The sequence below is a fragment of the Rossellomorea sp. ABR4_012 genome (genome assembly GCF_056159545.1).
Genome location: NZ_JBSWVK010000001.1, coordinates 727,322 through 784,992 on the forward strand (window position 1 = coordinate 727,322; position 57,671 = coordinate 784,992).

A 57,671-nucleotide genomic window follows, 5' to 3' on the forward strand; every position below is an offset into this window, starting at 1 on the left:
ACAAAGTCAGACGCTAAAGAAGAAAAGAAAGCAAATGTGACAGAAAAAGATGTAAACGACTTCGTGCTGGAGGCCACAAATATAGTACAGGTGTTTAATATCAGTAAAAGAGTCAATCAGCAATATCCGGATCTGGGTCCTTTCTATGTGGTCAGGGGAATTGATGAAAGAGGCCAAAAGATTGAAATTTGGATAAAAGATTTAAAAATTTACGAAATGACAAAATCCAACAGTAAGCCAGAACAAGAAGATGAAAAAACAGAAAAAGAGTAAAATCACAAACGGCTGACAGGAATTTTCCTGCAGCCGTTCTTTTATATCATTCTACAAGTGACATGCTGATTAGATGCTTGTACACCTAGTATACTTGTTACTAATGTAGTATAATGAGTGGGGTCAATTTCATAAAACGGAAAAAATATACACTTAATAGTATGAAAGTTTTATTTTCAGAAGTATTTAATTACACCACGGGGGTATTTATGAAAAAAATTCTATTCTACGAGAGCCGGCCCGAGTGGGGGGGAGCTCAGAAATGTGAAATGGAACTGCTCCTTGGGTTGGAGAAGTATGGATACAAAACTTTTTTTCTTTCTTCTTCAAAAGGACCGATGATTAAACGCATTCAACAAGCCGGTAAACCTTTTACTCTGATTCCTGTTAATCAACATGTTGATCAAATCAGGAAAGAAGATGTTCATTCAGGACTTTTGTTCACCTTGAAACAAATCTATTCCCTTGTACCCCATCTCATTAAACTCCTTCGATTTATAATGAAGCATAAAATTGATTTGGTTTACACAAGTCAATTCCGATCTCAGATCATTATAGGTTTCTTGGCTAAGATGGCAGGTAAAAAGGTTATCTGGCATATACATGGAGAAGAAAGATTGGATAATATATTGGGGAAAATGGCTGTATTCAGTTCTCATAAAATCATTGTCGTCTCACATCGAGTGAGGGAAAATTATCAGTCGTTGTTTCCTCGTTATAGAGATAAGTTCCAAACGATACATAACGGTATTGATATACATCAAAGCAGCGTCAAAGAGGATGGCAAACAGCATTTGAAAATAATTACGATAGGTACTTTAGTACCTGGGAAACGTCAAGATTTAGTTATTAAAGCCTGTGCTAAATTGAAAGAACTTGGTATCAATTTTCAATTGGTTATTTTAGGGGAAAAGCCGCCTTGGCATTCTGATGAATATAAAGACTCTTTAGTTGATTTGATCAAGCAAAAAAATCTGATTGATTCCGTTCATCTATTAGGATGGGTGGAAAATCCTTCCGCTGAATTGAGTCAAGCGGATCTTTTTGTACTGCCTTCAGATACAGAAGGGATGCCTTTATCCATTATTGAAGCAATGGCACATGGTGTACCTTGTATTGCGACGAATGTTGGAGGCGTTTCTGAGTTAATTGAAGATGAACATTCTGGATTATTAATAGAAACAGATAATGTAGATCAGCTTGCTAATGCAATAAAAAGATTGATTGTCTTCCCTGAAACACGAAAACAAATGGGGATTAATTCAAAAAAAAGATATGAATCATCCTTTACTAAGGAATCATTTATGGAAGGAGTTGCGGAGGTTATTAACACCCTATAATTTATGAGAATATTATACGTAATTTCCGGTGGTGATATCGGCGGAGCTCAAATGCACGTATTCTATCTGTCCAAGTGGTTTGCTGAAAAGGGACATGATATTTCTGTTGTTGTTGGTGAGTATGGTCCGTTTGTGGACCTTTTAGAAAAACATAATATTCATACAGTCATTATTCCTATATCAAGAAAGATAGAAATCAAGCGTGATTTACACTCCATTAAGCTGCTTGCCCGTTTCATTCGAAAAGGGGAGTACAACATCATTCATTCGCATAGTTCCAAAGCGGGTATTATTGCTAGAATCGCGGGATTTATTAATAGAGTACCCAAAAATATCTTTACAGCACACGGATTTGTTTTTACAGATCCAACACTCTCAAAGAAAAAAAGGCAGCTATATCTTATTCTTGAAAAGCTTTGCAGCTGGTTGAGTACAGACATCATCACTGTCTCAAAATATGATTTGAAGAAAGCTGTCGAAAATAAGCTTAATGAGAAAAAAATCCATGTCATTTATAATGGAATTCCAACTGATATAATTTTATCAGATAATAAACTTGAGCAAAAACTTCATTCTAAAATGAAGGATGAAAAACAGATAATAGGTTTTGTTGGCCGGTTTGTGTCTGAAAAAAATATTGATATGTTCTTACGAGTAGCAGCACTTTTCAAACAATATAATAATTCGAATGTAGAATTTTGGCTAATAGGCGATGGGCATCTATCTGATCATTATAAGCAATTGGCTGCGGATTCAGGGTTGGGAAAAATCGTAAAATTCAAAGGTGGCAAAACAGACATTTTATCTTGGATGGATCAAATGCATGTAATGCTAATAACTTCCCACAAAGAAGGCCTCCCGTATGTCATGTTAGAGGCATTATCCAGAGGGATTCCGATAGTCAGTACAAATGCAGGTGGAATAAAGGAAATAATTGATCCAATAGGTGAGAAAAAAGTAGTCGTCCCAATTAATAGTGATCTAGAGATGTTTAATAGAGTAATGAGCCTATTGGACGATAAGAAAGAATATGAATATATTGCAAGAGATTCAATTCGTATAGCAAAAACACTGACGGCGGAAACAATGTGCTCCCAAACAGATAAAATATACAAAAGCCGATATAGTGAGATTGCAGAAATGACCGATAAATCAGCGGGGCTACAATCAACTATTTAAGAGAGGGAATGGAAAGGTTATGAACGTTGAAAAAAGTACGATATTCAGTATTAAAAGACTCAGTAAAGACACTCTCTTATATATACCCGTCTTTTTAGCTCCTGCTTTGGTAAATATTTTGCTTCTGATGTTGTTCACCAGACTGTTTTCACCAGGACTTTATGGAGAATACACGATCGTTGTAAGTACAACCATCATTATCTCATCTTTATTTTCTCAATGGATTGTTTTGTCCATTCAGCGATTCAGACCTGGTTATGTAGAGGATGGGATAATGGATGAGTTCAATGAGCATCTGAAATCCCTTATGTTCTTCATTACTATTGCCTTTATTACGCTGTCCATTCTGTTTTTTTGGGGATTTCCTGATCTTCTAGAGGGATATAAGGAGTATTATTGGCCCTCTATATTTATAATACTTACGTCAAATTACTTCATGGTCTTAGGAAGTATTTATCAAATTGATTTATTAACAAAAGAGTACAGAAATATTAACGTAATTCTTTCAATAGGGAAAATCTTCTTTATCGTGGTATGGTTGTACGTTATTCAGTTTAATTCAATAGGCTTTCTTTGGGGGACTCTCATTGCACAGGTTGTTGTACTCTTCCCCATGGTAAGAAAATTAAAACTGGGTTTCCTACTGCCGGCATTTACATATACACAATCTGCTCTGGAGTTTTATAAAACATTTTTATTTTATGGTTTTCCTCTTATAGGCTGGTACGTAGGTACTACTGTGCTTAACCTAACGGATCGATACATGATTGAGTATTTTCAATCAACTTATGAAGTTGGGGTTTATTCCGCAAATTTTACCATTGCAGTTCAAGCATTGGCTTTGACATGTAATCCCCTTTTTTTCGCTGCGCAACCACTTTTAATGAATGAAGCAAAGGGCAATGTGGAAAAAGTTTTTTTAGAAAAGAGAATAGCTTTCTTCACGAAAGTTTATATTCTTATTGCACTGCCTTTTGGGGCGTATTTCTCAATTTTTCGGGAAGAAGTAAGTTTCATTATTCTAGGGGAGAAATTCTCTGAAGGGACTGTGATCATACCTATTCTCATAGCAGGCTTTTTTGCCTGGAACTTAGGATTGTATGGGCAATTGTGTTGTCAGATAGATAAAAGAACAAAACATATGTTTTTTTTCGTTATCATTGCAGCTGTAATGAACTTTATCCTAAATTTAATCTTGATCCCTAAGTTTGGATTTATTGGTGCAGGTATATCGACAAGCATAGGTTTTATTCTCTACACTTTATTATTGTATTTTTCTTCTTTCAACCACACGAAGTGGATCATTCCTTGGAAAACGTTCATTAAGGTTTCCGTTATATCACTTCTATTGATTGGTGTAACGTATGTATTAAAAACACTGTTTCTTGACTCTATAGCGCCGTTAGGAAAAATGTTGATTGGGTTGTTATATTTTGTATGTTATGCAGGGATGTTAATTATTTTTGGAGAACTGCCTTACAAATTTAAGCGGAAGTAACAGCAAGGGGGGGACTGAGAATGAAGAAAATAATACATATAGGCCTTCTCCTGTTATTGGGTGTATTGATAGGTACTTGTGCAACTTTGCTGCCAATACCTGCTACGGTAAATATTGGAGTGATCTTTGGTTTAGGTTTATTATTGACCGTCATGATTTATTTAGGAATCGTTTTTCAGTTGAAGCTTTTGCTCTTCATTATGTTTCTGACATTTGGCTTGATGAATACTGCTATTAAACCTTTTGATCTCTTATTTGTCCTGGCATTTTTATCTTTCTTTTTGGTTAGACCTAATAAGATTTATTCTCTACAAGAGGACCGATATATCAATTATTCAATTTTAGTCTTTATCTCTGTGTCCTTACTCTCTGTTTTGAAAAGCAGCGATGTTATGGTTGGCATCAGCTATTTTATACATACCATTTTTGTCATTCTTATCTTTTATTTCTTAACTGTCTTTATTAGATCAAGAAATGAATTCAATATAATTTTATGGGGGTATACTTTTTCCGCATTCATTTCATCAGTTGTAGTAATTGCTGAGATAAGCGGCATGATTGGCTATGTCGGCACCTTATTCCAAGGAATCAGAGCCAAAGGGTTTTTTATGGATCCTAACGATTTTTCCCCTTTCTTAATTCTTGCGATTATTTTCCTGTTGGATCGTTCATTTAAACACCACTATTTTTCCTTGAAATATTTCCTGTTTATGGGTGGTTCTTTTATTATTATGGGGGCATTATTGGCTTCATTATCACGAGCGGCGATTATGAACTTTGTTATTGTAACCACTCTTTATTTAGTCTTCACCTTGTTTTATAAGAAATTGTATGGGCAAGTTTCGGGTGTTATATTGATTGTATCTTTGACCGCAATCATTATGTTTTTGTTCTGGGGAGATATGATTCTTAACCAAATAGATGTAAGGTTTAGCCATTCCAGCGGATATGGACTGCAAAATTATGATTCAGATCGCTTCTACTATCAAATGAAAGGTTTAATGCTCGGGACTTCTAACTTGCTGGGTATCGGACCTGGACAATTTGAATTGCTGAATGGTTATGCCACCCATAACCTTTTTGTTCGAATTATCGCGGAAAATGGATGGATTTCCTTTTTTGCTTTCTTTATCATGATCATCTATTTGTTCGTTCAGCTCTTTATCAATCGTCGAACTGAAGTATGGAATATTCCAATTTATTTATTTTTTGCAGTGTACGTAGGAGTCTTATTGAACAGTTTCTTTTTAGATACCTTACATTGGCGCTATTTTTGGTTTATTTTGGGGCTTTGTTGGATTGTGTTGAAACAGGCTAAGAAACAGGATTGTGGCAAACAGACATACTAATATAAAGAACTGAAGGATTTAGATAATTTTATAAGGAGAAGGTTGGATCACAATGTGATTTACTAAGGGGTTCCGTTTTGGGAGAGAAAATCACAAATAGAAAAAAATAATTGTTAAAGAAGTAAAAGGAAATTTTTTTGAGATAACCGTACATTACTCTCTGATTAATTCAGAAAACGGAAAAGATTATCTCAGCTAGAATACTGATTATCACTTTAATGTAATAAAGTAATACAGATTGATCAGGGGTAAATGTTAATGGAACAGTTAAATTTCAAAGTAAGTAATCATAAATTTTTAAGAGAGAATCGTTCAAAAGTTATCGGGTATTTACTTTAAGGTATATCCATTAACTATTAATAAGTTCTTATTCGTACAATAAATTTAGAATGAGGCAAATAATCAACTCTTACTATTCTTCCATCGTATTTTTTATCTACGATAGTAAAGTTCATATAGTTAACACTACTGATTTCCAGGCTTTGAGATAAATATCCGCGTGTTGATGTTGTCTTTAGGTCAACTTTCCCGACAACCACTTGATAATCTCCCCGAAAATAGTATGGGGAATCATATATTAAATCTTTGGTTATTGGAACCACAAAGTATAGACCGAAGATAGCTATCGAAATACAAACTACTCTTCCCACCAAGAGTTTCAAAGGGGGAATATCTTCATTATGTTTTGTTCTTTTTGGATTAATTCCTACCCATCCTAAATAAGCTAACAAGAATAGTGACATGATCCAAAAAGCCAGAGAACACCAAAACATATGCAAAAAGAAAAATAATGCTGCATACGGAATGGAAAAGAGGAGGAAAATTATTCTATTTGTTTTCTGTTTTCTTTTTTCAAGATGTTCGTAGTTTAATTTTGCAAAATTCAATTTATTAACCTGCCTTGGTTTGATTAATTTCGATTTCCATATTCGTGTAACATGTGAATATTACCCATTGTTATCATTGACTTTTGGGTAAATAAGTACGCAAGAAATACTGTGGTGAGTTTTGTGCAATTTCAAGGTGTTTCTTAAATTCTTAAAAACGCATGGGTGTGTTTGATTGGATTTACTCATCCCCTGGAAATCCTTTGCACTCTGGAAGTGATACCCGCAGGAGCCTTACTAAAAAGAGGGGCTAACAGGCGGCCTGCGGAATTGGAATTTTTATGCCTAATAAATATACACAAAATCTATCTGGATAATCTACTTATTATATACGATTGTAAAGCTAGGAACAGCCCCCCCACAGCCCAGTATAAAGGAAGGGAGGCTGGTGCATGAAAAGAGAAAAAAATAATCATGATTGGTGATAGAAGACCAACCAGTTTCATTTGTTTTTGCTGTTCAACAGTCATTTGTTTCTGACTTACTTTAAACTGCAGGAGATAAACTAAACCTGCAATGAGGGTAACCCATAAATCAGGTTGGCCCAAGTTGAACCACAAAAAGTATGTCGTGATATTTCTTGGGAATCACGTATTGCATAATACAATCCCATCAAAATAGGAAATTGAATCAATAGAGGGAGACACCCAAGGTTTAAAGGATTTACACCGCGTTGTTTATACAGTTCAAATATATTTTTTTGAAGCTTGTGTTTCTCTTCCTTATTAGTTGTCTCTCTTAATTTCTTTTGAACCTCTAAAAGCTCAGGTTTAAGTTCATTCATCCTGATGCCCATTTGTTTTTGGCTTTTCATCTGCTGAAGCATGAAAGGCATTAATACCAGGCGGATTAACATGGTGATAAACACTATTGCTAACCCGTAATTGTCTCCCAGCAAATGAGCTGTTCCCTCGATAGCTATAACGAATGGACTGATAAAAAGTTTGTTCAGCAGTCCGCCACCGCCTGTATCAGTTTGCTGGCACCCACTTAAGATCAAAAATGTAAAAAATAACCCACTCCAAAACAATCTAACTTTCACTTTCAAAATCTATTCCTCCTTAAATGTTTAGTATAGGTTTAAGGAAAAATAGACTCTTCTTCATCAGGATAATTATGTCGTTTGACAGCCTTGAATAACCAGGTAACGATAGATATAGCCTTGCGCTCTTTATATAATTGTAAGGTCAATTTAACGTCTGTGAATTCAATATCACATCGTGAATCGGTAAAAGGGAAAGAAGATTTCGCCAGCCAACTCAAGAGGTATATCAGTATAAAACTCACCAGTATAACTCCATATACTGAATAAACAGTTAACAAACCCGTGTAATCATTTACTAATTCAATCACAACAAACACCTCAGTTGGAAGACTTATTAATGTATACGGATTCAAGAGAAAAAGGTTTCATATAGAAGATTTTTATGGCTGAGGTATGAGATGGATTGTGGACGTAAATAAGGATGGTTCGTCTCCTAATCGGAAAAAATACGCTGAACTAAATATAGGTTTTTAATTTAAAGCAATGATATATATTTAAAATTAATTACAAATAATAACAAAAAATATAAGTATTTTTATATAATCTAAACATTCCTCAGTTTCCACATCCATTCCCCTCCTATACCCCAATGGACCCCTTCTAATCGAAATTACAGGAATTTTGTCATACTGCTATAGTATCAACAAGAGGTGTTTACAGGCTCTTGTAATGAATGGTGTATTCTTCGATGAACGAATGCACATGCAAGTGATTTGTGGTTTTTTATCCTCCTGAAATCTTATTGAGGCGCGCTGTTTTGTGAGTATGCGCCAATTGACTGAGGTGGAGAGCGTTGAGTTTATTTAAGTCCTATCCTTGTACGATGCAGCATGACGCTTCGGATTGTGCAGCCGCGGCGATATCGACGATATTGCTGAACTATAAATGTGAATATTCCATCATGAAAATCAGGGAAATTATAGGGACGGATGCGTATGGAACGAGTGTAAAAGGGATTGTGGACGGCCTGGAGAAACTTCATTTCAATGTAAAGGCCATCCGCACCACGACTTTTGAAATCACAAGGGACATGACGTTTCCTGCAATCGCACAGATCAAGACGGAGGAAGGCCTTAATCATTTTGTGGTTATTCATAAATTGACCAGGAATGACAGGTTTGTAATCGCGGATCCGGACCGGGGATTAATGAAGGTGGAGTTCTCCGAATTTGATAAGCTGTTTACGGGTGTCCTCGTATTGATGGTCCCGAGTAGTGAATTTGAGAAGGTCTCATACAAAGATACCGGGATGTTCGACTTATTTAAAGTACTCATCTTATCACAGAAGAAGTTGTTGATTCTGATTATCCTCGCCTCCCTGCTGTTGAGCGGGATCGGGATTCTGCTCAGTCTCTTCCCGAAGATTCTGATGGATGAAATCATCCCTTATCAATTAAAGAATAGTCTTTATATCTTCCTGTTTGTATTCGGGCTGGTCACACTATTCCAGAATGTATTGACTGCGTTTCGCCAGCATATCCTGCTATTTTTGTCACGGAAGATTGATATCCCGCTGCTCCTGGGATATTACAACCATATCATTCATCTTCCCTATCAGTTCTTTGTGACCCGGAAGGTGGGGGACATCATCACCCGTTTTCAGGACGCGATGACGATCAAGGATATTTTCACCACGGTGTCCATATCATTAATCATGGATGTAATGCTTGCTTCGATCACCGGTTTTGTACTTTGGAAGATCAACCCGACTCTTTTTGGAGTCTTGTTGATCATGGTCGTGATTAACATCCTTTTGATTTATTTTTTCAAGAAACCATACAAAAAATTGAATTACGAACAAATGGAAGCAGGCGCCATGCTGAACTCCCATTTGATCGAGTCCATCAAAAATATCGAGACGGTCAAGTCCCAGAATGATGAGAAAGAGAAGATTCATAGACTTGAAGAAAAGTTTGTGCACTCATTGAAGATCGATTACCGGGAAGGCGTGATCAGCAACGTACAGGGTTCCGTCTCTAGCTTTGCCGGTTCCCTCGGAAATCTGGTGTTCATGGCCATCGGGGCCGTAAGTATCATGGACGGGAAGATGACAATCGGGGATCTCCTGGTGTTTCAGACACTCAGTTCCTATTTTACGGAACCCGTCCAGAATCTCGTTTCACTTCAGTTGACCTTCCAGGAAGCCCAGATTGCCATGAAGCGTCTGAGGGAGCTGATGACGCTGGACCGCGAAGACCATAAGAAGGATCTGATCTCAGGCATCAGCCTGAAGGGTGACATCGAGTTTAAAGGCGTCTCCTTCGCATACGGATCGAGACCGCCAGTCTTGAAAAATTTCAACTTGCACGTCCCCCCTGGCTCGCGTATCGCGTTTGTTGGGGAAAGCGGCGCGGGGAAGAGCACCATCACCCGGCTCTTGTTGAAATTCATGGATTCAAAGGAAGGGAAAATTTCGATAAATAACTATGACCTGGCGGATATTGATCATAATTACTTGCGCAATAAGGTTGCTTACATTCCCCAGAATATCGAACTTTTTACTGGAACAATCATGGAAAACTTAAAGGTCGGCAACCCGAATGCCACGTATGAAGAGATGGTGGCTGCGTGTAAGAAATCAGGCGCACATCAGTTTATTGAAAAGCTGCAAAATCGGTATGGCACCTTTGTCGAAGAGTCAGGCAACAACTTTTCCGGTGGAGAGAAGCAGAGGCTCGCAATCGCAAGGGCGCTGCTGTCCGATCCCGATATCTATATTTTCGACGAGGCCACTTCAAACCTGGATTCGTTCAGTGAACAAAAGATACAGGAACTGATTTTCGGACAGAAGAGGGATAAAACGGTCATGATCATTGCTCACCGTTTGTCGACGATCGTTGAGTGCGATATGATTTGCTTTATTGAAAATGGAGAGATACTCGAAAAAGGGACGCATGAGGAACTGATGGAACGAGACGGGAAATATGCAGAGCTAAGCAGGTTACAGCATGGTGGCAGCAACCGCACAGCTATCGCAATTCCAGAACAGGAGGAGATTGAATATGTCTAAATTGGAAGTCAAAGAGAATAAAAGACTGTCATTAAAAAAAGTGATTATCTATGAAATTCGGAATATAGAACTGGATGAACTGGAAACAAATATCCAAAAGTTCATTAACTACACGCAGGTTTTGAATATCCAGATGTTCGGTCCTCTCATCACGAGGCTCGCAGGTTCAAATATTCAAAAGGATGGAACGGTCAAGTATGACTATGACGTCTTCATCCAGGCGCATGATTATCTTCAGTATAAAGATAAGTTCAAAGTGAAGAGTGAATATCAATGTGATCACTGTATCTATGTGCGGTATGAAGGGAAGCCTGAAAACCTGCCTTTCGCACACTCCAAGCTGGAACTGTTCTTATTTGAAAATGAGTTGAATTCGAACGGCGAGATCTACAATGTCTTTGTTTCGAATTCGCAGGAACAAATAACCGTCGATATTTTCAGGCCGGTGCTACAACATGCAGCTTTATAGCAAAAGCGACCTTAAAGACTCAAGGGTGTTCTTCGATAAGACCCCTCCAAATTTTTTGAAGGTTTTTATCATCTTTACATTAGGTGTTTTCGTCTTTGCTTCTTATTTCGCTACGGTGCTCACGAAACCTTATTTTGTTAAAGCAGAAGGCACCGTCATGTCAAAAGATGATCAATATATTTCGTCCCAATTAAACGGCCAGATCGTAACGGTCAACAAGCAAGAAGGGGAGTCTGTATCTGAGGGAGAGATCCTCTTTACGATCTCAAGCGGTCAAGAAGGACTTCAGCAATCAGCGATCCAGACCCAAATCGATGAACTGACAGAAAAGAATGGGGTTCTCGACCGGTTTGAGGAGTCGCTGAACAAACAAAAGAATGTAATGGAGGATTCCGGGGTTGAGCAGGAATATTACGGGAAAGTCCAGTACTATTTGCTTCAAGTCCAGACAGATCAGTTTGAAAAGAACAGCCTCAATAATCAAATAAGCAAAAAAGAGACGAAGAAGGCAGAACTCCTTTCTGAATTAGAGGGGTTGAAGAAGGAACTGAGTACCCGGAAAAAAGGGGAAGAAAACGAATTTCAGGTGGAAGAAACAAAAGGGAAGATAGAAGCAAAGGAAAGTGAAATCGAGGGGATCACCGATGAAATCAGTCAGTTCGAGCAGCAGAATAAAAACCCTGCTTCACAATCTAAACAGGTGCTGTCCCAGATGAAAAGCGAGCTTGGGTCTGCCAGGGCATCGATACAATCGAAGCTGGTTGAATTAGAAGCACAGATGTCGGTTTATTCCGGTCAGGATTCTGCCCTGACCATCAAGTCAAATAAGAACGGCGTCGTCCATTACCTGGTCCCTGTAAAGCTTGGTATGACGGTCCAGGCAAATCAGGTGATCGCCCAGGTTTCAAACAGTGAAGACGAACTTCAGGTCGAGGCATTCATCGACTCACGCAATATTTCAATGATCAGTGAAGGAGACCCTGTCAAACTCTCTGTACAGGGGGTCAATATCCAAAAGTATGGAACGATTGAAGGGAAGATTGCTTCCATCGATTCCGGCACTTTGACCCAAGAAACAAATGAGGGAAATCTCGTTTTCTATAAATGCGTGATTTCATTAAATAATAAGGAACTCGTCGCCCGCGATGGAAATGTGGTTGAAGTCATTCACTCAATGCCTGTAGAGGCGAAAGTGATCTATAAGAAAGAAACCTATTATGACTGGATATTAAAAATGCTGAATTTCCGGACTCTTTAGGCATAACGGGCAAGACATAACCAGAAAAGGGATGGATGGAGAATGAAAATCCTGACAAAGCTTCACATCGGCTTCTATATTAGTTTATTAATCTATATTTGTTTGATACCCAGCCAATCAACCGATTCCAATATAGCGAAAGTCATCTTTACGCTGCTTATTTTGGGGCTGTTTATAGGGATCACCGCCATGCTTTCAGTGGTCACATTCAATAAAGAGTTTGCAAAAGAGAAGAGACTGGCCTATGCCATCGTGTTTCTCCTGTTATTGAATGTGGCCATATACCTGCCCCTGGGTCATAAGTTTTATGAAAAGATCAGCAGTCTGTATGTACTGATCGGCATCATGACTGCCCTGTTTATCAGTACCAACATATTGGTGTTTAAAATGAACGATTCTTTGCAGAAGAAAGGCTTTGATTACTCTGGTGAATTAAGGCAGTTCCTGAAGATGGGGGATTCACTGAAAGGGACACCAATTTTGAAGACGGTGAACAAGTTAGACTACTTCTTTTATGCCTACTGTATTGCGGTTTTTATCGCGGATGACCTGTTTTTCTTCTCGGCGGTGGTCATCATCATCATGATTTTATCCATTAAGCCATTGAAAGAACTGACAATGGAATTTCATAATAGTGACCTAATCTCCAGGAAAGAAACGTTGTTTGCGGTCTCGGCTTATTTTGGCTGCTATACCCTGGCCATCCTTTGGTATTCACTGTTTCCGAACCTGTCCGCCCTTCTTGTTGGAAGTGTCAGTCTTCTGACAATAAAAAATTATATTCACCGGGTGGCAAAGGAGAATTACCATCATTCAAGCTGATACCTGCTAACGGTATATCGTACTTCGGTACTTTATATAAATACAAGGAAACAAGAGGAGGAATTATCGTGGAATTAGTATTACCACAAACGTATGTAGAAATCGAACAAGAGGAAATGGAATATCTCGACGGAGGAGCGTACTTATCTGCAAGCCAATGCAGAGGAATCGCTGCAAGTATCGCCCTGTCTCCGGGAGCCCTGATCGCAGGTGCGACTGGCGCTGCGGTTGTATCCAAAATCATCCGCTACGCTAAAGGTGTTGGAGGACCGATGGGGTGGATCATCGGAACTGCTGCAGGTTATGGGACAGGCTTCGTTTCAAAAGTGGCTTACGGAATCGGTAAAGGGGCATTATCCGGAAGAGGACTTTCCATTGCTTGGTCATGGGATCCGTTCAACTTCGGGACAAGAACATATATCGGTAAAGCTTCCTGGGCTTGATTCAACAAAAGGAGAATCTTCTTCGAAGATTCTCCTTTTTCATATGAGCCAGCCAGGCTTAAAGCAGGGAGAAAAGATCGTGCTCATGATTCAGCCCTTCATGTTCTTGATGCAGGTCCTCGAACGAACTGTGGGCTTTTTCACATAAATGATCATCTTTATTCAACTTGAAAATGAATTTAGCGATTAAATAGTTCTCAGCCGCGAGCTGGAACTTCCCGAGTTTCTCCATACACATCGCCTTTTGATAATACAATTCACCGAGCCCGTAAGTGGATTTCTGCTGTTTGCAATAGGAGATCCCCTGGACGGTTGTCCTCTGTGAATCTTCATATTGTTCATTCGTATAGTATGCCCTCGCCAAGTTGTAAAACAATCGTATATATATGGTGTGAGAATACGTATGGATGGTCGAATGGATATGCATCTTCGCCGTTTCAAATGTCGTAATGGCCTGCTTGATCCTGTTTAATTCAATTAATATATTCCCTTTCGTGATCAATATTTCGATTTCCCTCAGGGAGTATGTATGGGAAGACGTCTCTTTTAGGTTTAGTGCTTCTTCTGCAAGCTTTAGTGCCTTCTGCGAATCTTTTTCTACGTGGAGGGCGATGATGGATTTATTCCAGATGATGAATTGCCGGTATCTTTTTTGTTTTAACAATGGGCTGTTTTCCTCTGTTTTGATCAGCCCGTCAAGTGTCTCGTAATCCCGGCTATGGATGTATCCTCTTGCAAGCATGATGACATCTTCTATATAGTCTTTTCTCTGTGTGTCTGTTTGTTCAAAGAAGTAATTTGTATCCACGCCAAGCTTAACGGATAATTGATAGAGAACTTCTGCTGAAACGGCAATTTTCCCTTGCTCGATCTGGCTGATGAAAGCCTGTGAACAAATCCCTTCCCCAAGGTCTTTTTGAGATAAAAAAGACTTCTTGCGCAATAATTGAATCTTCTCTCCAAGGCTCATTCGAAACTCATCCATTGTGCGCTATACCTCCCTGAAACTTCCAATTAATATAAGTATTTTTATAATATCCTAAAATCCTTAACGAATAAAGACTATATTACTAGTTTCTGTACACTTATCATCCATTAAGGTGAAAACAGGAAATTAGACACTCTGCTATAGTAGTGGAAGATTAGGAATATTTAGGAGGAACAAAGGATGAAAACAAAAATTATAAAACTTATCTTATTACTGACAATCAGCATAGGGATGTTCAATGGCATTCCAATTGAAAAAGCCGGGTCTCACCTGCCTGATATTGTTCCCTTTTCGGATGAGAGAGATATTGGGCCTATGCATTAATATATCCATCCTGCAGTAGAGTATTTTCTACATTTGCAGGGTGGATTTTTTTCGGCTGGAAAGGTGGGACAGTGTCCCTGTCCCACTGAAGAGTAAAGGCGCGGAATTATTGGTACAACGTCACCCGGTCCATTTTTGTCCTCTATGAGGTTGCTTGCGTGTAATAAGTAGATTGAGGGGTGAACGTGTGGAAGGAACAGACCGATGGTTGTCATTGTATCTGCTTTTCTGCTGCTATACACTTGGGATTTTAGATCCCCCACACAAGATAAAAAACATTTCTTACCTTGTCTGTTGAAGAATAAATTTTAGAAAAATATGGTTATATATTTGAACTGTAAATAATTAGATAAACAAAGGGGGAATGTTAAAATCTATTAATGCAAAAAGAGAAAGAGAGATGGAAAATGATTCCCCTCACAACCTTTCTTGTGTATAATCTAGCTAGCGGAAAATTTAATACATATTGTCGGAAACAGGTGACTTTAGTCGAACTGAAGTCTTTAAAGGGAAGTTGGTGAAATTCCAACGCGGTCCCGCCACTGTAATTTGGGAGCCTGCTGTTAATACCACTGTACATTTGTATGGGAAGGAACAGCGGGCAATGACCATAAGCCAGGAGACCTGCCTGTTAACGTGCACCAAAAGCCTACGAGGATAGGGAAGGTGTAAATCGCATGAATTTTGAGTTTACATCAAAAATATGCCTTTTACACGTCATCTCTTTCTTCAGGAAGAGATGTTTTTTTATTTTAAGATGAAAAAAGGGGAGAAACTAACGTGAAGAAGATTAACTTACTATTTCTTGCACTGCTGCTTTCTATCGGCGTCATTGCCGGCTGCGGAAATGATGGGAACACAGATAAAGGAAATGCTGGAGGAGATTCAGCAGAGCAGGAACAAGCTGAAAATCAGGAAACGGCAGCTTTTCCTGTAACCATTAAGGATGCTGTAGATAATGAGGTAACGATTGAAGAAGAACCTGAAAAGATTGTATCCCTTATCCCTAGTAACACCGAAATTGCTTTCGAATTAGGGCTGAGTGATAAAGTTGTTGGAGTATCTGATTTTGATAACTATCCTCCTGAAGCGGCTGAAAAAGAGAAGATCGGCGGTATGGAGCTCAATGTTGAAAAGATTCTTTCCCTATCACCTGATCTGGTACTCGCCCATGGTTCGGTAATGGGATCAGCGACGGAGGCTCTCCAGCAGATAAGGGACGCTGGTATCACTGTTCTGGTCGTACATGACGCGAAAAGTTTCGAAGAAGTGTACGTTACGGTTGAAATGATCGGCAAGGCTACAGGCGCCCATAAACAGGCCGAAGAAACCATTAGGAAAATGAAAGATGATCTTCAGGCAGTGAAAGAGAAAGCAGCTGAAGTTTCAAAAGAAGAGAAAAAGAGCGTTTTTGTAGAAGTGTCTCCTGCACCAGAGATTTACACTCCTGGACGTAATACCTTCATGGATGAAATGCTTACGTTGATTAATGCTGATAATGCAGCTGCAGAACAAGAAGGCTGGGTGAAAATGAATGAAGAGGCCATCATCGCTCTGAATCCTGATGTCATTGTCACTACTTATGGGTATTACACAGAAAACCCGAAAGAATTAGTGTTAAGCAGAGAAGGATGGGAGGGCGTGCCTGCCATCAAGAATGAACAAGTATATGACGTTCATTCAGATTTGGTAACGAGAACCGGCCCTAGGTTGGTACAAGGCGTAGAGGAACTAGCAAAAGCGGTGTATCCGGATTTATTCAAATAAGATTGTAATAGTTTAGTATGCAATTTTCATTGCTGATAGGTATTGGAGTTGGCGCGAGTCCCGGTTACTGGTATTCTTTCGCTCCTCGGTGCAACGATTTTCCGTTACCCTGTCCTGCACTGTGGATCAAATGTATATCAATATCGTGAATAGATTCAAGCTGCACCGAGTGCTGTTGGCATTTCTTGTTGGAGCGTCTCTCGCAATTGCGGGAGCCGCTTTTCAAGGTTTATAGAGGGTCCGTTAGCTGATGCTTATATTATGGGAATTTCAACAGGTGTTCAGTCGGCGCGGTGATGACTCTGTTCTTTCATTTATGAAAACCTTTTCTCGGAAGATATAAGCTGAACATGTAAGGTGCAGATGGAGGGATAAGCAAATGACGGCAGAAATTATTTTTATATGTGGAGGAGTGCGGAGCGGAAAGAGCTCTTTCGCAGAAAGCAGGGCAGAATCCTATATATCTGCTGTGCCTGAAGCAGACCTGCATTATATTGCCTGTGGCAGGGCGGTAGATGGTGAAATGAGTCAACGGATAAGAAGGCATCAGGAGGACAGAAGAAAATCGGAGCATAGTTGGATGACTTGGGAATGCCCGGTGAATGTTGGTTCCCTGTCTGATAAATTCTCCTCTAAAGATATCGTATTACTTGATTGTGTCACGACTTTGCTGACCAATGAAATGTTTTCAACTGAATCTATTAATGAACGAAAGTTGGCTGAAAAGATCGTTCAGGATGTTAAGAAACTATCCAGGAACGCTTGCAAGCTGATCCTTGTCAGCAACGATCTTTTTTGCGAACCAGTTTCTACTAATGATTTTGTGAAAAGTTTTACGAGAACACTGGGAATGGTTCACCAAAAGCTTGTTGAAGTGGCATCTGAAGCATATTCAGTTAAAAACGGCATTCCAATTTTGAAAAAAGGAAGGGGACTCCCGGCAGGATGAATGTCAAAAGTTATGTATTGGGATTGCTGGTCAGCCTTCAATTTTTCTCAATGCTGCCGATTCCGATCTCAATCAAAATGGATAGAAACGTTATTAAAAGGACCGTCATGATGTTTCCCATACTTGGTTTGATGATGGGCGGTATCATTGGCAGCCTCCTATTTTGCTTGAATGAGTGGACGACTCTTTCCCCTCTGGCACTTGCCTTTATCGTTTGGGTATTGCCCATTTTCCTTACAGGAGGTATACATCTTGACGGCTGGATGGATACCAGTGACGCTTATTTTTCCTATCAGGATAAAGAGAAACGTCTGGAGATCATGAAAGATCCACGAGCTGGAGCATTTGCTGTTCTATCAGTCATCGTCCTGTTGTCGGCTCGCTTCCTATTTATCTATGAAAGTATGAGGTTGGATTCTTACTTTCTGGCAGCCATGATCGGGGTCATTCCATTTTTCAGCAGAATGATCATGGGAACCCTGATGGTAACAGGAAGAGCGGCCAAGGAAGAAGGGATGGCGCATTATTTTAAACAGCACACAAGCCCCGTGTACCTTCTGACTTATTCAATTCCTTATTTTCTGATTGCTGTCACTTTCTTCTGGTTATTGCCGGAATTGGCAGATTTGTTTTTGCTGTTCACTTTGGCTGCAGTATTGCTAACCTTATCGATCAGACGCCAAACAATCAAGTGGTTTGGAGGCATCACTGGAGATACGCTTGGTGCATCAGTGGAAGGAGCTGAGACAGTATTATGGATGATCGTGTGGTTGTCGGCTTATACCGGCATGGCCTGACAGAAGAAAACCGTGCTAAAAAGTATATTGGCTGGCATGATGCCATTTTACCGGAGGCAAGCCGCAAGGAATTGGTTCAGCTAGCGCAACTTTATCCTTCTTATGAATTGATCATCACCAGTGATCTTGCACGATGCAAACAAACCGCAGAATCACTGTTTCAAGATGTACCTCATCTGGAATCCCATTTATTCAGGGAACTCCATTTTGGAGAATGGGAAACGAAAACATACGAGGAACTAAAATCGGATGGAGCTTACCGGGAATGGCTCAATGACCCAAGCATTCAAATACCGGGCGGAGAAAACTTAGGCGGTTTCCATGAAAGATTGAGAATGGGCTGGCTGCTGGTAAAGGATGTCGTCAATCGTGATAGGCACGACCCGAAATATGTCGGAAAATCAGGAAGTCCACCTTATGAGTGCCATACTAAGAGGATAGCGATCGTCACTCATGGGGGTGTGATAAGACATTTATTGACGGGACTGACCACAGAAGAAAGAAGCTTCTGGGAATGGCAGATCCCATTTGGCGGAGGGTATGAATTGAGTTGGACAGTCGATGAATGGAGGAGTGGAAAAACATGCAGTTCGTTACGGGCGGTGCCTTCAACGGGAAGTCCCAATGGGTGAGGGAGACTAATAAGCAGAATTTGGAATGGCTGAACTTATCTGAAGCAATTACTCTTCCTCAGCCTGATACGTTTCAGGATACTGTTGTACTGGAAGGCCTCGAGTATCTTATTCTTAATGAAGTAAGGAAAGAGAAAGAAATGAACATGATCAGAAGCGAATTTCACTCACTGTTTGAAAATTGGATGAAGTGGGAAGAAGCATCAGCGTCCCGACAAGTGATATGGATCGGGTCTGATATCGGACGGGGAATCGTACCTATTGATTCTACTGAAAGAAAGTGGCGTGATTTTACAGGATGGGTATATCAGGATCTTGTGAAGCTTTCCGATAGCGTTTATGAGATCTGGTTTGGTTTGCCGCAGAGGTTAAAAGGGGCGGAATAGGTTTGAAGGATCTCGATAGTGGTCACATGATTATAAAATATAAGTCTTTAAAAATGATACGGACTTTACCAAAAGGAGAGGGATTTCTATGAAAATATACAGCCGAAAAGGCGATAAAGGCAGGACCAACATTATAGGCGGGCGTGTTGATAAGGATGATGTAAGGGTAGAGGCTTATGGCACGATCGATGAATTGAATTCGTTCGTAGGAAAAGCGGTATCTGAGTTGGACAAAGGCCTCTTCCAGGACGTTCTGGATGACCTGGAGAAAATTCAGCATGAACTCTTTGACTGCGGCGGAGATCTGGCGAATGCGACGGATAAGTTTCCGATGAAGCTTAAAAGCGAATCGATTGATTATCTCGAGGAGAGAATCGATCAGTATATCGGAGAAACCCCGCCGCTTGAAAAATTTATCCTTCCAGGAGGGGCAGGACCGGCTGCAACGATCCATATTGCCCGTACAATCTGCCGGAGGGCTGAACGGCAAATCGTCAGTCTGATCAAAACAAATGCTGAAATTCCTGAAGTGACGTTACAATACATAAACCGCTTATCTGACTATTTTTTCGCACTGGCAAGGGCGATCAATTACAGAATGGGATTGCAGGATGTTGAATATGAAAGAAGTGCAAACGTCTTCTCTGCAGCAGGTAAAAAGGTGAGGCCTGATGAAAAGAACGAATAAACTTACATTACTCGCACTCTTTGTTTCACTTAGTGCTGCAGGAGGGCTGATCAAGATCCCTGCAGTCGTGGGCAGCGTTGCCTTGGATTCACTTGCCGCACTGCTTGCAGCTTCCATTATCGGTGGAGGGTTTGGAGCTGTCACAGCCATGTCCGGACACTTGATCTCCTCACTACTGGCAGGCTTTCCGCTGGGACCGCTGCATGTGTTGATTGCAGCGGAAATGGCAGGAGCCGTCTGGTTGTTTGGTGTGATGTTCAAACAATCTCCAGTAATTGCGGCAGGATTGTTCTTTATCATCAATGCCTTTATCGCACCGCTTCCGTTCATTTTCATTATCAGTAAAGAGTTTTATTTTACGATTCTTCCTTCCCTATGCATCGGGGCTTTCCTGAACCTGACCATTGCTCATTTCGCTTATCCTCCGTTAAACCGTTATTTTCGGGCAAAGGTCAGGAGGCAAGCATGAGAGACGTCAGCATCATTCCTTCATCTGCAAATGAAGAAATTATCGTCGGAACAGATAACAGCGGCGGGATCGGGACAAAGGAAGAAGATGTGGTCAGAGTGGATGATGGTATAACCGCCTATTACTCAACCCGGGTGGCGGTAATGGAAGTGTTGGCAGTTAAAGCAAAGCCTTTTTCAGTCATCATCCACAATTTTTCAGGAGATAAGGTATGGGATGCGTATAAAAAAGGAGCAGAAACAGCTCTTCAAGAGGTTGAATTAGAAGAAGTGCAGATTACAGGCAGCACAGAATCGAACTTTCCTTTAAAACAGTCCGCCTTAGGGATCACCGTTCTTGGCAAACGATCGGTCGTTAAAAATGAAAAGGTACATGAATTCGGGGTTTCGTATGCTGCAATAGGTGCGCCGTTAACAGGGAATCAGGTTCTGGAAAACATGGAAATGGCGGCACCTTTAAGTCTGTACACTAAATGCTGCAGACATTCAGCAATTCTGGATTTAATCCCCGTGGGTTCAAAAGGCATTTTGGAAGAGCTTAGGGTATTAACAGGTAATACTTCATTGACGGAAGATATGGTCGAATGTCCCATCGATATTTTGGTGTCAGGTGGTCCATCGACTTGTTTTCTGGTGAAATTCCGGGAAGAGGATGAAGCTAAAATCAGGGAGGTTGCTGGGTGTTATTATCATTCGTTGTTGGTCAAGGGGTGAGCTAGGGGGACAGGTTCCTTGGTTCATTCTGAACCGATGGACCTTGCGTGAGAACCCCCACCCAAATAAAAGAGGCCGGATCGCCCGGACTCTTTTTGCTTACTTCAATTTAATTTGCACAGGCTTGCTTTCCTGCGCATGGATGGTTTTGGGATTGTTCTTTTGCAAAGCAGTCCTCTTTACCGAGCTTGTAACATGGTGTATGATTTCACCCACATCACTAGCAGACTCAACCAAAGGGTCGACGGCTTTCATTTTTCCTTTTACATCAACAGAAATTTGGTTGGCTGTATGAATCAGTTCTTCTGCTTCTTCTGTAATGCCATTCACGGCTGACCGGGTGTCAGCCAGCGTCTTTTTCGTTTCAGCAAGTGTTGTCATTACTTTTCTTAATGTCAAAATCAAATAGATGACGAGAATGGTAAACGCCACGGCTGCAATAACAGCACTCCACTCAAGCATTGAGACCAGCTCCCTTCTTTTCTATAAGTCTATGAGAGTGGGAACTCAGACATTCCTGTGGAGGAGAGGCGGGACCGAGGGTACATTGGCCCGATAAAAAGGTTTTGGGTCGAGGGGCCTTGTCTCGCCAATCAAATATACTGTCAAAGAAAAGACTGCCTTCAAAACGACATAAGGCAGTCTTTTGTGTTGCATTAATGTAAGTTTTTCCGATTGCAGAAAAGAAAATGCTGTGTTAACTATTTCCCTCTAAAAATGACTCCACAACCTCATTAAACTTTTCACAATGCTCCCAAAACATGAGGTGTCCACCCAATACTTCCACAGACGCTTTAGGAGACAGATTGCTTAAACAAGAGGTAGCCGACTCTGCCCAGTGCTCGGCAACAACATATAGAGTTGGTACGGTATCACTGCTCTTAGCCGCCTCATCACGATAATCGGAGAAAAGCCCGGAAGAAAAAAGATTGGCGGCAATATAGTAAGGGGTCCTTAGTGACTGTTCGACGATCCATGCCAATTCTTCTTCTTTCAGCTCCCGCTGGACCATGACTCCCGTGGCGTAAGCAGATATGAAATCCCGCTGCCCTTTTGGGTTCCGAAGGTAGTTCGTGTAAGCCGCAGCCATGTCATCAAGCGGCCCTTCCACCCAATCCTTGTCTTGCTGAACGGATAAAGATTTTGGCGGCATATCAATCAAAACGACAGACTTGATGTCATCCGAACCGAATTGACGGATATACTCCCAAACCGTCAGGCAGCCGAATGACCAGCCGACAAGCGTGGGGTTCTCGACCTTTAATTGCTTCAATACCTTTTGCAGGTCCGTTCCATGCGTGACATAGTCATTTCCATGAAGCGTCATGGTTGACCGGCCGTGGCTTCTGGGATCAATCACGATTGTACGGTGAGTCTTTGAAAAGTGCTTTACCTGTTCGGAAAAGACTTCAGTCGTAAATGTAAATCCGGGAATGAATACAATAGGTTCACCGCTGCCGGTATCCTGGACATATAATTCGATTCCTGGTTCGACTTCAATGTATGTGCCGTGAGTGTTCATGGCTGTCCCCTCCTGAAATATGTGATTTTTCTAGAGTATATTCGCCATAACGTGGTTTCATATCGGAAATGTTGATGAGAAGTAGAAAACACCAAAGAACACCAAAGGGACAGGTCCCGTGGTATGCTCAGTAAAAAATCTTCCCCGGATTCAACAAACCATCCGGATCCAGCAGTTCCTTAAACGACTTCATCACTTCTAACGCCTCACCGTGCTCCATCTCCTGATACTTCATCTTCCCTAGGCCGACGCCATGTTCTCCAGTACAGGTGCCCCCAGCTTCTATAGCCTTTAAGATTAGTAGTTCATTGATCGTCTCCGATGCCTGCTTCTCGGTAGGGATGTTTGGATCATACACGATGATGGTATGGAAGTTCCCGTCTCCTACATGGCCGAAGACACTACCAAGCAGACCGCTTGCTTCAATCTGGCCGCGTGCAAAGTCGACCATGTCGGCAAGCTTTGACATGGGGACGCACACATCTGATCCCACTACTTCTTTTCCTTTCATATGACGGAAGGCGTATGCCAGTTCATGTCTTGCTTTCCATATCTCGGCCCGCTCGATGGATCCGCTTGCCCGCTCCCAGTTGCCGCAGCCCATGTCCTCCATTAGATCTTCTACAAATGCGGCTTCTTCTTCAGCGGATGTCCGTGTCCCCGCAAATTCAAAGAATAACGAATGCTGTTCTGGAAAGTGATAGTCGCCATACGCATTGACTTGTTTGATGCTGGGGGCATCGACGAGTTCCATCCGAAGCACGGGGATCCCGCTCGTGAGCACAGCTTGAGCTGCTGCGGCACATTGTTTCGGTGTATCGAATGTACAGCGTGCCGCAATGGTGTGTTCAGGGATGCCGTGAAGCTTCAAGGTAATTTCGGTGATGATGCCGAGCGTCCCTTCCGATCCTGTGAACAGCCCGTTTAAATGATATCCGCTGGATGATTTTTTTGCCGCGCTGCCGGTTTTGATCATCCTGCCGTCTGCCAGCACGACTTCAAGGTTTAATATCTGATCACGCATAGACCCGTATCGAACGGCTGTTGTTCCGCTCGCATTCGTCGCAGCCATGCCGCCGATCGTTGCATCTGCTCCCGGGTCAATGGGGAAATAGAGTCCTTGCCGGTTGATTTCCCGATTCAATTCAAGGCGTGTGATTCCTGGCTGGACTGTCACGGATAAATCTTCGGGGTTAAAGGAGATGACCTGTTTCATCCGGTCAAAATTCATGGAAATCCCCCTTGAAACCGGAATGGCCTGACCGTCAAGCCCCGATCCTGCTCCATATGGGGTGATCGTGAGCTTCCTTTCCCTTGCAAAATCCACGATGTCTTTGACCATTTGCGTCGTTTCCGGAAATACCACGGTTTCTGGCTGTACAGGATGGTGAAAGGATTCATCCTTGCTGTGCCGGAACAGTTCTCCTTCACTTGTACTTACCCGCTCGCTCCCTATCAGATCTTTCAGGTTCTCTATCCATGCAGTATTCATCCAGGTTCTCCCTCCGTTTTTAAAAAATTCTAAATTTTATATTTACAAATAGATTAGCATAAATTATCATAAATGTATACGGTATACCACCTTACATCTTTTCAGAAAAAACCCACCAAGAATATCTTTTCATCTAAGCAGACATCAAGAATAGCCCAATTCACAATGAAAGAATCTCACCAAGATATTTTCCCTATCAAATGAAAGACGCAATGAGTACCAAACTCTATCGACCAACTAAGAATAAACATACATAGTCAATTCATCTATTAATCTTTGGATTTACAAAAAACTTTTGTCCAGAGGGATTGCTGGGGAAGGGGAGGAAACAACTTGCAAAGGGTGATCAAAAAAGAAACGCTGGCTGAACAGGCTTTTAACCTGATCAAGAAAGACATCATATCAGGAAAGCTGGCACCGGCAGAGGAGCTTCCTGAAAAAAAGCTTGCTCAGGAACTCGGTATCAGCCGGACACCTGTCCGGGAGGCGCTGACAAGGCTTGCTGTGGAAGGTCTGGTAGTGTTATCCGACCAGAAGATAGCCACCGTCGCCTCATTTACAGAAGAAGATGCGATGCACTTTATGGAGATCCGGACACTTTTGGAGGTGTACAATCTAGAAGCGACTTTCCCATTAAAGGGTGAAGTGTTTGATGGGATAAGAGAAAACTTGGATGCTCAATTGAAAGCGATTACAGATGGGTGTTATGAAGAATTTATAGATCTGGACCGGGAATACCATTTATTATTGGCCAGTGAAAACCCTAATCCGAAGCTCAAAACGTTGATTCATACGGTCAATACAGGGGTGAACAGGGCGTTCCTGGTTCTGTCGAATACGCTGCAGTTAAGTGCCATGGAAGCATATGAAGAACACAGACGCATAGTGGAGTCACTGGAAAATGGAGTGATTGAAGAGGCGAAGATAGAGATGGCCCACCATATGAAGAATATCGCACGGAGAATAAAAGGCTATTACTTGGAGGAGGAAGAGAAATGAAAAAATATTTGATTTTATTATTGATGGCAGTTGTGATGATGGCAGCATGCGGACGTCCAAGCACTTCATCGGGGAGTGAAGGCGGAGACGAAACATACACGATCCGAATTGCTCACCTTGTACCTGAAGAGCAGTCCTCACACGTTGCCGCCGAGACGTTTAAAGAAAAGCTTGAAAAAGAATCGGATGGCCGTATCAAGGTTGAGCTATATCCAAATGGCCAGCTGTATGGTTCTGATCGTGAAGCAATCGAGGCGGTTCAATTGGGCAATATCGAAATGACGATTCCTGCTGTGGCGCCGCTTGCTTCTTTTAATGAAAAGTTCATGGTGTTCGACCTTCCATTCCTTTTCAACAACAATGAAGCGGCATATAAAGCGCTGGATGGTGAACTTGGTCAGGAGCTCATGAAGGATCTCGAAGAAAATAACATTAAGGGCCTTGTTTTTGGTGAAAATGGTTTCCGCCATATGTCGAATAACAAAGGACCGATTGAAAGTCCTGAAGACATAGAAGGCCAAAAGTTCAGAACGCTTGAAAACCCGCTTCATACTGATACATTCAAAGCATTTGGCGCGAATGCTTCACCATTTGCCTTCGGTGAACTGTACACGGCTTTGCAGCAAGGTACATATGACGCAATGGAGTGTCCGGTTTCGCTTTACTATACGAACAAGTTCTATGAAGTACAGGATTATTTATCAATGACTGGCCATGTGTACGCTGCAACGGCTCTGTTGATGAACAATGATTTCTATAATGAGCTGCCGGAAGATTTACAGAAGCTTGTGACTGAAGCATCCGAGGAGTACAGGGAAGAACAGCGCGGACTTGCTCAGAAACAGGACGTGGAGTTCCTGAAGAAGCTGAAGGAAAGCGGTATGGAGGTAAATGAATTAACGGATGAGCAGCGTGACAAATTCCGTGATGCAGCATCTTCTGTATATGACAAATACGTAGATCGCATTGGTCAGGATTTAGTGGACAAAGCATTGGAAGCGAACAACTAAGCATCGGCATGAAACAAGGGATCAAGGCTCACCTTGATTCCTTGCTTTTTTAGAAAGGAGCTTCTCAGATGAAAAAGAAATTCGATGTAATGGAAGAGACGATTCTTGTTTTGACGCTGGCCCTGATGGTGGCTCTCATTTTTGGTCAGGTAGTCGGGCGCTATGTGTTCTCTTCAGCACCGAGCTGGACAGAGGAGATGGCACGTTATATACATATTTTCCAGGTATGGATAGGGGCGAGCTACGCAGTGAAAAAGAGACAGCATATCCGTATCGAGAGTTTTATTGAGCTGTTTAAAGGGACAGCAAGAAAGGTGATTGAAACGGCTGCTCTGATTATATGGTTCCTGCTTGCCCTTTTTCTTGCCGTGTTTGGGACTCAACTTGTTCTCGCGAGCCTCCAAAACGGACAGGTCACACCTGCCATGCAGCTTCCGATGTGGATTCCTTTCCTAGCGATACCGATTGGAGGAGCGGGAATGGCGCTCCGGCTGCTGCAGCAATTGGTGACTATCTGGCGTAGTACTGATGATTCTCCTTCAGGGGAGGTGAGAGTATGACGATCGCCCTGTTATTTGGAACCCTCGCTGTTTGTTTACTGATCGGGGTCCCGATTGCCATCTCTCTAGGGGTATCGGCGCTTGTGGCGATTTACTTCGGATCCACATTGCCGCTCGATATCATCACCCAAAAAGCCTTTACGTCACTCGATTCCTTCCCGTTACTCGCGATTCCATTCTTTATGCTCGCTGGGATTCTGATGGGGAAGGGCGGCGTTTCACAAAGACTCTTGAATCTGGCAACGGCGATGGTTGGCTGGATGACTGGCGGGCTTTCGATGGTCACCATCGTGGCTTGTATGTTTTTTGCTGCGATTTCGGGATCTGGTCCTGCAACCGTAGCAGCCATAGGCGGCTTTATGATTCCGGCAATGGTTGCACGCAAATATGAAGGCGGCTTTGCATCGGCAGTGGCAGCTTCTGCAGGCTCAATCGGGGTCATCATCCCTCCGAGTATCCCATTTGTCTTATATGGGGTTATCGGGAGCGTATCGGTCGGCAGTATGTTCCTCGCAGGTATTATCCCTGGGATCCTTATCGGGGGAGGGCTGATGTTTACGGCCTATGTTATTTCACGAAAAAGGGGCTATAAGCCTGAAGAAGCAATGCCTTTTCGATTTAAGGATGTGTTGAAAGCAGCCAATGAAGCAAAATGGGCGTTACTGATTCCGGTCATCATTCTTGGCGGGATTTATGGAGGCGTATTTTCCCCGACTGAAGCTGCTGTAGTGGCTGTGGTCTATTCATTAGTGGTAGGCTTGTTCGTTTATAAAGAGCTGACATGGAAATCCGTATTTGAATGCTTCCGTGAGGCGGTTGTCATCAACGCTACTACGATGATTATCATAGGTCTCTCTGTTTCCTTTGCCTACTTTATGACTTTGGAACAGATTCCAACCAATATCTCTGACTTTTTGACCGAATTATCGACGAATCCGATCATTATTTTACTTGCGATTAACATCCTGTTATTGATTGTCGGGATGTTTATCGATACCATTTCTGCCCTGGTCGTGTTAACACCGATCCTGCTGCCGATTGTGACTGCCGTAGGGGTGGATCCGATTCATTTCGGGGTTATTCTGGTAGCCAACCTGGCAATCGGGTTTATTACGCCTCCTCTTGGCGTCAATCTATTTGTCGCATCAAGTGTGGGCGGTGTCAGGTTCGAAAAAATTGCATGGGCGATTGTTCCGTTCCTTGTTTCGATGTTTATCTGTCTTCTTGTTATTACATTCTTCCCGCCTCTGACCCTCTGGTTACCGGGATTAATGAAATAGTTTAGGTATGTGAAAGGTGTGTGAAAGGTTATGTCGTTATCAATAAATGCAGCAGCACAAGGGTTGGTCATTCCGGGGATACGACAATTCTCGAATCAGCTCGTTCTCTATCCGAATGCCATCAATTTGACCATAGGCCAGCCTGACTTTCCCACACCGGAAGCGGTGAAGGAAGCGGGGATCAGAGCGATAGCTTCAAATCAGACGATCTACTCGCATAATGCCGGCTTACTTGAGCTGCGAGAGGCCATCCGTCATTTTTTTGCCGAGTCATATGGACTTGATTATGATGCTGAAACGGAAATCGTTGTCACGACCGGTGCCAGTGAGGCGCTGGACTCTGTTTTCAGGACGATTTTGGAAGAGGGGGATGAGGTGATTCTGCCGGCGCCTCTTTATTCGGGCTACGAACCAATCATCAGGATGTGCGGGGCGAAGCCGGTTTATTTGGACACATCCCTCACTGGATTCAAGCCTTCTCCTGAAAAATTGGAAGCCTTGATCACTGAAAAAACCAAAGCGATTCTCTTTAATTATCCTTCGAATCCTACCGGGGTGGCTTTGAATAAAGAGGAGATGGACGAGCTGGCATCTCTGATTGCTAAGTATGATCTTTTCATCGTCTCGGATGAAATCTATAGTGAGAACACACTGGAAGGGGAGCATCATACCTTTGCCTCGTATGCTCAATTGAAGGAGCGGTTGTTTCTCATTCATGGTCTGTCCAAATCCCACTCCATGACGGGATGGAGAATCGGTTTTGTCCTTGGACCTGCCCCCATCATGGAGCATGTGGTGAAGGTCCATTTATACAATGGTGTCTGTGCATCGGTACCTGGCCAGTACGCGGCAATCGAGGCATTGACGAACAACAGGCATGTGCCGGCCCAGATGAATATCGCTTACAGGGAGAGGCGGAATTATGTTTACAGGCGTTTGAAGTTAATGGGCTTTGATGTCGTCATGCCTAAAGGAGCCTTTTATATTTTTCCTTCTATTAAACAGTTCAGCATGCCTTCGATGGAATTTGCGACACGGCTTTTAAGGGAAGCGGGGGTGGCTGTTGTACCCGGCAGCTCGTTTACTGAGTTTGGTGAAGGGTACATCCGGATTTCTTTTGCGTACAGCATGGAATTAATAAAGGAAGCGATGAACCGGCTGGAGGGCTGGCTGAATCAGGAGTTTTTTATGAATAAGGAGGTCATATCATGAGGCTTTGGGGGACACCTGATACGCTGAGGGCGCTGCTTTGTGAACTGGTCAGCTGGCATAGCCGGACGCTGACTGAGGGAGAGATCGAATTTCCGAAAAAAGTATGTGGGAAGATGGAGGGTGTTCCTTATTTCCGTGCTAATCCAACTCATCTTCACCTCGGGGATGCCGATTATGGAAGACAGTTTTTTTCGGCTCTATACAAGCATGAGAAAGCTGACAAGACCATCGTCCTGATCAGTCATTTTGATACGGTGAGTACGGAGGAATATGGGGAGATTGAAGCCCTTGCCTTTAACCCGGAGCAGTTGACCAAAGAGCTGGACAACTTCATAGATGAGCTGCACCCGGATGCACAGAATGATTTGAAATCAGGGAACTACTTATGGGGAAGAGGGACGATGGACATGAAGGCCGGATTGGCCATTCACATGGCAATCATTGAAAAAGCTGCGGCTGAAAGCTGGCCGGTCAACCTTGTCCTCTTGACTGTGCCTGATGAAGAAGTGAATTCCTCCGGGATGAGAGCGGCTGTCGTCCACTTGAATGAACTGAAGGAATCACATGGCCTCGACTATACATTGTTCTTAAATGGAGAACCGGTGTTTTCTCAAAATCCGACGGATACGTCTTATAATGTATATTCTGGAACCATCGGAAAGATTATGCCCTCTGCTCTGTTCTATGGAAGGGAAACGCATGTTGGAGAACCTCTGAGCGGTATGACATCACCTTTCATCGCTTCATTTCTTACCCGGAAGATGGAATGGAATCCCTTGTTTAAGGAGACCGATTTTGGTGAAGCTACCCCTTTGCCGGTGACTTTGCAGCAAGATGATTTGAGGTTGAATTATTCTGCGCAAACGCCGTTTGGAACCGTTGCTTTATACAATGTCTTCACAATGAAGAAGACGGCTGCGGATGTCATGAATGAATTTGAACAAGTCGCCTTGTCTGCAGCGGCTGAGTGCAACCAGTGGTACAGGGAACTGTGTGAACGGGAGGGGATTCCTTCTGTTGGTGAAGTTGGGGTGCTTCGGTATTCTGAACTGGAGTCCTATGCGGAGAAAAAGCTTGGCAGGGACTATATCGAAGCCCTCAAGCATGATATCGGCGGCCATGAAGGAGACGACAGGGAAAAGTCTTTCAAAATTGCCGATACGCTCATGATCAATTGCCAGGAGCTCGCACCCGCGATGGTCATCATGTTCACACCGCCTTATTATCCACCCGTGAATACATCCGAACATCCATTGGTGGAAGCGTGCGTCGATGCCGTGGTCAAGTCTGCGAAAGAACACTTTGATCTCCCGGTCGAACAGGTCCATTACTTCAACGGCATCTCGGACTTAAGCTATGTCAATTACAAAGACGAAAACAAAGGCTGGGCCGTTTATGAAAAAAATACCCCGGTGTGGAATACGACCTATTCCATCCCATTCGAAGAAATGCATAAGCTCGAAGGTCCGGTCTTAAATGTAGGACCTTTCGGTAAAGATGCGCACAAACGAACCGAACGGCTTCATATTGAAAGTGCATTTGTGAAAACGCCTGTTTTTGTGGAAGAGGTGATTAAGACTGTTATGGGGAGTGGGACGTAGGGGCAGGCTCCACCGTGAACAGATTTTCTAACAAAGATTAACATAGCAACGATGAGGTAATATAAAAGTGTACTGAATAGTTTATGAATAAGGGTATATAAATAATAAAGAAAGACACCTGCGGCTTTTGGCAGGTGTTTTTAGATAAGAGGAAATATAGTTCAGACGATTTCCTTTGGAATTGAATTCATGAAAGTAAAAAATATACGTTCATTCTGACTATTTTATCTTCAAGAGACTTCCCACATAAATTCGATCACTGATCAGATTATTTGATTTCTTCAACTTGCTGACTGATGTATTGTATCTTTTCGCGATAGAATAGAGGGTATCACCTACTTTTACCTTGTAGGTCGTGGTATTTGATTCAGCTGATCCTATGCTAGTAGAAGGAACTGTTTCAGAGCCTGACACCTTCAAGGTTTGTCCCGTGTAAATTCTGTCATTTTTCAGGTTGTTAAGCTTCTTCAGAGTGTTAACGGTTGTTTTATGCTTTTTTGCAATGAAATAAAGGGTGTCGCCTTTCTTTACTTTATAGGTCACTGTTTTTAAAGGAGCTTTGCTCTCATCTTTGGACGGTGTCGATGGAGTACCTGAAACCTTCAGCACTTGTCCTGTATAAATGCGGTCGCTCTTTAAGTTGTTCAATTTCTTCAGGCTGCTGACCGTTGTCTGGTATTTTTTTGCAATGGAATAAAGGGTGTCTCCACTTCTCACTTTGTATGTGTTTGTTTGTTCAGGTTTGGCTGGAGGGGTTTCTCCCAACAGGTAATACAAATCTTTGCTAAAGGTAACACGGTGTTTGGATTGGTAGCTCTTTGCAGTCTGCTTGAACAGGATCTCTTGCTGGGCTACACTGTCTTCCATATTACTAAGGGCTTTCTTGTAATCTTCTTCTGATAGGTCACCGTTATAATAGTCGATTGTGTCGATTTCAGAATTATATACTTCTATTAAACTATTATAAATATATTCATCCAGCTTCACGATAACGCTGTTAGACGCATTGACAGGAGCTTCTTTTTCTAAAGCTTCATCATAATAATCCATATATTCAGCGTAAACATCCATCATTTCACCTTCGGACTTTGCAGCATCGATCTTTTTCGTATAGCTTTCCAGCGTACGCAGGATGGCTGCGTAGTGAGAGGAAAACTTCTCCAACTCCAGCTGATAATTGATTGCTTGAGCGGCTTCCACCGAATAACCAGGATGAATCAGTGCGCTACTTGAAAATAATAGAGAGGTTGCCAAAACAGAAGCCGTTAATGTTTTCTTCGTGACCATGTTCATTCTCCTTCAAAAATATAAGTATAGGAAGTGATTCCTGATTTAATTATAATGACTTCCCATTAATTTGGGAATTACCTTAGACAGCGGTGGGGGAGAATATTTTTCGACAAAACTGGGGCCTCTTTTAGAGGGAATCGAAGATGATAAGACAACTATACACTCGTTCTCTAACTCTAAAAATTTGTGTTATAAGGCGAGAGATGTTTGTACGGTGGAAACTTCTGTACCGGAATTGCTACAAAGGTTTACTGATGGCTATATGGAGTTTATAATAAAAAAGATTGTGATTAGTAAATTAATTACCAAAAAGGGGACGTAACAAATGAATATACTAGTAACCGGCGGGGCTGGGTATATAGGCTCACATACATGTGTGGCTTTACTTCAAGCAGGTCATACGGTGGTAGTGGCCGATAATTTATGCAATAGTAAATTTGAAACAATAGATAATATTAAACAAATAACGAATAAGGAAGTCAAGTTCTATAATGTTGACGTGACAGATGAACACGCTGTTAACGATATTTTTGCAAGTAATAGTATTGATGGAGTCATCCATTTTGCAGGTCTGAAAGCAGTAGGAGAATCCGTAGAAATACCAATTGACTATTACTATAATAATATCGTCAGCACGATGGTCCTAACTAAGGCTTGCAAGGAATTCGGTGTAAATCGATTCGTGTTTAGTTCCTCGGCAACAGTGTACGGAGATAACGAGTCTCCATTTGTAGAGAACATGGAACTCATGCCGACCACAAACCCTTATGGTGAGACAAAAGCAATGAGTGAAAGGATTCTAACTGATATTGCTAAAGCAACCCCTGGTTTCTCAGTTGCTCTCCTTCGATATTTTAATCCTGTGGGAGCACATGAAAGCGGGTTAATTGGGGAAGCACCTAATGGAATCCCGAATAATCTGATGCCTTATGTTACTAAGGTAGCAAACGGGAAATTGGAGAAGTTGAGTATCTTTGGAAATGATTATCCTACAGTAGATGGTACAGGTGTCAGAGATTATATTCATGTATTAGACTTGGCTGATGGACATGTTGCAGCTCTGAATAACCTTAAGGAAGGTGCACATATTTATAACTTGGGCACTGGCCAAGGTACAAGTGTACTTGAGCTTATTAAAGCTTTTGAAGAAGCGAATGGAATTGAAATACCTTATGAAATTACAGATCGCAGACCTGGAGATATTGCTTCTTGTTATGCTGATACCACGAAAGCAAAGCGTGAATTAGGCTGGTCAGCAAAACGGGACATGATTGCCATGTGCAGGGATGCATGGAGATTTGAAAAGAACTTTAATAAGTAATGGGTAGTGTGAAGTACCTTACACAAGGTAGCTAGTTTGTGTAGGGTACTCTATAAATCTGTCTGATTAATGAAACACAAAATACATATTGATCATTATTCTAGAAGGAAAACTAATTAGAGGATATACTTTTTTATTCTTAGAGTTGACATTTTTTAAATGAATTGATAGATTAATATAGGTCGTCACATTTTAAAGACTGTATTTACGGAGGATTAGCTCAGCTGGGAGAGCATCTGCCTTACAAGCAGAGGGTCGGCGGTTCGATCCCGTCATCCTCCACCAAAGATTTTTACGAAGCGATAGTGGAGTAAAATATCTATCCTTAAACAATGCGCAGCGAAGCGGAGCATCTCTACGCATAAAGCTCAGCTAGCCATAACTGCGGCAACCAATAACATAAAGTTGCGCAGAAAACTCTGCTAGCAACAAACCAATCACACGGAGGAATACCCAAGTCCGGCTGAAGGGATCGGTCTTGAAAACCGACAGGGGTGTTAAAGCCCGCGGGGGTTCGAATCCCTCTTCCTCCGCCATATTTTTTCTTTCTCTCATGGAGGGGTAGCGAAGTGGCTAAACGCGGCGGACTGTAAATCCGCTCCTTCGGGTTCGGCAGTTCGAATCTGCCCCCCTCCATTTAGCTTTTTTACGAAGCGTCAGCGGAGTAAAAGAAGCCTCCTTAACCTTTCCGCAGCGAAGCGGTGCATTTACTCGGAGCGAAACGAAATCTTATTACGTAGGGGCATAGTTTAACGGTAGAACGAAGGTCTCCAAAACCTTTGGTGTGGGTTCGATTCCTACTGCCCCTGCCACAAATGCGGGTGTAGTTTAATGGTAAAACCTCAGCCTTCCAAGCTGATGTCGTGGGTTCGATTCCCATCACCCGCTCCAATAGTAATTTAAAAGGGTCAGTTCTTGTGTTTCTCACCATTTAGGAGAAAGCAGAAGAACGGACCTTTTTTAATTTGAAAGTAAAATGATCTGTATAAATAATGATACACTTTTATCAAATAGCTCTAATTTATTTAAACAAATGTTTGATTAACATTTCCTGTCCTATAGTATAAGCATGCTTCAAAATTAAACAGATGTTTAATAGATTATAAGAAGGACAGCGGACGTATCGCCTGGCCCTTGTTGACTATTTCGGATTTATGTAAGATAGTTACTATGACCTGTTACTGATCAGGAGATAAATAGTTTATTAGTAGGTGAAGGCAATGAGGGAATTTCAGCAAGGGATACAGAAAAGAAATTATTATATAATTGTTTCTATCATTATCGTCTTGATGGCAATGGGGGTCGTGGTTGATAACCCGGTGAATGAACGTTTTTTCATGCATGGAGCCATGGTGGTCATCGTATCCGTATGTCTGCTGATATACCCTGTGTATGAAACGACTTGGATAAGATATGCTACGGTCATTGCATCGACCGGTTATTTTTACAGCCTGTTTTTTTTATATCCGGAAACGTGGTCGGGATTTGTTTTATTATGTTTTGTTCCTGCATTGTCCATCCTCTTTTTTGATAAGTGGCTGTTTTATTTTTCGCTAGTATTAAATGCATGTTTTATTGGTTTAACATTTAGTTATATTGGGATTATTGATAAAGGAGAAGCTTACTCATACATTTACGAAGATATTGCTGGGAACTCTGTAAACTATATTGCGAGTCAGGTTATTCTTTATTTTATTTTTCATCTATCAAATGTACGGATTCAAAAACAGCGAATGTACTATGAGCAGGTGCAGCAGGCTGAACGGCTTAAGACGACTGGACAAATGGCAGCTGCGGTCGCACATGAAATCAGGAATCCACTTACTGTTGTAAAGGGATTTCTTCAATATTACAAGGGAGATCCTGAGCTGAATCAAAGTTTAAAACGGAATTTATCATTGATGATCGATGAGCTTCATACTGCGGAGCATGTGATCTCTCAGTTCCTGTCCATTGCCAAGCCGGATCAAGCGAAGAATATGGATTGGATCGATATGTCAACCGTATTAAATGATGTGACGGATCTGTTAATAATGTACGGTTTACTAAATGATAACAATATCGAGCTGTCGGTGGAGGATGATTGCTTGGTTATGGCTCATTCCATTGAACTCAAGCAGCTATTCGTCAATCTGATCAAAAATGCCCTTGAAGCCTCCCCAACCAGTGCAGCAGTCTCTGTAACGGCTAAGAAACAAAAAGATGAGGTAAGGATTCAAATATTAGACAACGGCAGAGGAATGACGCCAGAGGAAGTAAAAAGCTTAGGTACTCCTTTCTATTCATTAAAAAGCAAGGGGACTGGTCTTGGACTTATGATCTGTTATAACATTGTGGAAAAATACAATGGAACTATTCGCTTTGAAAGTACATCAGGAGTAGGGACAACTGTCACAGTATACTTCCCGCTCGCTGCTGAATAATATAATCGATTTTCAAAGAGCGCCTTCCTGTACAGAAGAAAGTACAGGAAGGCGCTCTTTTTCTAAACAAACGTTTGATTAATATCTACGTCTCTAATCTGCCCACTTATCATCTTCTTCCCATCCTTCGTTTCAATAAAAAACATGAATGACCCAACCGAGTAATATTTCAATCCATAACTATTTACCAAACTGAAGGAATAGACCTGGGACATAAGGGTGGGTCGTTGTCCCTGTTAAAGAACAGATTCTAAAGAGTATTTTTAATAAATGAACATTATAAGAAACATTTGGTTCATTATAAAAAACAAAATAGTATGATAAAAAGAGAAAAACTTAGTTACAGTTCGAAAAACGTTCTTTTTAACGAATAAATGACTGAATACAAGGTTTTTCAAATAATTAGTAATCCAATATACTCACATTATAAGTTCATTATAAAGAACAAAAACGAAAAACGAAATTAAGGGAATTGAAGTTTATGAAAATAGGTTTAAAGCAGTTATTTCCAAAATCTATACATAGCATCAACCGTTCATTGTTAAGAACGATTAGGGGAGGGAGACTTATTAGACACTCTCGAATAAGAAAATTTAAGAATAAATACCGGAGTGTTAGTATTTTCGCCCAGTTAGTTGCCATTTGGTACTTGACAATGTTTGCAGCTATACATTTCACCGGTAATACAGGAGCTGCTTTCAATGATGTTGAAACGATTGCTGAGACAATCTCGGCAGCAGAGGATTTTTGTAAGGATGCAAAAAAGGGCTCTGAATTCTGGCGGCAACGATGTAAAGATAATGCCGGCTTAGGAAACGGGCCTGAACCAGTAGACGAGGATACGGGTGAAGGAACAGATCCTGATAATCCGGGTCATAACAAAGATGAGTGTGACGATCTTACCAATGCTCCTTGCTCTGAAAATAGTAGAATAGCAGACTTAAAGAAAAACATATCTAATGACAGCATCCAACTAACCTGGAAGAATCCACAGAATAAAAAATTCAGTTCGGTTACTATTTATCGAAACGATGAACTTGTTGCTGAAAATATAAAAAATGGCCAGTTTGAAGACAAAGGGCTAACACATTCTACAACTTATCTATATAAGCTAATTATGGTCGATAAGCATGGAAAAACCTTACATGAAGAAGTAATCGAAATTATTAACGCTGAGTCAGAAAAAGAAATCCAGACTCCAGAAGAATCTTCACCAAAAGAAGAAGATGCAGCTAAGCCTTCTGAAGAAGAAGAACTTAGTAAGGAAGAGGATGCAGCTAAACCTACTGAAGGTGAAGAATCTCCTAAAAAAGAAGATAAACAGCCTCCAGCAGAAATCACAACCCTCACATCTGAAAGAAATGGAAATAATATCAAATTGACCTGGGTGAATCCCTCTGATGAAGACTTTTCACATATAAGTATCTACATTGAAGGAAGCACCGATCCAATCAAGGTAAAAGTAGCAGATTCTAAAATAGATCTTCAGCAAAATCCTAAAGACAAAGTCACGTACAGATTTACGACTGTAGACACCAGTGGAAATGAATCAGCTGGGACTTTAATAACTGTTGAAGAAAAACAGTAAATCTCAAAAAAAGGTGATGAAAAATGACAGCAAAAAAATTATTAAAGATTACTAGCAACCTTATTACCACGGTCCTTTTCCTGGTTTTATTGTTCATGATTTTCGTGGTGATTTCCTCAAAAGCTTCTGGAGGGGAACCTCAGTTTCTTGGCTACCAATTAAAAACCGTTCTCTCAGGATCAATGGAACCGACCTTTAAAACGGGTTCCATCATAGCTGTAAAGCCGGTTGAAGAACCAGCTGCCTTGAAAAAAGGAGATGTAGTGACTTTCTTGCAGCAAGATAATACCATTGTCACCCATAGAATTGTTGAAGTAATTAAAAATGGTGATAATACCATGTTCCAGACTAAAGGGGACAACAACAAAGACATTGATACACAACCCTTATTAGCTCAAAATATCGTAGCAAAATACACAGGTTTCACTATTCCATTCCTGGGATATTTCATAGATTTTGCAAAATCCAGTAAAGGTACAGCCATTCTATTGATCGTACCAGGTGTTTTACTACTAGGCTATTCCGGTTTCACGATTGTCTCAGCCTTAAGGGAGCTGGACAAATCACAAGTAACGGCAGATTCAAAGAAAACCGCTTGATTGATCCCCTTATCCACTAAGGGTTCAATATAAAAAAATCTACATACCTCAAAAACATGGGGGAAAACAAGGAGGAAGTTTACATGTCAATCAAAAAGAAATTAGGTTTAGGGGTAGCATCAGCAGCACTGGGTATTTCATTGGTAGGTGGAGGAACTTGGGCAGCGTTTAATGATACTGCGACGATTAATAACCATTTTGCGGCTGGGACGTTGGATTTGGATGTAGCTAAAAGTGGATCGAAACCAATTAGTTTTGATCTATCTAATATGAAACCGGGTGATAATGTTCAACGGATCTTTAAGTTAAACAATGTCGGAACTTTGGCAATTAAAGAAGTACTATTAGATGTTACAGCCGATAACTTTGTTGATGGAAATTCTACTTCTGATTCTACTAAAGAAGGCTATTTATCACAATTTGTAATTGATTTTATGCAAGTTGACTCGGAATCAAGTCAGTGGCAGCCAAGAGCAAAAGTTACAAAAACTAATGAAACCCTTACTTTAGCAGATCTAGTGGATGGAACATATGTTAGTAAAATTAAACCTGAATATCTAGGGGCGGGAGATAAAATCAACCTAGCACCGTTAACAGTTGCAAATAACGACTACAGAGGTATTCCAGTAAATCCAGCAGATAGTGATGATGTATTTATTCAAATTACTTTCAATAACGACCTTACAAAAACAGGAAATGAATATAACCAGAATAAATACCAAGGTGATAAAATTGACTTCTTCTTCAACCTTGAAGCTACACAGTGGGATGGAGTACATGTAGATACTCCAAATGGTAACGGGGCAATTAATAATGACGTCCAAGGCTCAGCAGATGGTTCTACAATGCCTAATCCAGTAACTGAGGGGTCTCCGAAACATACAAATGAAAAAGTAGATTAATATATTTTGAACTATAATTAAAATAGGGTTGCTAGAGACTCGAATTAATTGATTCTCTAGCAACTTTTTTTATTTAACCTTTTTGAAAGTAATATGGTAGTTATCCAATCGTTTTTTAAGAAGGTAACAGTCTTAATTAAGTCTTTAATTCCTTTTCCATTTACATCCATTCTCCGATATGCTTCTATTAAGATAAGGACATTTCCTCCGAAACAAAAAGAATAAAAGAAAAAAATCTCCATAAAAATATCCCAAGGGGGTACAAATGAAAAGAAATCAACTTGCCATTGTCACCGCCACTGCAGACAGCGACTTAGCAGGCATTCTCCTCAACTCAGAAGCAGACACAACCGTTCTTAAACCAGCCGATCTCCGACACCATCAACTGGATCAATTCGACAGCTTTGCCATACTGGGCGGCACTGGCCAGCAGCCATTGCTTTTGGACCCAAGAGACAGGAAGCCACTCGAAGCCCAGATTCAAAAAGGCAAAAAAGTATTTGCAGAATACACGGCAAGCATCGGAAACGTTTACTTCAGCCAGCCTGAAAGCACAAGATATGAACGGGTGATTTACACATCCGGCAGTTCAGACATCCGAGGTCTCAAAATAGGTTCTGTACTCGATGACCAATGCGGTATGCGGATAAAGCCTTACGACATTTCATGTTCAAAAAACATTCCCATCTTGCAGTTCAGCAGAATCAACACTCACGATTTTATAGAAGTCACAGAATCGGCAACAGCCACCATCTCAGACCGGGCACTTTGGTTTGACAACCCTGATAATCTACTCATCTGCTCTTTCAGACTAACCAACTTCAGAAAAGCCCGCTATGCCCCTTTGTCCGACATCAAGAAAATCATCGAATTCATCACGGGCTGGCTCATCGATGAACCTATATCCCTGCAAGATTATCACCCATCCTATGAAACTCAAATCTCATCTCAACATCCGCCTATAGAAAATCAGATCAAGACGACCACGCAACAATCGATGGAATGGTTTAGTAAAGCCTCTATCTTGATGGATGATGGTAAGGGAGGAGCCATTGAAGGGCTCGGAACAGAAATCTATCCGGACGGTACCCAGCGGATCAGCACCATTCTCAGGGCTGACTGCATTGGTGAAATCTCACTGTCTTACCTATTGGATTATTTGTACACTGGCACTCAGAAGAGTCTCTTAATCTCGAATAACCTGACTGATTTTATTTTTGAAAACTACTTATGCGAAGAGGATAATCATTTATCCGGCATGATGCGCTGGACGCATGAAGCCTGGGGAGTCTGCTATCAAGATGATGTTGCGCGGGCGATTATCCCGCAACTGCTGAAATGCCTGTACCTTAAAACGGATGTTCATCTGGATCACTGTATTCAGGCATTGAAGTTCCTAGTCAGCACAACCGGCACCGATGGCACACGGGTCTTCCGGACAGACAATCTCGATCTTACATCTGAAAAAATCAAGGAGCTGAGAGAAACTACCGCTGACCTGCCAAGCGCTCATTACAATGCCTACTACCATGCAGCCCTTCTTTTAGCTTACAAGTTAACCAGTATTGAAGAGTTCAAGACGACGGCCATTATGGGATTGACCACAATAATGAAAGCGTATCCGGATACGACGCGCGAGCAGAGTGAGACGCAGGAATACTGCCGGTTGATCTTACCTCTGTCCTGGCTCTATTGGGTGACGAATGATGATGAGCATAAAGCCTGGTTATACCGGGTGACTTCAAATTTGATGGAAAGAATGCATCCCGACGGCGGCTTCCTGGAATGGGACACAGACTATAAAGCAAGTATGCGGAACGATATGGGGGAAGGGGAAAGTTCACTTCTCACGAAAAACGGCGATCCAGTCATCGATCTCCTGTATTCGAATAACTGGCTGCCGATGGCATTTATCCAATCCTGGTGGATCACAGGGGACGAACATTTCAAGGAGTTGTGGCAAGCGTCAGCCTGGTTTTTTGCAGGGGCACAGATTAAGAGCGAGAATCCGCAAATAAACGGAGCCTGGGCAAGGGCTTATGATATCACGAGGAAAGAAGTGTTCGGCTCTCCGGCTGACAGTGGATGGGGGCCGTGGGCGATTGAATCCGGATGGACGGTTGCCGAGGTGACTTCCGGGTTGTATATGGGATTGCTTGAGGAAAGACTTGCATCTTTTCACCGGGGAAGATGATTCATTATGCATGCATGAGGCTGGAGGATTTTTTCACTATTTTTATAAAAATAAAAAATTCTTGCCACTACAAAACCATAAATCTAAAAGCAGGGAGTCACTATGAAAAAAGAGGAATTCTTGAATCTAATTAAACATCAATTAATCGTTTCAACGCAGGCCTATCCCGGTGACCCATTGTTCGGGGCTGATATGATGGCGAGGATGAGCGTGGCGGCAAAAGAAGGCGGCGCGGCTGCGATCCGGGCGAACGGCAAGGAGGATATCATCGCGATAAAAAAGGTGGTGAATCTCCCTGTCATCGGGATTATCAAACAGGATTACGCTGACAGCGACATCTATATCACCCCGACTTTGAAAGAGGTTAACGAGCTGTTGGAAACCGGGGCTGAAGTCATTGCCATGGATGCCACTCAGAGAAAGCGTCCTGGAGGGGTGAGGCTGGAAGAATTGATTCAGTATGTAAGAAGACGCAGTGACTGTCTGATCATGGGTGATATTTCGACGGCAGAAGAAGGATTGGCTGCGATGGAAGCAGGCTGCGATTTTATTTCCACGACGTTGTCAGGGTACACCGCATACAGCCGTCACTCAACAGAGGTCGATTTTGACCTTATCACCGAATTAGCAAAAGAATTCACCGTCATTGCAGAAGGGAAAATCCATACACCAGAACAGGCGGCAGAAGCATTCACGCGAGGAGCACACGCGGTTGTCGTCGGCACGGCAATTACGAGGCCGGAAGTCATCACCGCCCGTTTTGTTGAAAAAATAAAAGACGGTTCCGGGACGAAAAAGACTTGAGTGGAGGTGGAAGTGGATATGATCACAATCAGCAAATCCAGTCCGATGGTCTTGATATCAAGCCATTACAGATCAATGACCAAGTCCGAACAGAAGGTAGCGGACTACGTCATGAATCAAACAGAAGAAGCTGTTTATTTAACGGTGACAGACCTGGCGGAAAAAGTAGGTGTTGGTGAGACGACCGTTCTCCGTTTCTGCCGGAAATTGAATTATAAGGGATATCAGGATTTCAAGTTGGCGATCGCTCAAAGCCAGGCAGCTCCTGCGGAAAAGATGGACCGGGAAATTGCAGACGCTGATCCACTTGGTGTCGTTGCAGCAAAAATCACAGGGCAGAATACGAAGACACTCACTGATACGCTTGAGCTTTTCCAGGATGAAGTCCTTCAAATGGCGATTGATTTCCTGTCGGCAGCAAGGTCGATCTGCTTCTTTGGAATCGGATCTTCCGGTTTCACCGCCCAGGATGCCGAGCATCGGTTTATGAGGATGGGGTTCAATGTGAGCTGCTCAACCGATTCTCACGTCATGGCCATGAAGGCTAGTCTGGTGCAAGAAGGGGATGTCGTCGTCGGGATTTCCACCTCGGGAAGTACGATGGATGTCGTGGACACGATGCGGATTGCCAAGGAAAACGGAGCTAAGGTGATCTGTGTCACGAACCACGGAAGGTCGCCGATCACCAAATATGCGGATGTCATCTTACTGGCGGCTTCGAAGGAATCACCTCTGCAGGGAGGCGCCTTCTCCTCAAAGATCGCGCAGCTTCACCTGCTTGATATTCTTACAAAAGCCATCGAAATGCAGCGTAAAGAACCAACATTCGGATCCATTAAAAAAACAGCAGAAGCAGTACTCGACAAAATGTATTAGGGACACAGGGACAGGTTCGCTGTCTCAATGAATTGGGTCAAGGGACCTGACCCCTCGACCCAAAAATCAGGAGGGATTTCATTGAAAAGGTTGTCTGTTTTTCTTGTATTGGTTTTATTATTAGGAGCTTGTAGCAGTAATTCTGCAGGTGGGGATGGGAGTGGAAGCGGATCGGGTAAGGAAGGCGGCGAGGTTAACCTGATGATGTTTGAAGGTGGATTTGGCTCGGATTGGGTGAAGAGGAGTGCGAAGGAGTATGAAGAAATGAATCCGGGGGTCAAGATCAATGTGACCGCATCACCTGATATTCATACCCAGCTTCAGACACGATTCATTTCAGGAGATGTACCGGACATCATGAACCCGGGAGCCAAGGTTGATATTCAAGGCCTCATCAGCCAGGGTGAGATCATGGCGCTTGATGAGCACCTGGAAAAGCCTTCCTACGATGATGAGAATGTGACATGGAGAGACAGCTTCATCCCGGAGCAGTTCAAGCTGCAGAAAGAAGGCAAGACTTACGGGGTCCCGACTGTTTTCGGTGCCGGGTATCTGTGGTGGTATGATGAAAAACTCTTTGAAGACAACAAATGGGAATTGCCTGAGACATGGGATGATCTTGAAAGCTTAAAAAAGCAGGCAGCTGAAAAGGATATCTCCCTTTTCGCACTGCAAGGGATGCACCCTGGATACTATTTCTACGGATTCTACCTGCCTTTGGTTCAGAAAATTGGCGGGGTGAGCGCGGTGGAGGATGCGTTCAACCTGAAAGAAGGAGCGTGGAAGTCGGATGCCTTCTTGAAGGCGGCGGAAGAGACAGCGAAATTAAAGCCAGAGGATTATCTACTTGATGGCACTCTCTCCCTTTCCCATACAGATGCGCAGACTCAATTTTTCCAAAGAAAAGCGCTCTTCGTGACAGCCGGTACGTGGCTGGAAGGGGAAATGCAGGACGTCATTCCTGAGGACTTCAAGCTGCGAGCAATGAACCAGCCAGGCTGGGAAGGGCAGTCGGATCTTGAAAACAATGCTGCCCCTATTACATCAGGCTGGGGCGGTGCTTTCTATATCCCGAGTAAAGCAAAGAATAAGGAACTGGCTGTGGACTTCCTGAAATATCTGTCTTCAAAAGAGTCTGTGTATAAAATGATGGAACGCGGACTTGCAAGTACGGTGAAAGGGACGGAAGACAAGATCACGTCCGAGCCGCTTTCAAGTTCCCTGGAAGTGATCAGCAACTCTAACAATAAAACGTATCTTCCTACAAGCATCAATGATTCCTACCCGGAACTTGCCAACAATCTCGTGAACAAAATCCAGGGGCTGCTGAATGGTGAAGTATCTCCTGAAGAATTCGTGAAATATGCGGAAGAAAAAGCGGGAGAGGTTCGCAAGGATGACAGTATCGATAAAGTGAAGTTCGATTGGGGAAATGAATAAAGGCTGAAAGCAAAAGCTGAGCAAGAAAATACGTAAATAAAAGATAGATTGAGAGGATGCCTCGAATAGGACGCTTTCGTTTTATTCGGGTTCATCCTTTTCATCTATAAAGAAAGAGAGACAAATGGTTATGAATATTAAGATGCAAAACCGAGTGTTTATTCTTTCCTTTCTGCTGCCGGCTATGCTGATTTATGGGATTTTTGTGATTTATCCCATTCTTTCCGGATTGACGACGAGCTTTTTTCAGTGGAGGGGGACGGGTGCCAAAACATGGATCGGGTTTGATAACTATTCAAAGCTTTTGACTGATGAAAATTTCATCAATTCTTTGGTGAATACCTTTAAATACACGGTGGTCCAGGTTCCGATCATTCTTTTCTTAGCGTTGTTATTCGCGCTTTTGATTACAGGGACGAAAAGTGCGAAATGGGCGAACTTCTATCGATCAAATATCTTTATGCCGTTTGTATTGCCGGGAGTCGCAATTGCCTTGTTATGGGCGACAATTTTCAACCCAATCAACGGGCTGTTGAATATCGTGCTGAGGACGGTCGGACTCGACGGCTTGGCACACGAATGGCTCGGGGATCCGGATACGGCATTTTGGGCGATTGTTTGGGTAAAGACGTGGGCATCGATCGGATTTTACACCTTATTATTCATCGCGGGAATATCGAATATCCCGAAGGAGGTGCTGGAGGCCGCTGATATCGATGGGGCTTCGCGTGTGCAGAAAAGCCTGAAAGTCATCATCCCGATGCTGAGTCCGGTCGTGAAAGTGGTCGTCATATTCTTGATTTTAAACAGCCTGAAGATGTTCGAAGAGCCGCAGCTCATGACAGCAGGAGGACCGAATCGTTCCACTGAACCGATTTCCCTGTATATGTATGAGCAGGCGTTTTCCAATTTTAACTTTGGCTATGCGTCGGCAATCGGAGTCATCTTTTTCATCCTGACATTCATCTTCAGCATCTTCACAATCAAAACGATGGGAGGCGATTCCAATGAGGAACATTGATCGATTGAAAAAGCCGGATTGGTCGAAGCATGTGATCCTCATGTTCTGGACGGCCCTCATTATCCTGCCGACTCTGTGGGTGGTCATGAACTCCTTGAAAACGTCCAGCAGTATTTTGACGGAGCCATACGCCCTTCCCATTCCCCCTCATGTTGAAAACTATCAAAATGCATGGGAGGAAGCAGGACTTGGACGGGGGTTCATCAACAGCATCTACCTTACGATTCTATCTGTTTTCTTCATTGTATTATTTTCAGCGATGCCCGCGTACATTCTGGCAAGGAAGGTCTTCATGGGCATGAAGCTCGTCTATTACTTTTTCATCAGCGGATTGATGTTTCCTACGTTTGTGGCGATGGTTCCGCTGTTCTTGTTGATGACAAAGTTGAATCTATTAAACAATCATTTAGGGTTGTTGATCGTGTATACGGCTTATTCTCTGCCCTTTACGATTTTCATCCTGTTTGCATTCTTCAGGAGTCTGCCGAAATCGCTGGAGGAAGCGGCGCTCATGGATGGAGCGGGTCCATACAGGACGTTCTTCTCTGTGATGCTGCCTTTGGCAAAGCCCGGGCTGATTTCGGCGGCCATTTTCAATGTTGTTGGAATCTGGAATGAATATGTACTGGCATTGATCCTGATCCAGTCACCGGAACTGAAAACCCTGCCGGTCTCGGTAGCGAACCTCATGCTCGTCATGCAGTACAAAACCGACTGGGGCGCACTATATGCAGGTCTCATCATGTCCATCATCCCGGTCATCATCATCTACCTGGTCTTCCAAAAACAACTTGCCGCCAACACCACAGCAGGAGCGGTCAAAGAATAGTGACAGGGGGGGGCGATGTCTCAAAATTAAAATAAGCTGCAGGGGCATAGGGACAGGTCCCATGTTCCTCTACAAAATAAGTGGTCAAGGGACCTGTCCCCTCGTCCCACCCCATCTCAAGGAGGGATTATATGAAACAATACATCGCATTTGATATAGGAGGTACCCATATTAAGTATGGGATTGTGCGTGAGGATGGGAGAGTCGTCGCAAGTTTCCTTGCTGATACGGAAGCACATCTTGGCGGACCTTCCATCGTACAGAAGCTGGTCCGGCTGAGCCGGGGACTGCTTGATAAGTATGAAGCGGAAGGAGTGGCCATCAGCACCGCCGGCAGGGTGGATGTGGATAAAGGGGTCATTCTGGGAGCGAGTAATAATATTCCTGATTATAAAGGGGTTGAATTGAAGAAGCTTCTCACCGAGGAATTGAATTTGCCTGTCGAAGCAAGGAACGATGCGGACTGCGCAGCTTTGTGCGAGCATTGGCTCGGTAATCACGGGGCTGACAACTTCATCATGCTGACAGTCGGGACGGGTGTCGGTGGAGGGATCATCATCAATGGTGTGCTTTACACGGGTCATACCTTCAGTGCAGGGGAATGGGGGTACATGAGGATTGAAGGGGAGCAGTTTGAGAAAGTTGCTTCCTTTCCAGGTTTGATAAAGATGGCTAAAGAATATAAGGGTGAACGTGAATGGACAGGCAAAGAAATCTTTGAATCGTATGACCAGGGAGATCCTGATATTCAAAAAGCCGTTGCAAAATTCTATAAGCATCTCGCTATTGGGGTTTCGAATCTCCTCTATATATTCGATCCTGAAAAAGTTGTGATTGGAGGAGGGATCGCGCTGAGAGGAGAAGCGTTCCTGAAGGAAATTAAAGAAGAGGTAAGAAGGTATACAAAGGAGGACTTTTATAACCGCACGGAACTTGTTCTTGCTAAATACCAGAATCACTCAGGGATGATAGGCGCCGTGTACCATTTTATGCAGCGGGACTAGGGGGCAGGTTCATGACCCATATGAAAGGAGGATTTGGATGAAATCAATTGTATATTTCGGCGATCATGTCACCACTCTTTTTGCAGTGGAGGAGATCAGGAGGCTGTTCAGGAATGCAGGTATTGAGGCGGATGTGAAGAGGGGCTTCCGTCCAGGTGGCCAAAAGAATGCCATATTCTTGATGCTTGAAAAGGAGTATAACTCTTCTGAATGGGCATCCACACCGTGCTCCTTAAAAAAAGACGGGTTCGCGATTATTGAACAAGAAGAACAGGCATGGATTATTGGAAAAGAAGAGCGTTCCTTATTATACGGAGTGTATCATTTTTGTGAGAAGAAATTAGGGTATAACTGGTTCCATCTATCAGAGGAGAGACATGGACCAACTCCTGCTGAAAACGCTTCTTGTCAGCAGGAGCCTTTATTCAAAAGACGCGGCAATATCATCGAAACGGTGGACGATCCCCAATACATAAACCGACTGATTGACTGGGGAGTCAAAAACGGGCTGAATGAGTTCTTCTTCACTTTTTTTCTATGGGATAAGGTGAAAAAGTATGTTAAGGGTGAACTGTTCAAGCGTAGTATGAATGTCACGCTTGGGGGACATAGCCTGTCTTTTTTGATGAAAGAAGAAGGAAATCAGGCGATACATTTTTTGAAAGATGAAGATCTGCAGGAGGACGTCATAAACAGGATTTATGAGATTTGCAAGGAGTCCCCTGTCGTCTCGAGGGTATCGTTGTGGCCTGAAGATGTTGGAATCAATAAAGACGAGAATGCTGAATTTATGCCAAAGTACATTGCCTTCACGGAGAAATTAAAGGAAGCACTAAACAATTTGAGTGTCGAACTGGAACACATCGTGTATAACGCCGGGCTCGAGTGGAATATGCTTGAACGGACCGCTGGAACAGAGGCCTCCTGGGAAGCGGATGTTTTATATGCATATTGGGGAAGGGATTACTCCCATTCAATTCATCACTCCAGCAGGGAACAGGTCCGCGCCGGGGCCAGCTTACAGGATTGGAGAACAGAAACCGGGAAAAAGGAGAGGTCCTTCACAGTACTTGAATATTACAGCGACCACTTTATGTTAAGTGAACTATTCCCCCCTCTCCTTAACAGGATGAAAGTGGATATGGAAGATTACAAGAAATTGAATGTCGACGGAATCCTGAATCTGGTCGTCCCTTGTCACATAAAGCCGCATTCACCTGAAGAAACCGCTGACTACCCATGGAAATGGATCCATCAGCTGAACAACTTCATGTTTGCAGGGCTCTGCTGGGGGAAGGAATTCAGCGTGTTGGCGGATGCCTATCGTATTACACTCGGTGAGAAATACTTCTCAACCATACTGGAATTAGAAAACATCATGGCTAAGCATACTGCATGGAACGTTCCGTTATTCCCTGCAAGGGTAGTGGATCTTGAAAAAGTGAAGGAGAGGCAGTATAGTCAGGAAATCGTCAGCTTGCTGGATGAAATAATCGGCTTTCTTGAAAAGAATACGCCTACTGTCAACGAAGAATTACTCCTCATTCAAAACAAAGATAATTTCGATTCATTTTCTGCGGAAGAAATGATGCTCATTTACTTCCATTACGTAAAAAAGTCCGCTGTAAAGTGTAAGCGGGTTTGGATGGGAGGGGACACTGATGGACTACAGTAATCTTCGATATTATAAACCTTCTCCAAAAATGAAGAATCCTTATTTGGTTAAAGAGGATTTAATTGTATACGGAGCCACCCCGGCAGGAATAACTTGCGCCATCCAGGCAAAGAAAATGGGGCTAAGAGTTGCGATTGTCGAATTCGGACGTCACATCGGCGGGATCACAGCCAGCGGGCTGGGTGCGACGGATTTCGGTGCGAAAGGAGCGATAGGCGGTCTTTCAAGGGAGTTTTATAAGAGAATCGGAGACTACTATGGACAAGAAGAACAATGGACATTCGAGCCGAAAGCAGCGGCCTCAGTTTTTAAAAATTGGCTGGCTGAATATGGGCTCCCGGTCTACTATAGTCAGCATCCTGAAAAAGTAGAGATGGAGAATAAGGAGATTAAGAGGGTCATCATGGAAAATGGAAGTGTCTTTGAAGGGGACTACTTCGTGGATGCGAGCTATGAAGGGGATATCATGTCAAAGGCTGGTGTCTCTTATACGGTTGGCCGCGAATCGAATTCGATTTACGGTGAGACTTACAATGGGGTTAGGTTTGGTGAACCGCATCATAGATTTGAAGTGAGGATCGATCCCTATGTGGTAGAAGGCGACAAAGAAAGCGGACTGCTGCAGGGGGTGGAAGAGCTTGAATCCGGTTCTGAGGAAGAGGGCCGTGGGGACCACCGGATTCAAGCGTATAACTTCCGTATTTGTTTGACGAAAGATCCAGAAAATCGCATCCCGTTTCCAAAGCCGCCGTCATATGACCCGGACAGCTATACATTGCTGCTACGATATATAAAAGCAGGGGTTTGGGATGCGATGAATCTCCATATTATGCTGCCGAATGGGAAAACGGATTTGAATAATCATGGAGCGGTATCAACCGATTTGATCGGGAAGAATCACGACTGGCCGGATGGGAGCTATGAAAAAAGGGAAGCGATTTTTCATGAGCATGTTAATTATAATCTCGGATTGTTATATTTCTTGAGCACCGATGAAAGGGTTCCGGTGTCCATCCGGGAGGAGGTGGCAGAATGGGGACTTCCAAAAGATGAATTCACGGAGACCGGTCACTGGCCCCACCAGCTGTATATCAGGGAAAGCAGGAGGATGGTATCGGACTATGTGATGACCGATCGGAATTGCTTGGGGCAAACATTTGTGAATGATTCGATCGGTCTCGCCTCCTACCAGATGGATTCCCATCACTGCAGGCGCGTCGTCATGGGGGGCGCGTTCGTGAACGAAGGGGACGTCGAGATACCGATTTCGCCTTATCCTGTTTCCTATCGTTCCGTATGCCCGAAAGTAGAGGAATGTATGAACCTGGTGGTGCCTGTGTGTTTATCCAGTTCCCATATTGCATTTGGTTCCATAAGGATGGAACCGGTGTTCATGATTCTTGGGCAGTCGGCGGGAGCGGCGGTGGGCCTGGCTTTTCAGTATGGGTATGCCGTCCAGGATGTGGAATATAAAGAGTTGAGGGAGGTTCTAGTGAAATCAGGTCAGGTACTGGATTGGAATGAGGATATCGAGGACAATCCGGAAGCACGGATGAGGAGTACATTTGGTCATGGATGAGGGAGAGTCTGAGGGAAGCGATATTTTGTCGAATTGTAGGTATCCTTGAATTTTTTGTTGGAAAACTTGAAAAATTGTTGATATATGCTGAAAATTGTTGGTAAACGCCCATAATCGTTGGTAATCTCCTAAAATTGTTGATAAGTTCCATATGGGTTGATAAATGACCTATCTAGAAAAAACCGGTTCGGTGCCAGGCACCGAACCGTTTTTTTACAAAATCAAAGGTCGATGGTTTTAAGAGCCATTTTAATCTTTAAGTCATTCACAACATCTTCTTCCTTGGCACCGTTAAAGTGATCCAGCGCCTTTTGAAGATAGCTCCTGGCTTCACTCATATCGCCTTTATCGCGGTAGTGAATCGCCTGCTTCAGTGAGTTGACCAGCTGTTTCTCAACAGGTTTCTTCAAATCACCGTTTTGGCCTTCCTGGATGATGAGTTCCTTCGCGGATTCCAGTGTGCTTTCCAATACCTCGATTTTCATTAAGTCCGTTCCATCCACATAGTAGATATCCCCGTCGCTTCCAACAGTCATAAGCTCTGTCGAACCGAGTGTTTCAAAGTCAAGCGAATCAGGATCGATCGCCGTCAGTTTACCCGCCAAAGTCGTATACATGATGCCATGATCATCCCAGCGGATATGGATAGGGCGCCATCTCCCATAATGCTTCACATCTTCATAAATGGTCTTGCTTTTCACCACTTCCAAAGACTCAGGATCCATGGCGAAGATCGTTCCATCCGCAGCCGACCATAAAAGTCCGTCCGGCCCGACACTCATCCCGCTGATCATGCGTGGACTGTAGTCTAGTCCAGGGATGTTAGGGATAAATTCAGTGACCTTCTCATTGTTCTCCAGATCCCAGACGAAGATTTTTGCTGCCTCTTCCGTAGGATCGATCCCAAGGCCGCCAGCTATTGTGGTGGAGCCATAAAGCTTACCGTTTTTTTCAGCTAGACCGACAATCGCCTGATTATGGATGACGTTTTCAAATACCTGAGCGTTTTCTGGATCTGCAGGGTCAAGGATCGTCAGTGATCCACCTAGTTTTCCGTAATCAGGGATCGTACCGATATAAAGCTTATCATTCACAGGCTCCATTTCGAACGGTCTGTCTTGATGGGGGATATCAAAGATTTGACGCCGTTCAAGTTCTGCCTGGGTGGTATCAAGTTCATAGATGATGGCTCCAGGGTAAACCCCGAAGTACATCTTATCCCCAATGGCTGCCATTCCTTCTGCCTGACCGAGTGTGAACATTTCTGAAGTGCCTTCACCCGTACGGTAGACCGCTCCTTTTCCACCCGGATAGCCGCTCATATACATATTGCCGTCCGGTCCTTTTTCAAGTGTTTGAATCGGAATCGGATTCCCGACTACCGGGTATTGAATCGTTTTAACTTTTTTCGTTTCAAGGTTCATGAATGTCACTTGTCCGGCGAACTGGATTGTGACAAGTGAATAGCCTGGAAAATCTGGGTCGTCATCAAGCTCGACCCAGGTTGAATTACGAATATATGTGCCAAATCGTACACCCGTGTCAGTAGCTTGTAGTGTGTCGTAATCAATCTCCATAATACGGCCGCTCTGCTGGAAATAAGCCTTATTACTGCCAGGGAGTCCCTTGATGAGGCGGAGGCCCCTGTTATTCTCATAGTAAGTATCATCCCATTGATTCGTGTTCGTGTTGTAGAACAGAAGCGAATTATCACCGCCGCCTACACCGGCGACAATATAGTCACCGAACGCATCCATCTGCCATACACTCGACCCCGGGGTGACGTGGTCAGGAAGGGCGATCGTTTCATAATCACCAGTTTCCACATCAAGCTTCACGAGACGGTTGTCAACGCCGACACCTAGATATAAATACCCTTCATGATAAGCAGTTGAGCGGGTATAGCTTTGGCCCGAGGCAACGGTTCCGTAATCCCTCATTTCGCCTGTACTTGGGTCATACATCCCTGCTTTCGCGTTCGGGAATGATCCGAAGTAGACACGGCCATCTTCATCGTAAGATAAGCCATAAACTACGCTTTCCCCGATTCCACCCAGGTTTTTAACTTCCTGTGTCTCAGGGGAGTATTCATATAAAGTTCCGTTTCCTCCGATATATACGTTCCCATTAGGAACTGTGATATGTGTCCATACGGCACCAGTCCCTTCAAGAGGATAGGTTCTCAGCACTTCCTGCGTTTCCAGGTCCACTACCTGAAAAATGGCCGGACTTCCGGAAGCTGTCGTATACATGACATCGTGGCCGTTTTCCTTTCCGTAGGCAGAGTCATAAACGGCCACACTTTCAATGTGATGACCGAGATTGACGGGATCCCCAAAGATGCTGGCTGCTTGTGCATGGGCAGTCTCTGCAGGTGTATACATGGAACCTATCATCATGACTAAAGCCAATGAAAAAAACCAAAACACTTTCACTTTCTTCTTCATTCTCCCATCTCCTCTGAAAATTCGATTCAAACTGAGTCCTGAGTGAATAGTAGTTTTTTTACACCGCCTTTCTCACTAATTATTTCTCTTATGATAGAACTTTCTTTGATGGTCAATGCCTGTTCCTTGTGAAAGTTTCATATGCTGTTATTCCTATTTTTATAGATTTAGAACTTGTGAAACAAGTCTTTAAATAGTCGTAATGTTAGATGGGTAAAATGGCCTGTTATGTTTTGAGAGAGAAGGGATTTTAGTACCTTATAAAAAAACAGAAAAAAACGCCACCCGAACGGTGACGGTCAACATTCACTATTATGCTGATTCATTGTGCGTGTTGTTCAATTTCCTTCTCTCGACTTTTTCAAATGCCCTCAATCCGATCCACATCACGGCGAAGGATAACACACTGCCTGTGAATAATGGAATGATGCCGGGGAGAAGGGTGACTATCCCGTAGAGAATTCCGCATGCCGCAGCGATTTGGATCAGTTCAAGAGGTGAAGTCAAAGCGACCAGCAATGTTTGCTTTAATGTCTTGAAAAACGGTAAGTCAAAATGGACATAAACCGGAAAGAAAAAGAACAGGGTGATGATATACCAGATCAGAATCAGCACGAGTACCGGCACCAGAAAGGTCAGTTTTCCGCTATTCAGACCGATGAAAGTGAAATCATAATACAAGATATAACCAACTCCCATAAAGATAAGTCCGTATCCGTTCGACTTTAAAAATTCTTTCTTATATGTATGCCAGAACTCAGCGAATACCGAAACGTTTTCTTCCTTAAGAAGCCACTTCCTCACGACTGTAAACATCGCTGTCGTGGCAGGGAAAAATCCAAAGAACAACAGTCCGATGAAGGTGAATAAAATCCACAACAGGTTAAGGTATGCCAGTTTCATCATTCCGTAAACGATTGTATTGAATCGCTCCCATCCTCCCACTTTTCCCACCCCTTTTGTGAACTACTATACGTCACACATGGAAAAGATTGCAATCATTTTTCGTAACTTTCAAAATCCTTTCAAATCGTACGTCTTCATTTTATTAAAGACAATTAAGAGACTTGTCTCTTTTAAAAAAACGAATTAGACTTGAAGAAAGGTTATGAATATTTTTACAATTCTGATTCGTAATGGAAGGACTTTTTCATTCTGCAAAAGCAATCCGTGAAAATGAGAGCGCTTTACCATGCTGGCAGAATTACCAGGGGGGGTGGATGAAAGATCGGCAGGCTTCACCTGCGGAAAGCGAAGTCTTGCACTGAAACAGGAAGCGATGTTTAACAAAGCAATAAAATAAAAAAGAAGAGGGGATCATTCATGAAGAAGAAATTGACATTTCTCTTAGTGTTAGTCATGGGGCTCATCCTGATGGCTGCGTGCAGCTCGAAGGATGAAAAGACAGGAGGAAAAGCTGGGGAAGGGGAAGTTTCCGGTGATATCACCGTATGGGTCCATCCATATACGGGTGATGCAGATGCAGAGAAAAAGATGTGGGATGAAATCATAGCTTCCTACCAGGAAAAATTTGATGTGGACGTTAAAATCGAAACCATTCCTTGGGCAAACCGTGATCAGAAGGTTCTTACAGCCTTAGCTGCAAATAATGGTCCGGATGTCTTTTATGCCATCCCTGACCAAATGCCTCAATATGCGAATGCAGGAATGCTTCTGGAGCTGGATTCATACCTGAAGGATAATGACATGGATGATTTTGTTGATACCGCAGTGCTTTCGACGAAATGGAAGGACAAAACATATGGTCTTCCAATCCTGCAGGAAGCTTATACGCTTTTCTACAATAAGGAAGTCATTAAAGCGATTGGAGAAGATCCTGAAAAACTTCCGGCAACGTGGGATGAATTCTCTGAATGGGCTAAAAAAGCGAAAGACAAAGGGTTCTACGCACTAAGCTATCAAGGTGGAGGATCTATGAACGGTACTTTATATCCATTCTTATGGCAAGCAGGCGGAGAGGTCATCACTCAGGATGACGAAGTGAAAATCAACAATGAAGCTGGTGTTGAAGCTTTTGAATTCATCAATAACATGTACGAAAAAGGCTGGATCCCGGAAGATTCAGTTACTGCAATGGAACACGATGCATTATGGAACGGCGGGAAAATGCTTGCTGTTCAAGGATCGGGGATTTCTTTGACAAATCTTCAAAAGAGCGGATTGGATTTCGTCATCGCTCCTCCGCTTAAAAACAAAGAACAGGCCACTTATGGTACAACCGGAATGTTCGTGGTTCCTTCAAATACTGACAACCCGGATGCAGCCGCTGAGTTTATCAAAGTGGTGACGAATGCTGAAAACCAACGTAAGTTTAACACGCTGACTCAGTATATCCCGACTCGTGAATCAGCGAAAGATATCTTCGACGATCAGAAATATTTAAGTCAGCTTTCTGAGTATACACAGTATGCGCAGCCAGGGGTTATTCATCCGATCGGCCGTTCCATCATGCCTGGGATCCAGGCAGAGGTCCAAACGATGATGGCAGGGGAGAAATCACCGAAGGAAGCAGCGGATGCAGCTGCAGAAGCAATCAAGGCGGAACTTGCTAAACAATAGTGTGTTAGACAGAGAGTACTGGTCTCTATGAGATTGGTACTCTCTGTTTCCTAACTTACATAAAGAAGAAGGTGATGAAACTGATTAACACAGAAACGGTTAAGCGTGAACTGAAAGTCAAAAATAAAAAATTACCTTTGAAAACACGGATCAAGCGTGAATGGGACAGGAATGCCATCGTGTACATTTTTCTGATCCCGACATTAATTCATTTCTTGATTTTTCAAATATTCCCGTTTGCGTTCAGTTTTGTTTTAACATTTTTGGATTGGAAAGTCATCGGAGACCCAGAATTTGTCGGGCTTAAGCACTGGATGAGGTTTTTGGAAGATAAATTAGCATGGAAAGCAATCTGGAATACGGTCCTTTTCTCCCTTTATTATATCGTTCCGACCATGGCGCTGGGATTGATATTGGCATTGATCATCAATTCAGGGGTATGGCTGAAAGGATTGTTTAAAGGCATTTTCTTTCTTCCTGTTGTCACATCATTTGTCATCATCGCAGGAATTTGGGGATGGCTCTTCAGAGGGACCGAATCAGGGATGGTGAACTACCTCTTAAGTCAATTCGGTATTGATACACAGTTGTTTTTGTCGGACTCGGGCCAGGCACTGATTGTCCTTGCAGGATTGAGTATTTTTAAAGTGGCGGGGAGTACGATGATTTATTATTTCGCCGGCCTGCAATCGATCGACAAACAGCTGTATGAATCGGCTAGAATCGACGGTGCCACCCCGTTCCGAATCTTCTGGTCCATTACATTCCCGCTGTTGAAGCCGATTCATTTTTACGTTGCGATCATCACGACAATCGGTTCGTTCCAGATCTTCGACTCCACGTTCCTTCTAACGGGCGGCGGGCCGAACTATGCGACTACGACGATTGTGTTCTATTTATATCAGCAAGGTTTCGGCGGGCTTAATTTAAGCTACGCAGCAGTTCTATCCTACGTGTTATTCTTTATCATTTTGGTCATCTCACTCATTCAGCGAAAGTATATGGGTCAGGAAACAAAGTATTATTAACCGCAGGAGTAAAGGGGGTTGAACAATGGGAAAGGTTATTAAATATTTCGCTTTAGCGATATTGGCTTTATGCTTCCTCTTGCCGTTTATCATCATGGCTTTAGGTTCTTTTAAAGATATGCAGTACGCATTATTGGATCCGTTATTCTGGATACCTGAGGATCCAACCCTGAGTAATTACACGTACTTGATTGGAAATGGACTATTTGTCAGATGGATTTTTAACTCAGTGGTCATTACGATTGTTCCGGTGTTCAGCCAAATGTTATTTTGTGCGATCCTCGGATACATTTTTGCAAAAAAGCAATTCCCTGGACGTGAGGTCATTTTCTGGGTATTCATGGCTGTCATCATGATTCCGCAGCAATTGCTGATCATTCCAAAGTACATCATGTTTGCAGACTTCGGATGGATCAACACATATTGGGCATTGATCATCCCCGAGCTTTGGGGGATCATGGGTGTTTTCCTCGTTCGCCAGTTCCTTCAAAGCATCCCGAATGACTTGGAAGAAGCTGCCCGCATCGACGGGGCGAATGATATCAAGGTGTTCTTTAAGGTGATCCTGCCGTTATCGATTCCTGTGGTAGCGACGGTCGGTACGTTTTCCTTCATCTCCAACTGGAATGATCTTTTCCAGCCGTTGATTTATATGACGAGGGAAGAAATGTTCCCGGTGACAGTCGGGTTGGCATCGATTCTCGGTAAGGAAGGGAATTTTGGAATCGAAATGGCCGGTTCGACGCTGTCATTCATCCCGACCTTCTTGATTTTCTTGTTCTTCCAGAGGTATTTCACTGAAGGGATCCAGATGTCGGGACTTAAGTAGATTCCTATACTCAGAGGAAAGGCGGGTGCCAGTTAAATGAAGGATCTCAGAATCGGCATGGTCGGGTTGGATACCTCTCATGCCTCAGTTTTTACCCGGTTATTGAACGATTCAGGCGGGGAACATCATGTTTCCGGCGGGAAAGTCATAAAAGCCTTCCCTGGCGGCTCACCCAACTTTGTATTAAGTTTCAATAGGATTGAAAGGATTACAGAGGAGGTTCGTCGATACGGGGTTGAAATAGTCAATACGCTGGAGGAAACTGCGGAAGGGACCGACG

53 protein-coding genes, 5 tRNA genes, 1 pseudogene and 1 riboswitch (2 of these 60 running past the window's edge) are annotated in these 57,671 nt (G+C 42.8%); of the genes and pseudogenes, 49 read left to right on the top strand and 10 right to left on the bottom strand.

Annotated elements, in window-relative coordinates; genetic code table 11:
- The 5 genes from ACXAFV_RS03620 to ACXAFV_RS03640 all read left to right on the top strand — a co-directional run.
- Window positions 1–273: the 3' portion of a hypothetical protein gene (locus ACXAFV_RS03620; RefSeq protein WP_475124513.1), read on the top strand. It extends 129 nt beyond the left edge of the window; 273 of the gene's 402 nt are visible here — the last part of the coding sequence; its start codon lies beyond the left edge, outside the window; it ends in the stop codon at window positions 271–273.
- 209 nt (window positions 274–482) lie between these two features.
- Complete coding sequence (locus ACXAFV_RS03625; protein WP_475126060.1) at window positions 483–1,613, top strand: glycosyltransferase family 4 protein; 1,131 nt, start codon at window positions 483–485, stop codon at window positions 1,611–1,613.
- Window positions 1,614–1,616: 3 nt separating this feature from the next.
- Entirely contained in the window at window positions 1,617–2,792 is a 1,176-nt protein-coding gene (locus ACXAFV_RS03630; protein WP_475124515.1) for a glycosyltransferase, read from the top strand.
- 19 nt (window positions 2,793–2,811) lie between these two features.
- Window positions 2,812–4,290: an oligosaccharide flippase family protein gene (locus tag ACXAFV_RS03635; protein ID WP_475124517.1), complete on the top strand. Its 1,479-nt coding sequence runs from the start codon at window positions 2,812–2,814 to the stop codon at window positions 4,288–4,290.
- A 20-nt stretch (window positions 4,291–4,310) separates the two neighbouring features.
- Window positions 4,311–5,639 (top strand): O-antigen ligase family protein, encoded by a 1,329-nt coding sequence (locus ACXAFV_RS03640; RefSeq protein WP_475124518.1) that lies wholly within the window; start codon window positions 4,311–4,313, stop codon window positions 5,637–5,639.
- Window positions 5,640–5,995: 356 nt separating this feature from the next.
- Here the strand turns inward: ACXAFV_RS03640 and ACXAFV_RS03645 are convergent, their stop codons facing one another.
- The 3 genes and pseudogenes from ACXAFV_RS03645 to ACXAFV_RS03655 form a co-directional block, all read right to left on the bottom strand.
- Complete coding sequence (locus ACXAFV_RS03645; protein ID WP_475124519.1) at window positions 5,996–6,526, bottom strand: hypothetical protein; 531 nt, start codon at window positions 6,524–6,526, stop codon at window positions 5,996–5,998.
- A gap of 305 nt (window positions 6,527–6,831) precedes the next feature.
- Window positions 6,832–7,382, bottom strand: a pseudogene (gene yidC / locus ACXAFV_RS03650) (membrane protein insertase YidC).
- A gap of 224 nt (window positions 7,383–7,606) precedes the next feature.
- Complete coding sequence (locus ACXAFV_RS03655; RefSeq protein ID WP_475124521.1) at window positions 7,607–7,879, bottom strand: hypothetical protein; 273 nt, start codon at window positions 7,877–7,879, stop codon at window positions 7,607–7,609.
- Window positions 7,880–8,364: 485 nt separating this feature from the next.
- Between ACXAFV_RS03655 and ACXAFV_RS03660 the strand changes: the two genes are divergently transcribed.
- The 5 genes from ACXAFV_RS03660 (at window position 8,365) to ACXAFV_RS03680 (ending at window position 13,573) form a co-directional block, all read left to right on the top strand.
- Window positions 8,365–10,581, top strand: a complete 2,217-nt coding sequence (locus ACXAFV_RS03660; RefSeq protein WP_475124523.1) for a peptidase domain-containing ABC transporter — start codon at window positions 8,365–8,367, stop codon at window positions 10,579–10,581.
- On the top strand, window positions 10,574–11,050 hold the full coding sequence (locus tag ACXAFV_RS03665; RefSeq protein ID WP_475124525.1) for an AraC family transcriptional regulator: 477 nt from the start codon (window positions 10,574–10,576) through the stop codon (window positions 11,048–11,050). The genes ACXAFV_RS03660 and ACXAFV_RS03665 overlap by 8 nt, the downstream gene beginning before the upstream one ends.
- 157 nt (window positions 11,051–11,207) lie before the next feature.
- Window positions 11,208–12,308 carry a beta-barrel domain-containing protein gene (locus ACXAFV_RS03670; RefSeq protein ID WP_475124526.1) on the top strand — a complete coding sequence of 367 codons (1,101 nt, stop codon included), beginning with the start codon at window positions 11,208–11,210 and terminating at the stop codon, window positions 12,306–12,308.
- A gap of 42 nt (window positions 12,309–12,350) precedes the next feature.
- Window positions 12,351–13,130 (top strand): hypothetical protein, encoded by a 780-nt coding sequence (locus tag ACXAFV_RS03675; protein WP_475124527.1) that lies wholly within the window; start codon window positions 12,351–12,353, stop codon window positions 13,128–13,130.
- 68 nt (window positions 13,131–13,198) lie between these two features.
- Window positions 13,199–13,573, top strand: a complete 375-nt coding sequence (locus ACXAFV_RS03680; RefSeq protein WP_475124528.1) for a hypothetical protein — start codon at window positions 13,199–13,201, stop codon at window positions 13,571–13,573.
- 58 nt (window positions 13,574–13,631) lie between these two features.
- Here ACXAFV_RS03680 and ACXAFV_RS03685 read toward each other — a convergent pair whose 3' ends face one another.
- Window positions 13,632–14,558 (bottom strand): helix-turn-helix domain-containing protein, encoded by a 927-nt coding sequence (locus ACXAFV_RS03685; protein WP_475124530.1) that lies wholly within the window; start codon window positions 14,556–14,558, stop codon window positions 13,632–13,634.
- A gap of 183 nt (window positions 14,559–14,741) precedes the next feature.
- Between ACXAFV_RS03685 and ACXAFV_RS03690 the strand changes: the two genes are divergently transcribed.
- The 10 genes from ACXAFV_RS03690 (at window position 14,742) to ACXAFV_RS03735 (ending at window position 21,286) form a co-directional block, all read left to right on the top strand.
- Window positions 14,742–14,885 carry a hypothetical protein gene (locus ACXAFV_RS03690; RefSeq protein ID WP_475124531.1) on the top strand — a complete coding sequence of 48 codons (144 nt, stop codon included), beginning with the start codon at window positions 14,742–14,744 and terminating at the stop codon, window positions 14,883–14,885.
- Between the two features lie 460 nt (window positions 14,886–15,345).
- A riboswitch (cobalamin riboswitch) is annotated at window positions 15,346–15,531 on the top strand.
- Window positions 15,532–15,665: 134 nt separating this feature from the next.
- Window positions 15,666–16,652, top strand: coding sequence for an ABC transporter substrate-binding protein (locus ACXAFV_RS03695; protein ID WP_475124533.1), 987 nt, complete (start codon window positions 15,666–15,668; stop codon window positions 16,650–16,652).
- A gap of 130 nt (window positions 16,653–16,782) precedes the next feature.
- Window positions 16,783–16,887, top strand: a complete 105-nt coding sequence (locus ACXAFV_RS03700; RefSeq protein ID WP_475126061.1) for an iron chelate uptake ABC transporter family permease subunit — start codon at window positions 16,783–16,785, stop codon at window positions 16,885–16,887.
- A 144-nt stretch (window positions 16,888–17,031) separates the two neighbouring features.
- Entirely contained in the window at window positions 17,032–17,601 is a 570-nt protein-coding gene (locus ACXAFV_RS03705; RefSeq protein ID WP_475124534.1) for a bifunctional adenosylcobinamide kinase/adenosylcobinamide-phosphate guanylyltransferase, read from the top strand.
- The gene (gene cobS, locus ACXAFV_RS03710; protein WP_475124535.1) at window positions 17,598–18,398 is read left to right on the top strand and encodes an adenosylcobinamide-GDP ribazoletransferase; all 801 of its coding nucleotides are present in this window, start codon (window positions 17,598–17,600) and stop codon (window positions 18,396–18,398) included. Before ACXAFV_RS03705 ends, cobS begins: the two co-directional genes overlap by 4 nt.
- Entirely contained in the window at window positions 18,356–19,030 is a 675-nt protein-coding gene (locus tag ACXAFV_RS03715) for a histidine phosphatase family protein (RefSeq protein WP_475124537.1), read from the top strand. Before cobS ends, ACXAFV_RS03715 begins: the two co-directional genes overlap by 43 nt.
- On the top strand, window positions 18,982–19,416 hold the full coding sequence (locus ACXAFV_RS03720; RefSeq protein ID WP_475124539.1) for a bifunctional adenosylcobinamide kinase/adenosylcobinamide-phosphate guanylyltransferase: 435 nt from the start codon (window positions 18,982–18,984) through the stop codon (window positions 19,414–19,416). Before ACXAFV_RS03715 ends, ACXAFV_RS03720 begins: the two co-directional genes overlap by 49 nt.
- An 88-nt stretch (window positions 19,417–19,504) precedes the next feature.
- Window positions 19,505–20,104 carry a cob(I)yrinic acid a,c-diamide adenosyltransferase gene (locus tag ACXAFV_RS03725; protein WP_475124540.1) on the top strand — a complete coding sequence of 200 codons (600 nt, stop codon included), beginning with the start codon at window positions 19,505–19,507 and terminating at the stop codon, window positions 20,102–20,104.
- Window positions 20,088–20,573 (top strand): ECF transporter S component, encoded by a 486-nt coding sequence (locus ACXAFV_RS03730; RefSeq protein ID WP_475124541.1) that lies wholly within the window; start codon window positions 20,088–20,090, stop codon window positions 20,571–20,573. The genes ACXAFV_RS03725 and ACXAFV_RS03730 overlap by 17 nt, the downstream gene beginning before the upstream one ends.
- Window positions 20,570–21,286, top strand: a complete 717-nt coding sequence (locus ACXAFV_RS03735) for an ATP-binding protein (protein WP_475124543.1) — start codon at window positions 20,570–20,572, stop codon at window positions 21,284–21,286. Before ACXAFV_RS03730 ends, ACXAFV_RS03735 begins: the two co-directional genes overlap by 4 nt.
- A gap of 99 nt (window positions 21,287–21,385) precedes the next feature.
- Here the strand turns inward: ACXAFV_RS03735 and ACXAFV_RS03740 are convergent, their stop codons facing one another.
- The 3 genes from ACXAFV_RS03740 to ACXAFV_RS03750 all read right to left on the bottom strand — a co-directional run bounded on the left by ACXAFV_RS03740 (window position 21,386) and on the right by ACXAFV_RS03750 (window position 24,300).
- Window positions 21,386–21,748: a DUF948 domain-containing protein gene (locus ACXAFV_RS03740; protein WP_475124544.1), complete on the bottom strand. Its 363-nt coding sequence runs from the start codon at window positions 21,746–21,748 to the stop codon at window positions 21,386–21,388.
- 235 nt (window positions 21,749–21,983) lie between these two features.
- Window positions 21,984–22,808: an alpha/beta fold hydrolase gene (locus ACXAFV_RS03745; RefSeq protein WP_475124545.1), complete on the bottom strand. Its 825-nt coding sequence runs from the start codon at window positions 22,806–22,808 to the stop codon at window positions 21,984–21,986.
- 127 nt (window positions 22,809–22,935) lie between these two features.
- A complete protein-coding gene (locus ACXAFV_RS03750) occupies window positions 22,936–24,300 on the bottom strand; it encodes an FAD-binding oxidoreductase (protein ID WP_475124546.1) in 1,365 nt (454 codons plus the stop codon).
- Between the two features lie 342 nt (window positions 24,301–24,642).
- On the opposite strand from ACXAFV_RS03750, the gene ACXAFV_RS03755 reads away from it, so the two are divergent.
- The 6 genes from ACXAFV_RS03755 to ACXAFV_RS03780 all read left to right on the top strand — a co-directional run bounded on the left by ACXAFV_RS03755 (window position 24,643) and on the right by ACXAFV_RS03780 (window position 30,962).
- Window positions 24,643–25,299, top strand: coding sequence for a GntR family transcriptional regulator (locus ACXAFV_RS03755; protein ID WP_475126062.1), 657 nt, complete (start codon window positions 24,643–24,645; stop codon window positions 25,297–25,299).
- Window positions 25,296–26,309 (top strand): TRAP transporter substrate-binding protein, encoded by a 1,014-nt coding sequence (locus tag ACXAFV_RS03760; RefSeq protein ID WP_475124548.1) that lies wholly within the window; start codon window positions 25,296–25,298, stop codon window positions 26,307–26,309. Before ACXAFV_RS03755 ends, ACXAFV_RS03760 begins: the two co-directional genes overlap by 4 nt.
- Window positions 26,310–26,377: 68 nt before the next feature.
- The gene (locus ACXAFV_RS03765; protein WP_475124550.1) at window positions 26,378–26,869 is read left to right on the top strand and encodes a TRAP transporter small permease; all 492 of its coding nucleotides are present in this window, start codon (window positions 26,378–26,380) and stop codon (window positions 26,867–26,869) included.
- Window positions 26,866–28,149: a TRAP transporter large permease gene (locus ACXAFV_RS03770; protein ID WP_475124551.1), complete on the top strand. Its 1,284-nt coding sequence runs from the start codon at window positions 26,866–26,868 to the stop codon at window positions 28,147–28,149. Before ACXAFV_RS03765 ends, ACXAFV_RS03770 begins: the two co-directional genes overlap by 4 nt.
- 30 nt (window positions 28,150–28,179) lie before the next feature.
- Window positions 28,180–29,361: an aminotransferase class I/II-fold pyridoxal phosphate-dependent enzyme gene (locus ACXAFV_RS03775; protein ID WP_475124553.1), complete on the top strand. Its 1,182-nt coding sequence runs from the start codon at window positions 28,180–28,182 to the stop codon at window positions 29,359–29,361.
- Window positions 29,358–30,962: a M20/M25/M40 family metallo-hydrolase gene (locus tag ACXAFV_RS03780; RefSeq protein WP_475124555.1), complete on the top strand. Its 1,605-nt coding sequence runs from the start codon at window positions 29,358–29,360 to the stop codon at window positions 30,960–30,962. The genes ACXAFV_RS03775 and ACXAFV_RS03780 overlap by 4 nt, the downstream gene beginning before the upstream one ends.
- 219 nt (window positions 30,963–31,181) lie before the next feature.
- On the opposite strand, the gene ACXAFV_RS03785 is transcribed toward ACXAFV_RS03780, so the two are convergent.
- Entirely contained in the window at window positions 31,182–32,249 is a 1,068-nt protein-coding gene (locus tag ACXAFV_RS03785) for a LysM peptidoglycan-binding domain-containing protein (RefSeq protein ID WP_475124557.1), read from the bottom strand.
- Window positions 32,250–32,577: 328 nt separating this feature from the next.
- On the opposite strand from ACXAFV_RS03785, the gene galE reads away from it, so the two are divergent.
- The 19 genes from galE (at window position 32,578) to ACXAFV_RS03880 (ending at window position 50,507) form a co-directional block, all read left to right on the top strand.
- Window positions 32,578–33,573 carry a UDP-glucose 4-epimerase GalE gene (gene galE / locus ACXAFV_RS03790; protein ID WP_475124558.1) on the top strand — a complete coding sequence of 332 codons (996 nt, stop codon included), beginning with the start codon at window positions 32,578–32,580 and terminating at the stop codon, window positions 33,571–33,573.
- A gap of 209 nt (window positions 33,574–33,782) precedes the next feature.
- A tRNA-Val gene (locus ACXAFV_RS03795) sits at window positions 33,783–33,858 on the top strand.
- A 158-nt stretch (window positions 33,859–34,016) separates the two neighbouring features.
- Window positions 34,017–34,109, top strand: a tRNA-Ser gene (locus ACXAFV_RS03800).
- A 19-nt stretch (window positions 34,110–34,128) separates the two neighbouring features.
- Window positions 34,129–34,209, top strand: a tRNA-Tyr gene (locus ACXAFV_RS03805).
- A gap of 102 nt (window positions 34,210–34,311) precedes the next feature.
- Window positions 34,312–34,385, top strand: a tRNA-Trp gene (locus tag ACXAFV_RS03810).
- A gap of 5 nt (window positions 34,386–34,390) precedes the next feature.
- Window positions 34,391–34,464: transfer RNA gene (locus tag ACXAFV_RS03815), tRNA-Gly, on the top strand.
- Window positions 34,465–34,793: 329 nt separating this feature from the next.
- Window positions 34,794–35,996 carry an ATP-binding protein gene (locus ACXAFV_RS03820; RefSeq protein WP_475124559.1) on the top strand — a complete coding sequence of 401 codons (1,203 nt, stop codon included), beginning with the start codon at window positions 34,794–34,796 and terminating at the stop codon, window positions 35,994–35,996.
- Between the two features lie 481 nt (window positions 35,997–36,477).
- Window positions 36,478–37,584 carry a hypothetical protein gene (locus ACXAFV_RS03825; RefSeq protein WP_475124560.1) on the top strand — a complete coding sequence of 369 codons (1,107 nt, stop codon included), beginning with the start codon at window positions 36,478–36,480 and terminating at the stop codon, window positions 37,582–37,584.
- Between the two features lie 23 nt (window positions 37,585–37,607).
- On the top strand, window positions 37,608–38,183 hold the full coding sequence (sipW, locus tag ACXAFV_RS03830; protein ID WP_475124561.1) for a signal peptidase I SipW: 576 nt from the start codon (window positions 37,608–37,610) through the stop codon (window positions 38,181–38,183).
- Window positions 38,184–38,266: 83 nt separating this feature from the next.
- Window positions 38,267–39,085: a TasA family protein gene (locus tag ACXAFV_RS03835; protein WP_475124562.1), complete on the top strand. Its 819-nt coding sequence runs from the start codon at window positions 38,267–38,269 to the stop codon at window positions 39,083–39,085.
- Between the two features lie 265 nt (window positions 39,086–39,350).
- Window positions 39,351–41,279: a hypothetical protein gene (locus ACXAFV_RS03840; protein ID WP_475124563.1), complete on the top strand. Its 1,929-nt coding sequence runs from the start codon at window positions 39,351–39,353 to the stop codon at window positions 41,277–41,279.
- Between the two features lie 102 nt (window positions 41,280–41,381).
- Window positions 41,382–42,083 (top strand): N-acetylmannosamine-6-phosphate 2-epimerase, encoded by a 702-nt coding sequence (locus tag ACXAFV_RS03845; RefSeq protein WP_475124565.1) that lies wholly within the window; start codon window positions 41,382–41,384, stop codon window positions 42,081–42,083.
- Between the two features lie 18 nt (window positions 42,084–42,101).
- A complete protein-coding gene (locus tag ACXAFV_RS03850; RefSeq protein ID WP_475124566.1) occupies window positions 42,102–42,959 on the top strand; it encodes a MurR/RpiR family transcriptional regulator in 858 nt (285 codons plus the stop codon).
- An 81-nt stretch (window positions 42,960–43,040) separates the two neighbouring features.
- On the top strand, window positions 43,041–44,399 hold the full coding sequence (locus tag ACXAFV_RS03855; RefSeq protein ID WP_475124567.1) for an extracellular solute-binding protein: 1,359 nt from the start codon (window positions 43,041–43,043) through the stop codon (window positions 44,397–44,399).
- A gap of 130 nt (window positions 44,400–44,529) precedes the next feature.
- Complete coding sequence (locus tag ACXAFV_RS03860; RefSeq protein ID WP_475124568.1) at window positions 44,530–45,420, top strand: carbohydrate ABC transporter permease; 891 nt, start codon at window positions 44,530–44,532, stop codon at window positions 45,418–45,420.
- Window positions 45,407–46,249 (top strand): carbohydrate ABC transporter permease, encoded by an 843-nt coding sequence (locus tag ACXAFV_RS03865; RefSeq protein WP_475124569.1) that lies wholly within the window; start codon window positions 45,407–45,409, stop codon window positions 46,247–46,249. Before ACXAFV_RS03860 ends, ACXAFV_RS03865 begins: the two co-directional genes overlap by 14 nt.
- Before the next feature lie 131 nt (window positions 46,250–46,380).
- Window positions 46,381–47,253 (top strand): ROK family protein, encoded by an 873-nt coding sequence (locus ACXAFV_RS03870; RefSeq protein ID WP_475124571.1) that lies wholly within the window; start codon window positions 46,381–46,383, stop codon window positions 47,251–47,253.
- A gap of 37 nt (window positions 47,254–47,290) precedes the next feature.
- Window positions 47,291–48,928, top strand: coding sequence for an alpha-glucuronidase family glycosyl hydrolase (locus ACXAFV_RS03875; RefSeq protein WP_475124572.1), 1,638 nt, complete (start codon window positions 47,291–47,293; stop codon window positions 48,926–48,928).
- The gene (locus ACXAFV_RS03880) at window positions 48,915–50,507 is read left to right on the top strand and encodes an FAD-dependent oxidoreductase (RefSeq protein WP_475124573.1); all 1,593 of its coding nucleotides are present in this window, start codon (window positions 48,915–48,917) and stop codon (window positions 50,505–50,507) included. The genes ACXAFV_RS03875 and ACXAFV_RS03880 overlap by 14 nt, the downstream gene beginning before the upstream one ends.
- Window positions 50,508–50,728: 221 nt before the next feature.
- Here ACXAFV_RS03880 and ACXAFV_RS03885 read toward each other — a convergent pair whose 3' ends face one another.
- Together ACXAFV_RS03885 and ACXAFV_RS03890 are read right to left on the bottom strand one after the other, a co-directional pair.
- On the bottom strand, window positions 50,729–52,954 hold the full coding sequence (locus ACXAFV_RS03885; protein ID WP_475124574.1) for an FIMAH domain-containing protein: 2,226 nt from the start codon (window positions 52,952–52,954) through the stop codon (window positions 50,729–50,731).
- A 312-nt stretch (window positions 52,955–53,266) separates the two neighbouring features.
- Entirely contained in the window at window positions 53,267–53,899 is a 633-nt protein-coding gene (locus ACXAFV_RS03890) for a YesL family protein (protein WP_475124576.1), read from the bottom strand.
- Between the two features lie 378 nt (window positions 53,900–54,277).
- Between ACXAFV_RS03890 and ACXAFV_RS03895 the strand changes: the two genes are divergently transcribed.
- The 4 genes from ACXAFV_RS03895 to ACXAFV_RS03910 all read left to right on the top strand — a co-directional run.
- Window positions 54,278–55,534 carry a sugar ABC transporter substrate-binding protein gene (locus tag ACXAFV_RS03895; RefSeq protein WP_475124577.1) on the top strand — a complete coding sequence of 419 codons (1,257 nt, stop codon included), beginning with the start codon at window positions 54,278–54,280 and terminating at the stop codon, window positions 55,532–55,534.
- A 74-nt stretch (window positions 55,535–55,608) separates the two neighbouring features.
- Complete coding sequence (locus ACXAFV_RS03900) at window positions 55,609–56,562, top strand: carbohydrate ABC transporter permease (protein ID WP_475124578.1); 954 nt, start codon at window positions 55,609–55,611, stop codon at window positions 56,560–56,562.
- 25 nt (window positions 56,563–56,587) lie between these two features.
- The gene (locus tag ACXAFV_RS03905; protein ID WP_475124580.1) at window positions 56,588–57,391 is read left to right on the top strand and encodes a carbohydrate ABC transporter permease; all 804 of its coding nucleotides are present in this window, start codon (window positions 56,588–56,590) and stop codon (window positions 57,389–57,391) included.
- Between the two features lie 36 nt (window positions 57,392–57,427).
- Window positions 57,428–57,671, top strand: the beginning of a protein-coding gene (locus tag ACXAFV_RS03910; RefSeq protein WP_475124581.1) for a Gfo/Idh/MocA family protein. The gene runs 677 nt beyond the window's last position; 244 of the gene's 921 nt are visible here — the first part of the coding sequence; its start codon is at window positions 57,428–57,430; its stop codon lies off the right edge, out of view.

Coding starts and splice junctions, on each gene's coding strand:
- ACXAFV_RS03625 (WP_475126060.1), top strand. CDS start 483: ATGAAAAAAATTCTATTCTACGAGAGCCGGCCCGAGTGGGGGGGAGCT.
- ACXAFV_RS03630 (WP_475124515.1), top strand. CDS start 1,617: ATGAGAATATTATACGTAATTTCCGGTGGTGATATCGGCGGAGCTCAA.
- ACXAFV_RS03635 (WP_475124517.1), top strand. CDS start 2,812: ATGAACGTTGAAAAAAGTACGATATTCAGTATTAAAAGACTCAGTAAA.
- ACXAFV_RS03640 (WP_475124518.1), top strand. CDS start 4,311: ATGAAGAAAATAATACATATAGGCCTTCTCCTGTTATTGGGTGTATTG.
- ACXAFV_RS03665 (WP_475124525.1), top strand. CDS start 10,574: ATGTCTAAATTGGAAGTCAAAGAGAATAAAAGACTGTCATTAAAAAAA.
- ACXAFV_RS03670 (WP_475124526.1), top strand. CDS start 11,208: ATGTCAAAAGATGATCAATATATTTCGTCCCAATTAAACGGCCAGATC.
- ACXAFV_RS03675 (WP_475124527.1), top strand. CDS start 12,351: ATGAAAATCCTGACAAAGCTTCACATCGGCTTCTATATTAGTTTATTA.
- ACXAFV_RS03685 (WP_475124530.1), bottom strand. CDS start 14,558: ATGGATGAGTTTCGAATGAGCCTTGGAGAGAAGATTCAATTATTGCGC.
- ACXAFV_RS03690 (WP_475124531.1), top strand. CDS start 14,742: ATGAAAACAAAAATTATAAAACTTATCTTATTACTGACAATCAGCATA.
- ACXAFV_RS03700 (WP_475126061.1), top strand. CDS start 16,783: ATGTATATCAATATCGTGAATAGATTCAAGCTGCACCGAGTGCTGTTG.
- ACXAFV_RS03705 (WP_475124534.1), top strand. CDS start 17,032: ATGACGGCAGAAATTATTTTTATATGTGGAGGAGTGCGGAGCGGAAAG.
- cobS (WP_475124535.1), top strand. CDS start 17,598: ATGAATGTCAAAAGTTATGTATTGGGATTGCTGGTCAGCCTTCAATTT.
- ACXAFV_RS03715 (WP_475124537.1), top strand. CDS start 18,356: ATGGATGATCGTGTGGTTGTCGGCTTATACCGGCATGGCCTGACAGAA.
- ACXAFV_RS03720 (WP_475124539.1), top strand. CDS start 18,982: ATGCAGTTCGTTACGGGCGGTGCCTTCAACGGGAAGTCCCAATGGGTG.
- ACXAFV_RS03725 (WP_475124540.1), top strand. CDS start 19,505: ATGAAAATATACAGCCGAAAAGGCGATAAAGGCAGGACCAACATTATA.
- ACXAFV_RS03730 (WP_475124541.1), top strand. CDS start 20,088: ATGAAAAGAACGAATAAACTTACATTACTCGCACTCTTTGTTTCACTT.
- ACXAFV_RS03735 (WP_475124543.1), top strand. CDS start 20,570: ATGAGAGACGTCAGCATCATTCCTTCATCTGCAAATGAAGAAATTATC.
- ACXAFV_RS03740 (WP_475124544.1), bottom strand. CDS start 21,748: ATGCTTGAGTGGAGTGCTGTTATTGCAGCCGTGGCGTTTACCATTCTC.
- ACXAFV_RS03745 (WP_475124545.1), bottom strand. CDS start 22,808: ATGAACACTCACGGCACATACATTGAAGTCGAACCAGGAATCGAATTA.
- ACXAFV_RS03750 (WP_475124546.1), bottom strand. CDS start 24,300: ATGAATACTGCATGGATAGAGAACCTGAAAGATCTGATAGGGAGCGAG.
- ACXAFV_RS03760 (WP_475124548.1), top strand. CDS start 25,296: ATGAAAAAATATTTGATTTTATTATTGATGGCAGTTGTGATGATGGCA.
- ACXAFV_RS03765 (WP_475124550.1), top strand. CDS start 26,378: ATGAAAAAGAAATTCGATGTAATGGAAGAGACGATTCTTGTTTTGACG.
- ACXAFV_RS03770 (WP_475124551.1), top strand. CDS start 26,866: ATGACGATCGCCCTGTTATTTGGAACCCTCGCTGTTTGTTTACTGATC.
- ACXAFV_RS03775 (WP_475124553.1), top strand. CDS start 28,180: ATGTCGTTATCAATAAATGCAGCAGCACAAGGGTTGGTCATTCCGGGG.
- ACXAFV_RS03780 (WP_475124555.1), top strand. CDS start 29,358: ATGAGGCTTTGGGGGACACCTGATACGCTGAGGGCGCTGCTTTGTGAA.
- ACXAFV_RS03785 (WP_475124557.1), bottom strand. CDS start 32,249: ATGGTCACGAAGAAAACATTAACGGCTTCTGTTTTGGCAACCTCTCTA.
- galE (WP_475124558.1), top strand. CDS start 32,578: ATGAATATACTAGTAACCGGCGGGGCTGGGTATATAGGCTCACATACA.
- ACXAFV_RS03820 (WP_475124559.1), top strand. CDS start 34,794: ATGAGGGAATTTCAGCAAGGGATACAGAAAAGAAATTATTATATAATT.
- ACXAFV_RS03825 (WP_475124560.1), top strand. CDS start 36,478: ATGAAAATAGGTTTAAAGCAGTTATTTCCAAAATCTATACATAGCATC.
- sipW (WP_475124561.1), top strand. CDS start 37,608: ATGACAGCAAAAAAATTATTAAAGATTACTAGCAACCTTATTACCACG.
- ACXAFV_RS03835 (WP_475124562.1), top strand. CDS start 38,267: ATGTCAATCAAAAAGAAATTAGGTTTAGGGGTAGCATCAGCAGCACTG.
- ACXAFV_RS03840 (WP_475124563.1), top strand. CDS start 39,351: ATGAAAAGAAATCAACTTGCCATTGTCACCGCCACTGCAGACAGCGAC.
- ACXAFV_RS03845 (WP_475124565.1), top strand. CDS start 41,382: ATGAAAAAAGAGGAATTCTTGAATCTAATTAAACATCAATTAATCGTT.
- ACXAFV_RS03850 (WP_475124566.1), top strand. CDS start 42,102: ATGATCACAATCAGCAAATCCAGTCCGATGGTCTTGATATCAAGCCAT.
- ACXAFV_RS03860 (WP_475124568.1), top strand. CDS start 44,530: ATGAATATTAAGATGCAAAACCGAGTGTTTATTCTTTCCTTTCTGCTG.
- ACXAFV_RS03865 (WP_475124569.1), top strand. CDS start 45,407: ATGAGGAACATTGATCGATTGAAAAAGCCGGATTGGTCGAAGCATGTG.
- ACXAFV_RS03870 (WP_475124571.1), top strand. CDS start 46,381: ATGAAACAATACATCGCATTTGATATAGGAGGTACCCATATTAAGTAT.
- ACXAFV_RS03875 (WP_475124572.1), top strand. CDS start 47,291: ATGAAATCAATTGTATATTTCGGCGATCATGTCACCACTCTTTTTGCA.
- ACXAFV_RS03880 (WP_475124573.1), top strand. CDS start 48,915: ATGGACTACAGTAATCTTCGATATTATAAACCTTCTCCAAAAATGAAG.
- ACXAFV_RS03885 (WP_475124574.1), bottom strand. CDS start 52,954: ATGAAGAAGAAAGTGAAAGTGTTTTGGTTTTTTTCATTGGCTTTAGTC.
- ACXAFV_RS03895 (WP_475124577.1), top strand. CDS start 54,278: ATGAAGAAGAAATTGACATTTCTCTTAGTGTTAGTCATGGGGCTCATC.
- ACXAFV_RS03900 (WP_475124578.1), top strand. CDS start 55,609: ATGAAACTGATTAACACAGAAACGGTTAAGCGTGAACTGAAAGTCAAA.
- ACXAFV_RS03905 (WP_475124580.1), top strand. CDS start 56,588: ATGGGAAAGGTTATTAAATATTTCGCTTTAGCGATATTGGCTTTATGC.